The sequence below is a fragment of the Actinophytocola xinjiangensis genome (assembly GCF_001921215.1).
Classification (GTDB): domain Bacteria; phylum Actinomycetota; class Actinomycetes; order Mycobacteriales; family Pseudonocardiaceae; genus Actinophytocola; species Actinophytocola xinjiangensis.
This window is the reverse complement of the sequence record NZ_MSIF01000032.1, coordinates 1-57,671: the sequence shown is the minus strand read 5'-3', so window position 1 is coordinate 57,671 and position 57,671 is coordinate 1. Positions and strand designations below refer to the sequence as shown.

Genomic DNA, 57,671 nt, shown 5'->3' with positions numbered 1-57,671 from the left:
GATCCGCTCGACGTCGACCTCGCCGGCCCTGGCCCCGGCCTGCGCGGCGGTCACGGCGGCCTTCACCAGCGGTGTGCCGATCCGCCGCGCGGCGTCGGCCAGCCGGGGGTCGGCGAGCAGGACGTCGGTACGCGGGATGCGCCGGCGGGGGTCAGTCATCGGCGGACCAGGGCATGGGTACATCGTGACAGCCATGACTGACGCGCCGCGCCTGACCCAGTACGCCCACGGTGGCGGCTGTGCCTGCAAGATCCCGCCGGGCGAGTTGGAGGAGGTGGTCCGGGGCCTGCGCGGCCAGGCCCGCGGTGACCTGCTGGTCGGTCTGGACGACGGCGACGACGCGGCGGTGGTGCGCCTGGACGCCGAGCGTGCGCTGGTCGCCACCACCGACTTCTTCACCCCGGTCGTCGACGACCCCTACGACTGGGGGCGGATCGCCGCGGCCAATGCGTTGTCGGACGTCTACGCGATGGGCGGGCGTCCGGTGGTGGCGCTGAACCTGCTTGGCTGGCCGAGGGAGGTGCTGGACTTCGCGCTGGCCGCCGAGGTGTTGCGCGGCGGTGCCGAGGTCTGCGCCCAGGCCGGCTGCCATCTCGCCGGTGGGCACAGCGTCGATGACCCCGAGCCGAAGTACGGCCTCGCGGTCACCGGCCTGGCGCATCCGGACCGGTTGCTGCGCAACGACTCCGGCCGTCCCGGTCAGCCGCTGTCGCTGACCAAGCCGCTGGGCCTCGGCGTGCTGAACAACCGGCACAAGGCGACCGGCGAGCGGTTTCCCCAGGCGGTCGAGGTGATGACCACGCTCAACGACACGGCCAGTGCCGCGGCCCTGGCCGCCGGCCTCACCTGCGCCACCGACGTGACCGGGTTCGGTCTGCTGGGGCACCTGCACAAGCTCGCGCGGGCCAGCGGGGTCACGGCCGTCGTGGACTCCTCGGCGGTGCCGTTGGTCGACGGGGCGCGGGAGTCGCTGCGCGCCGGGTTCGTGCCGGGCGGGTCGCGGCGCAACCTGGACTGGGTGCGTCCGCACGTCGGCCTGGACGCCGTCGACGAGGAGACCGCGCTGCTGCTGGCCGACGCCCAGACCTCGGGCGGGCTGCTGCTGGCGGGGGAGATCCCGGGGGCGACGGTGATCGGCGAACTGGTCTCGCGAGTGGACGGTCAGACGATCGTCGTGGCCTGAGCGAACCAGTGCTGTGCGGGAAACGGCGTATTTCCGATCACGGGAACACGTAATATATTTGCAATGCATAGCTGATTCTCGTCAGTGACTACCATACCTCTCCGGGAGGACCCCGTGGCGCTCGCGACCGGAGAGACGACCACCGTCGTGCACCGGGCACTGGACGGCCGGCGATACGAACTGACCGGCCCGCTCGACCTCGCCCAACCCTCCACCTCCTCGCTGCGGGTCGCCGTGCGCGGCCGCACCCACGAACTGGTCGCCGGGGTCAGCGGCCTGGCCGGAGAGGTCGCAGCAGCGCTCGGCGTCGCCGGCTTCGACGAGGAACTGCGCTTCGCCGGCGGCACCCTGCTCATCGGCCGGACCCGCCGCGTTGAGCCGGGATCGCGGATCACCGAGGACATCCTGCTGGCCGTGTGGCGCGGCCGGCGGCACTGCCTCGTCAGCCACTTCTACGGCGCCTCGACCGCCACCGCCGTGGACACCCTCGACACCCTGGGCATCACCGAACACGACGACGGCCTGGCGCTGGCCCCGGGCACCGGCGCCGCCGTGCTCGCCCCCGCGACCCTGGTCAAGGAGGTCCCGACGCTGGGCCTGCTGGAACTGACCGTGTCCAACGCCCCGCAGGCCACCCGCCTGCCAGCCTGGAAAGGCGTCCAGACCCGCTCCGGCGAGCTGTTCACCGACCGGCTCTCCAACGGCGACCCGTACTTCGTGCTCGCCGGCGCCGACGTCTGGACCACCGTGCTCCCGCTCGCCGACACCGACCTGGCGGCGCTCCCGGCCTTGGTGGACCGCCTCGGCGCGCGTCTGCTCGACGACCGGTGAGCCGCCGATGTTCCCGGTGAGCGTCGCGGCCTACGTCGTCGCCGCGATCCTGGTGACCGCCGTGGCCGAACGGGTCCGCGCCCCCGGCGCGCTGCCCGCCGCCCTCGCCGCGCACCGCGTCCTGCCGGCCGCCGCGATCCGCGTGACCGCCCTCGCGGTGACCGTCGCCGAGGCCGCGCTGGGCGTCGCCATGATCGCCGGGCTGGTGTTCGGGCCGGCGCCGCTGGTCCCGGCAGCCGCCGCGCTGCTGTTCGCCGGCTACGGCGCCTACTCCTGGCACGTCACCAGGACCGGCCGGGGCGGACCCTGCGGCTGCGGCGGAACCGAGGTCCCGATGGGCCCGTGGGTGACCGTCCGCGCGCTGGTCCTCGCCGCCCTGGCCGCCGGCACCGCCGTGGCCGCCGACACGGTGATCCCGCTGATCCCGCTGTCCCACGTCGACGAACGGCTCGTGATCGTGCTGCTGGCCGCCGGCACGTTCGCCACCCTGCTCTGGCACCTGCCGGCGGCGACCCGATCCCCGGAGGTGGCGAGATGAGTTTCCAGACCAGCGCGCTCATCGTGACCTGGGCGGCGTTGCTGCTGCTGGCGTTCGTGGTCGCCGGCCTGGTCCGCCAGGTGCACGCGCTGTCGGGCGGCACCCGGCCGGTGCCGGCCGGCTCGCGCCCCGGCGACCGCGCCGACCTCGCGCCGTTGGGCGTCAGCGCCCCGGCCGTGCTGCTGTTCCTGCGCTCGACCTGCCACACCTGCACCGAGGCGGTCGCCGAGACCGTCGACGCGGTGGGGGAGCGGCTGACGGTGGTCGCGCTCTACGAGTCCTCGGCCGCCGAGGTCCCGCCCGGCGTCCTCGCCCGCGCCGACCAGGGGCACCTGTTCGCCCCCTACGGCGCGCTCGCCACCCCGTTCGCGGTCCTGGTCGGCGAGGACGGCCGGATCACCGCCGCCGCGCCGGTCGGGTCGCGCGCGGCCGTACGCCAGTTGCTCGCCCCCGCGATGGAGGTTCGGTGAACAGCGATCAGGTTGTCGGGGTGCCGCCGCTGCGCGGCACCGACCCCGGGATGCCCGTCGAGGCCAGGACCCGCGCGCGCCGGCCGCGCTGGGCCGGCTGGGCACCGACCCGCCGCGCGGTACTGCGCGTGGGTGGCGTCGCCGGGCTCACCGCGCTCGGCGGCCTGTTCCCGTCGGTGCGCCGCGCGGTCGCCGACGGCTACGACATCTACCCCACCTGCCCGTCCTACGCCGCCGACCACGACTGCTCACCCGGTTGCGGCCCCAGCACGATCTTCGCCGACTCGTGCGTCACCTCAGGAGCCAACACCGGCTTCCACAAGAACGACCAGGTCACCTGGAAGCTGCGGCCCAACGCCTGCCTGTCCGGCAGCTACGACGGCTGGCTGTGGCGCTACGACCAGGCCTGCGGCGCGTGCTCGTGCCACATCGAACGCCGCTGCCACGACGGCTACCGCCGGACCGGCTCCGGCTGGGTCAACTCGATCTGCCGGTGGACCACCGAGTGCGGCTGCCCGTCCAGCGTGACCTGGCCGTCGGTGTCCTCCGGCGCGTCCGGCGCGACCGTCCGCGCGATCCAGTACCTGTTGGGCCACCACGGTTTCGTCCTCGACGTCGACGGCGCCTACGGCCCGCTGACCGCCCAGGCGGTGCGTGACTTCCAGACCTCGCAGGGACTGTCGGCCACCGGCTCGGTCACCTCGCGGACCTGGCCGGCGCTGGTCGTGAACGCGCGCCAGGGCGACAACGGCGGCCCCGTCCAGGCCGCCCAGGTGGAGCTGAACCGCTACGGCTACCAACTCGTCGTGGACGGCGCGTTCGGCGCGGCGAGCCTGGCGGCCACGACGGACTTCCAGCGGCAGAACAGGATCACCGCCGACGGGGTCGTCGGCCCGACGACCTGGCGGACCCTGACCGGCGGGGCCGCGTGACCCGGTTCCTCACCCATCCGGTCACGGCGCTGCTCCTGGCCCCGGCGGCGGTCGCGCTGGCCGTGGCCGGGTGGGCGGTCGCCGCGTGGGCGGTGCTCGGCGGGCTGGCCGGCTACACCCTGTCCGGCTCGGTTTGAACCAGGAACAGCGCCTTCGCGCTGACCTCGCCCGGGTGGCGGGGAGGGACCAGACAGGGCGCCGCGCTGGCGCTGTTCGACGTCGGGCTGGTGCTCGGCGCGGTGCTCAGCGCGCTGGTGCTGTGGGTGGTCAGCGGCCTGGTCCCGCCGGTCCCGGACACCGTTCTCGCGTCGGTCGTGGTCGCCGTGGCGGTGGCCGGGGTGGCCCGTGACGCCGGGCTGGTCCGGTTCCCGCTGCCGCAGAACGCCCGCCAGGTCCCGCGAAACGTGCTGACCGAGAACGTGGCGCGCGGGTCGCTGCGGTTCGGTTTCGAGATGGGCACCGGGGTGCGTACCTACGTCTCGTCCACGGTGCCCTACGTGCTGGTGGTCGCCCTGGTGCTGGCCGGGCCCGGCCTGCTCACCTCGGTCGCCGCCGGCGTGGGCTTCGGGCTGGGCCGCGCCCTGACCCCGACCGCCCGTTTCGCCAGCGGTGACGGCGAGACCTGGGACGGGCGCCTGCACACCCACCTGCGGACGATCAAGCTCGTCGCCGGCTCGGCGGTCGCCGCCGCGCTGGGGGTGTTGTTGTTCACCTGACCAGCCGGTGGAACCCCGCCGCGTGCAGCCGCCCGGTCCCGGCGACGTCCACACTGGTCCTGGCCAGTGTCCCGCCAGGGGAGGTGCCGCCGGTCACGACGGCCGCCAGCAGCAGCGGCATCAGCACCGTGCGCACCAGCATCGCCCACGGCGCCCGCGTCCCGACCCGTCCGCCGTCGGCCATCCGCACCAGCCGGGTGCCGGTGCTCACCCCGCCGAAGGCCCGCCCACCCCGGTAGCAGGCCAGCCCGTACAGCGCGGGCGCGAGCAGCAGGATCCCCAGGAAGGCCATGGCGATCGTGCCGCCGCCGAACCCGGCCGACCGGTCGGCCAGTGCCAGGGCCACCACCCCGATCACCGCCAGGAGCAGGAACACGACGAAGTCGAGGAACCAGGCCAGCAGCCGGCGGATCTCACCGGGCCGCACGTACAGGCCGCCGTCGGTGAACACCTCGACACGCGCGGCGACCTTCGGCCCGAGAACCCGCTCGACGTCGGCCCGCGCCCGTTCCAGATCGGTCATGGCCGGGAGCCTACGTGCGCCGGTACTGTGACCGCGTGTCTGGCGCAGAGTACCGGTCCCGGGTCCGTGGTTGCCTGCTCGGCGGCGCCATCGGCGACGCTCTTGGCCACCCCGTGGAGTTCTGGTCGGCCGACGTGATCCTGCGCGAGTACGGCCAGCCGGGTGTGCGTGACTTCCAGGGCGGTGGCTCGCCGGCCCCCGGCCTGATCACCGACGACACCCAGATGACGTTGTTCACGGTGCAGGGCCTGATCCGGGCGGGCATCCGCCGTGACCGGGGGCTGGGTCTCACGCTCGGGGTCGTGCACGAGGCCTACGACCACTGGCTGGACACCCAGCGGTTGTCCCAGCCGCCGCCCGGCGCGGTCGGCCCGCTTGGCCGCGCCGGCTGGCTCTACGCGCAACGTGCGCCGGGCACCACCTGTCTCGGCGCGCTGGGCACGGCTCGGGGCGGTGGCGAGCGGATCCGCCAGTACGGCGGTCAGGCGACCAACAACTCCAAGGGCTGTGGCGGGGTGATGCGGGTCGCTCCGATCGGGCTGCTGCCGCCGTCGATCGTCACCGCCGACTGGTGTTTCGACGCGGGTGCCACCGCCGCCGGCTACACCCACGGCCACCCCACTGGCAAGCTCCCCGCCGGGGTGCTGGCGCAGGTCGTGCACCACCTGGTCGCCGGTGAGGACCTCGACGCCGCCCTGGACGCGGCGATGGTGACGCTGGCCACCCACGAGTCCCACGAGGAGACCACCGAGGCGCTGCTGGCCGCCCGCCGGCTCGCCGCGCGGGGCGAGCCGACGGTGGCGGCGGTCGAGTCGCTGGGCGGCGGCTGGGTCGCCGAGGAGGCCCTGGCGATCGCCGTCTACGCGGCACTGTGCCACCCGGACTCGATGCTCGACGCGCTGTCGGTGGCGGTCACCCACGGTGGTGACAGCGACTCCACCGGCGCGATCTGCGGCAACATCCTGGGCGCCTGGCACGGCGAGGACGCGCTGCCGCCGCAGCTGCTGTTCCGGGTGGAGGGCCGGGCCACCATCGCCGAGCTGGCCGACGACCTCGTCCTGGAGTTCACCGCGTCGCAGCGGCTGCACGGCGATCACGGGCCGGACACCGGCTGGCGCGAGCGCTACGGCTGACCGACCGGCTCACGGTCCACAGCAGACGTCTCGACGATCTCCGGTTGGTCGTTCGCTTGCCGCTCAGTGGTTTCGGTGTCCGTCCATACCGGACCGTAGCGGCACATCAGGGCCGGGCCGCCAGCGTCGAGGTCTCCCAGGCGAACCCGTCGAGGTCGGTGAACGGCGCCCCGGTGCCGGCGATGGCGATCCGGTGCGAGCCGGATCCCTCCTGGTCGACGCCGGCGACCTTGGCCAGGGCGCGCCGCCGGTACAGGCCCAGCGTGATCGCCCCGGAGCCGGTCTCGAACTCGACGTACATCCGGCCGAAGCTCCTGGCCACCGGCAGGCCGTGCTCGACGTAGAACCGTTTGGCCGCACCGACATCCGCGCAGCCCAGCAGCAGCACGATCGACTCGACGTCGCGGGTGGCCGGTCCGGAGTCCTTCTTCGCCGAGGTCGCCACCTTCCAGATCGTCCCGTCCGGGGCGCGCAGAACCGCGCCGTAGCCCCACATCGACTTCTCGGCGGCCTTGAGCACGGTCGCTCCGGCCTCGGCGGCGGCGTCGGTGAGCAGGTTCACGTCGGCCGGCTGGGCGACGGTGAGGGAGAGGGTGAAGCCGCGGAACCCCTCGCTCGGTCCGGTGGCGGCCCGCAGGTTCAGTTGGCTGTCGAGCCCGAAGGCGTCGGCGTAGAAGCGGGTGGCTCCCACGGGATCGGTCACCTCAAGGGTGACGGCGTCGATGGCGGTCATGGGGGCAACGCTAGGCGCGGGCGGCCGGTCGGTGCTTCTCGATTCCTGATCGGTGGGCGCCCAGGAGCGGGTTGACGCCGGTGAGCCACGTCACCTAGCCTTGAAGGGGCGATTGAATCGTTTCAATCAACCTGCCGAGACCGCCAGCGCCGGAGGCTCGCATGCTCCCAGCCCGTTCCCTGCCGGGTCTGTTCCCCTTTCGTGTCAACCGTTTCCGCTCCACCCTGGTGCTCGCCGCCGTCCTGGCCCTGTGCGCCAGCCTGCTCGCCGCGCCCGCCTCGGCGGCCGGCTCCCTGCGCGTCGGTGGCCTGACCACCAACGGCCGCGTCGACCCGCTGGGCACCGGCGGCGGCGCACCCCAGTTCGGCTGGATGTCCACCTCGGACCGCCGGGACGTCGTCCAGGGCGCCTACCAGGTACGGGTCGGCACCCGGCCGGGCCGCGCCGACGTCTGGAACTCCGGCCGGGTCGCCTCGGCCAGCCAGGTCGACGTCCCCTACGCCGGCGCCGCCCTGCGCTCGGCGACCCGCTACCACTGGCAGGTCCGGGTGTGGGACGGCGACGGCCAGGTCAGCCCGTGGAGCGCCCCGGCGTGGTTCGAGACCGGCCTGCTGGCACCGGCGGACTGGACCGGGGCCCAGTGGCTGACCGACACCGACGAGTCGCTGCGCTGGACGGACTACACGGTGGACACCGAGTTCACCCTCACCGCGCTGGCCCTGGGCGTGTTCCTGCGCGCGGCCGACCGCGACGCGTACATGTGGCAGATCAACGTCGCCGACGGCACCGGCAAACCCAAGCTGCGCGTGCACCGGCTCACCGACGGCGCCTACGAACTCGTCGAGGTCGTCGACGTCTCCGCGGTCATCTCCGAACAGGACCTGCTCACCGGCCGCCACCACCTGACGATCTCGGTCACCGGGAACACCGTCACCACCGCCATCGACGGCACCGAGGCCGACAGCCGCGCGATGACCGACGTCGCCGCCGGCACCTTCGGCTACCGGGTCAACGTGTCCAACAACGCGCCGGAGCAGGCGATCGTGCACCGCGCGACGGTGACCGCCCCCGACGGCGCCACCCTCGCCGACGTGGACTTCGCCGACGGGCACAACCCGTTCAGCGGCGGCACGGTCGGCGACGACGGCCTGGCCCTGCTCAGCTCCACCGAGGCGTACTACTCGGCCAACACCAGCCTTCCCTTGTTCCGCACGGAGTTCACCGTCCCCCACGGCAAGGAGGTCGTCGCCGCCCGGGCCTACGGCGCGGCCAGAGGCGTCTACGAGCTGTCACTCAACGGCGAGAAGGTCGGCGACCACGAACTGGCGCCCGGCTGGACCGACTACCGCACCACCATCCAGCACCAGACCTACGACGTCACGCGTCAGGTTCGCCGTGGTGCCAACGCGTTCGGCCTGGCCCTGGCCCCCGGCTGGTACGCCGGACGGGTCGGCTACTACCCGAGCCCCGGCGTCTACGGCGCCACCCCGTCGGCCGTGGCCCAGCTGCGGGTGGACTTCACCGACGGCACCCACCAGTGGATCCGCACCGACGACGCGTGGACCACGGCCGGCGGCCCGTACGTCACCGGTGACCTCCAGGCGGGCGAGCACTACGACGCCAGGCTGGAGCACCCCGGCTGGTCCACCCCGGACTTCGACGGCACCTGGAGCCCCGCCGAGACCGCGAGTTCCGCCACGGATCTGTTGGTGCCCCAACCGGACGAGCCGATCCGCACGACCGAGGTCCTGACCGCCGTCGAACGCACCGAGCCCACGCCCGGCACGTTCGTCTACGACCTTGGCCAGAACATGGTCGGCGTCACCCGGCTGCGCCTGAGCGGGACCGAGGGGCGGACGGCCACCATCCGCCACGGCGAGGTCCTCAACCCCGACGGCACCCTCTACACCGAGAACCTCCGCGCCGCCAAGGCCACCGACCACTACACCTTCGCCGCCGACGGCACCGTCACCTACGAGCCGACCTTCACCCAACACGGCTTCCGCTACGTCGAGATCACCGGCGTCACCGCCCCGCCGGCCGGTGACGTCCACGGTGTCGTCTGGGGCTCGGACCTGCCGACCACGGGTTCGTTCCACACCTCCAACCCCATGCTCAACCAGTTGCAGAGCAACATCACCTGGGGCCAGCGCGGCAACTTCCTGTCCATCCCCACCGACACCCCCGCCCGCGACGAACGTCTCGGGTGGACCGGCGACATCAACGTGTTCGCCCCCACCGCGTCCTACAACCAGGACACCCGGGCCTTCCTCGCGAAGTGGCTGGCCGACCTGCGCACCACCCAGCGCCCCAACGGCGACTACCCGCCCTTCGCCCCCGAACCCACCGACAACGGCCCCGGCGGGGTGGGCTGGGCCGACGCCGGCGTGACCGTCCCGCACGCCGTGTGGAAGGCGTTCGGCGACACCGGAATCGTGCGGGACCACTACCAGTCGATGCGCGCCTTCGTCGAGTTCGTCCGCGCGGGAGCCGGCGCGGACCTGATCGACGACCGCCGGGGCCGGTTCGAGGACTGGCTCAACCTCAACGATCCCACGCCCGCCGGCGTCCTGGGGACGGCGTACTTCGCCCAGGACACCCGCATGCTCGCCGAGATGGCGGCGGCGATCGGCGAAACCGCCGACGCCCAGACCTACGAGGCGCTCTCCCGCGACGTGCGGGCCGCGTTCACCGCCGCCCACGTGGCCGCCGACGGCACGGTGTCGGGCAACAGCCAGACCGCCTACGCCCTGACCCTGGGCATGGACCTCGTCCCGGCCGAGCGCCGCGCGGCGGTGGCCGACCGGTTCGTGGCCAAGATCGAGGCCAGCGGCAACGCCCTGACCACGGGCTTCCTCGGCACCCCGTGGCTGCTGCCCGCCCTGAGCGGCAGCGACCACCTGGACAAGGCCTACGAGTTGCTGCTCCGCGAGGAGTACCCGTCGTGGGGCTACGAGGTCGCGATGGGTGCCACGACCATGTGGGAACGCTGGAACTCCATCAACCCGGACGGCTCGTTCAACGACCCGGGGATGAACTCCTTCAACCACTACGCCTACGGCGCCGTCGGCACCTGGATGTACGAGAACGTCACCGGCATCACCCCGCTGGAACCCGGCTACCGGGCCTTCCGGCTGGCCCCGACGCCCGGCGGTGATCTCACCAGCGCCACCGGCACCTTCCGGTCCGCCTACGGCCCCATCACCTCGACCTGGGAACTGACCGACTCGACCCTCACCCTCACCGCGACCGTCCCACCCAACACCACCGCCCAGGTCGTGATCCCCACGCCGTCCCCCCAGGACGTCACCGAGGGCCGGGCCAGGGCGACCGACACCCCCGGCGTCCACGAATCCACCTACGAGAACGGAACCCTGACGCTGACCGTCGGCTCGGGCCGCTACGAGTTCACCGCTCCTCGCCGCTGAGCCGGTCCGGGCCGGCGGTGGGAAACCGCCGTCGGCCCCGGACCGGACAACAACGAGCAGGAAGAAGAATCCCCGCTTAAAGTGATCAAATGGTCCAGGGATTCTCACGCGAACCCGGCACGCACGGCCCCTACACCGAGGTCCCGGAAATCCCCGCCGCCGGCATGCGCCGGATCATCCGCTGGGCCCTCACCATCGCCGTGGGCGGTTTCCTGTTCGGTTTCGACACCGGTGTCGTCTCCGGCGCGCTGCTCTACCTCCGCGACGAGTTCTCCCTCAACGCCTTCGAACAGGGCAGCGTGGTCAGCGTCCTGCTCATCGGCGCGGTCATCGGCGCCACCGCCACCGGCAGGATGGCCGACCACCTCGGCCGCCGCCGTAGCCTGGGCGTCATCGGCGGTGTCTTCCTGATCGGCACGGCCATGGTGTGCCTGGCCAACGGCTACTGGACGATCCTCGCCGGCCGGATCGTCCTGGGCCTGTCGGTGGGCGGCGCGTCGGCACTGGTCCCGGTGTACCTCTCGGAGATCTCGCCGACCAGGATCCGTGGCCGGCTGCTGACCCTGAACCAACTCATGATCACGGTCGGTATTCTCGTGGCCTATCTGGTGAATCTCCTGTTCTCCAGAAGTGGCGGCTGGCGGGAAATGTTCGCTGTCGGTGCCATTCCCGCCCTGGTTCTCCTCGTCGCCTCACTCTGGTATCTGCCGGAATCACCACAATGGCTGATCGCCCACGGCCACGCCGACGTCGCCCACCGGGGCATCACCGAGGTCGCCGGCAAGGACGCCGCCGACCGCCTGGTCACCCAGGCCAGGCAACGCATCGCCACCGCCAAGCTGGAACCCAGCGGCGACGGCACCAGCCTGCTGGCCCCCGACGTCCGCCCCGCGCTGATCGTCGGGCTCACCCTCGCCGCCGTCCAACAGTGCGGCGGCATCAACACGATCATCTACTACGCGCCCACGATCATCGAGCAGACCGGCCTGAACGCCTCGAACGCCATCTTCTACTCGGTGGCCATCGGCGTGATCAACCTGCTGATGACCGTCGTCGCGATCAAGCTGGTCGACCGGCTGGGCCGCCGCCCGCTCATCCTGATGTCGCTGGGCGTGATGGCGGTGTCGGTGTTCCTGCTGGGACTGTCCTTCATGGTCGGGATGACCTCGGTCCTGACCCTGCTGTTCATGGTCATCTACATCGCCGCGTTCGCCGGCGGCCTCGGGCCGGTGTTCTGGACGCTGATCGGCGAGATCTTCCCGCCGGGCGTGCGCGCCAAGGGCTCCAGCGTCTCCACCGCCGTCAACTGGATCGCCAACTTCGTCGTCAGCCTCGCGTTCCTGCCGCTGGCGACCTCCCTCGGCCAGGGCCAGACGTTCTGGATCTTCGCGGTGATCTGCGCGGTGGCCCTGGTGTTCGTCAGCCGCTACCTGCCCGAGACCCGCGACCGGGACCCCGAGCAGATCGAGCGGGCCCTGCTGGCCCGCTTCGGCCGGCGCGGCGCCACGCGCGACACGACCGGCTGAGAACCGTGTGCGGCGGCGCGTGTCACACGATCGAGGGGACGCGGGCGGCGATCGCTGACGGAACCGGTCACTACCGACAGTATTCGGGGTCATGAAGCCCGTTGTCCGTCGTGTCCTGACCGCCGTCCTCGGCCCCGCGCTGGCCGTGACCGTCTCGGCCGCCCCCGCCGTCGCCGTCGCCGCCGAACCGTACTGGTTGACCCACACCGCCGCCTTCGCCCCGCCCGGGCCGATCTCGTGGACCGCCACGACCTACGACCTGGACGCGGTACCCACCGGCGGCGGGATCAGCGTCGAGGAGTACGTCGACGGCGACCGCACGGCCGTGCGGCTGTCGGTGTCCGGCCTGCGGCCCGACCGCGAGTACGGCGCGCACGTCCACACCGGACGGTGCGGGTCGCTGCCCGAGGACGCCGGCCCGCACTACCAGGACCGGCCCGACCCGGTCCAACCCTCGGCCGACCCGGCCTATGCCAACCCGGACAACGAGGTGTGGCTGGACCTCACCACCGACGCGCGGGGCGCTGGCTCGTCGTTCGCCACCCAGAACTGGCGGTTCCGGGCCGGCGAGGCCCGCTCGGTGGTCCTGCACGACGAGCACACCGCAACCGGGCCGGAGCACGCCGGACAGGCCGGTGCCCGCCTGGCCTGCGTCACCGTCCCCTTCACTGACGACGAGTGACGCTCGGCCGGGTGACTCCGGTGGCCGTGCTCCGGCAACCGCCGTCAGGCTTCGTTCGACCGTAGGAATCCTTGTTACGAAAGGAACCTGATGTCGAACGTAACCGGTCTGTGGTCCCGGATGTTGGTCACCGCGCTGTCGGCGGCGACCGTGGGTGCCCTGGCCGCCGCGCCGAGCGCGGCCGATTCGCTCGTGGAACCGCTGACCGACGAGGAATGGGCCGCCCACGTCAAGCTGGTCGACGAGAGGGTCGCCGAGGCCATGGACGAGGGCCTGGCCACCGATGTCACCTACACCGTCAACGGTGACGGGCAGACCTGGTTGCCGGACCGGGTCGCGCAGCAGGAGAAGATCGCCGACGAGTTGTACCGTCGCGGCGAGCAGGTCCCGGAGGAGGGCGAGGCCCTGTTCACCGGCGGTCTGCCGGGCGCGGGCAAGACGACCGCGTTGAACCAGAACCAGGACATCGACGCGTCGCAGTACCTGGTGCTCAACTCCGACGACGCCAAGGAGAAGCTGTGTGAGGCCGGCATGATCCCCGAGGTCGAGGGGATCGCGCCGATGGAGGCCGCCGACCTGATCCAGCGGGAGTCCTCGCGGATCGCCGAGATGGTCGCCGAGCGCGCCGCCGCCGAGCGCAAGAACGTCATCTGGGACACCACGATGGGGTCTGTCGCGTCGGTGGACGGCAAGCTGGCCACGCTCAAGGACGCCGGCTACCAGCAGTACTCGGCGCTGTTCCTGGACGTGCCGATCGAGGTCAGCCTGGAGCGGGTCGACCAGCGTCACCGCGAGGGCTACGAGAAGTTCCGCAACGGTGACACCTGCGAGGGCCGGCACGTCCCGGAGCGGATCATCAAGGCCCAGATCGACCGCGAGTACTCCAGTGCGAACCGCCGGGTGTTCGAGGAGCGCAAGACCGAGTTCGACCGCTGGTACCTCTACGACGCCACGGACATGCCGGCCGTGCTCGTCTCGCAGAACAGCTGAGGTCAGTACGCCCCGCTGACGGCCGCCGCGATCCGGCGGTGGCCCTCGGGCGTCGGGTGGACGTCGGTGTGCGAGCAGAAGTAGGTCAGCTCGCACACCGACGTCACCGGTGCCGGGACCCCCGCGCCGGTCAACGCCCCGTACCCGCCGGTGGCCTCGGTGACGTCGACGAACGTCGCGTCGATCTTCGCGTACTCGGCGGCCAGCACCGGGTTGAAGAAGTCCCGGAACAACACCACCGACTGCCGCGCCAACGCCTGTCCGTCGGGGAAGTCGGGCGAGCCCCAGGCACCGAGGAACACGTCCGGATAGGTCAGTCCGACGATCGGCGCGTCCCCGGCGGCCTCCCGCAGCGCGGGCAGCGTCTCGGCCAGGTTCGTGCGTACCTCGCCCACCGCCCCGGCGGCACAGCCCACCACGTCACCGGCCTCGACGCACGGGGCAAGGTCGTTGCCGCCGATGACGACGGTCACCAGCCCGACCCGCCCCTCGTGGGCCCGCAGCACCTCGATCGCCTCGTCGATCTGCGTGCGCCCGGCGGGGTCCGGCGCTCCCGGCCCCCGGTTGCCCGGCGAACACCCCGGCCGTTCCCGCACCGACGTGGACGTCGCGCCGCTGCACGCCACGTTGACCAGCCGCAGCCCGGTCCGGCGGGCCACCAGGTAGGCGAACCCGTCCCGGCTGGTGCCGGCGGGGACACCGCCGGCGGCCGGCCGGTACCCGGTGGCGTAGGAGTCGCCGACCGACACGTACACCTGCTCACCGGCCGGTTGGGTCGCCGGTGGCGCCGGCTCGCTGGTGGGGGCCGGGTGTTCCCGGGGTCGTTCCCCGGTGCACGCCGCCACCAGGGCCACCACCAGCGCCGACACCACCGCGAGGCGAGCTGTGTTCACCCGGCCAGGGTACGGACGCCGCTGGTCAGGGCTTGAGCCGTGGTGCCGGCTCCCGGTCGACGACCGTGTGCAGGACCTGCTGCTGGACCAGCGTCCACACGTTGCTGGCCGCCAGGTACACCAACACCCCCAGCGGCACCGGGAACAGCCAGGCCGACGCCACCAGCCCCACCGGCGCGAGGTACATCATGGCCCGGGTCACCGCGGCCAGTCGCGGGTCGGCGTCGGCGGGGTCCTGGCGCCGCAGGCCAAGGCGGATCGACAGGAACGTGGCCAGCCCGGCGAGGACCGCCACCGGCACCGCGACGAGCGCGAGCTGGGCGTGGCCGGTGCCGGCGGCGGCCAGGTCGCCGGCCGACTGGCCGAGCCACACGCCCAGCCGGGCGCCGAGGACGTCGGCGTGCAGGAACGACCAGATCCCGTTCTGGTCGAAGACCTGGTTGGACTCCGCGCCGGGGGCGAACCCGCGCAGGACCCAGTACAGGCTGAGGAAGACCGGGATCTGGACCAGGGCGGGCAGACAGCCGGCGAGGGGACCGGTGCCGGTGGAGGCGTGCAGCTTCTGGATCTCGGCGGCCAGGCGGGCGCGGTCGTCGCGGTGACTTTCCCGCAGGCGGCGGATCCTGGGGGCGAGCAGGCGGGCCACCCTGGCCGCGCGGACCTGCCGCAGGGCCAGACCGACGAGCAGGGCGCGGACCGTGCAGACGAGCAGGACGATGGCCACCACCCAGGCGAGGCCGCCGTCGGGGTCGGTGAGGGCGCCCACCGACCAGTGCCAGAACCAGAACACGGCTGAGACAGGAAAGAGCAGGATGTCGAACATGGCGGTACTCCGTCGGTGACCGGGGGATCAGGGCAGGCCGGGGTCACTGCCTGATCCGCGGGGTCAGGTCAGGCAGCGGGCCTGACTGACGGAGCACGGGGACGGGTACGGCCGGGCGCGTCGGGGTCCCGCAGCCGGACGGTGCTGGTGAGACGGGCACGTTCGCGCAGGGAGACGGTGCGGACGCTGGCCGGGGTGACGGTGGGTGCCAGCCGCACGACCACGACGGCCGCGACACCGATGGCGGTGGCCAGCCCGGCGGTCAGCGCGGTGGCCAGGGCCAGCGGGCCGTGGGCCGTGGCGGGCAGCGCGAGCAGCAGCGCCGGGAGCAGGAACGCTGCCAGCAGCCGCAAGCGGAGGCCCGTCGGATGCACGTCCTCACCGTACCCGCCGGCGGGCCGGGCCGGTGCCCTGCCCGCCGACGGCACAGCCACGATCGAGCGAACCACTGCCGTCGCGGCATGTCCGTAGGGAATCCTGGAAGGCATGGCGGATCGGGAGGTGCGGTACCGCGCGGCCGGCACGGACGACGCCGCCGCGGTCGCCGGCCTGCACGCGGACAGCTGGCAGCGCCACTACCGGGGCGCCTACGCCGACACGTTCCTCGACGGCGAGCCCACCGGCTTCCTCGAACCCTGGTGGACCGGACGGCTCGCCCAACCACCCGCCCACGCCAGAACCATCCTCGCCGAGTGTGACGACCAGCTCGTCGGGCTCGCGCACACGCTGCTCGACGAGGACCCCGACTGGGGCGCGCTGGTCGACAACCTCCATGTGCGGCAGGGGTTCACCGGTCAACGCATCGGCACCCGGCTGCTCGAACTGACCGCGCTGGCCGTGCGCCGCTGGTCGCCGCTGTCGGGCATGTACCTGCTGGTGCTCGAACAGAACACCGCCGCCCAGGGCTTCTACTCGGCCAGGGGCGGCGCCCGCGTCCAGCACCTGGACGTACCACCGCCGGGCGGGAACCCCGCCCACCTCACCGGGAAACCGATGTGCTTCCGGATCGCGTGGCCGGCTCCGCTGCGGGTCCGTCATGATCGAGACGGCGAGGGAGCAGCAGCGGGGTCGCCAGGATGAGCACCCCGGCGATCGCGACGGCCACCCTCGGGCTGGTGAGCTCGGCGACCAGCCCCCACAGCGCGGTCAGCGTCGCGATGGTGACGCTGCTGGAGATCGACCACGCCGACAGCGTGCGGGCGATCCGGTCGTCGGGCAGCTGCTCCAGCCGGTAGGTCGCCAGCACCGGCGCGAACACGCTCACACTGGCGATCAGCCCGAACTGCACCACGATGACCAGCACGATCCCCGCCGCGCCCGGCGTCACGAACGCCAGGCCCAGCGGCCAGCACACCCGCGCCACCCCCGCGGTGCGCAGCACCGCGTGCCGCCCGTACCGCGCGACCAGCGGCCGGGCCAGGCGCGAGCCGACCAGCCCACCCAGGCACGGCGCGGCGAACGCGAGCCCGTACTGCCACGGCGCGAACCCCAGCTCGTCGAGCAGGAGGATCGCCATCAGCGGCTCGGTCGCCATGATCAGCGCGTTGACCAGCAGCGCGTTGGCGAACAGCCGGCGCAGCGGCCGGTGGCCGAGGATGAACCGCCACCCGGCGACCAGCTCACCCGGGTGGCGGCGCGCCGGCCCACGGCGGGCGGGCCGCGTCTCCCGCCCGCCGATCGCCCCGATCCCCAGCGCGGACAGCAGGTAGCTGACCGCGTCCGCGACCACCGTGACGACCGGGCCGAACAGCCCGATCGCCGCCCCACCCAGCGGCGGGCCGAGCATGGTCGCGCTCCAGGTCGTCGACTCGAACCGGCCGTTGGCGACCAGCAGGTCCTCCCGGCGCACCAGGGTCTTGAGGTAGGCGCCGCTGGCCGAGGTGAAGGCGATCTTCGCCGCCGCCACGACCACCGACACCACCACCAGCTGGGCGAAGGTCAACCAGCCGAACGCGTAGGCCACCGGCACGCTGGCCAGCGCCGCGAACCGCGTCAGGTCGGTGGCCACCATCACCGGCCGCTTGCGCCGGAACTCCACCCACGGCCCGAGCGGCACCGCCAGCGCCGCCCCCACCAGCAGCCCGGACGCCGACAGCAGCGACATCTCCACCGGCCCGGCGTGCAGCACCAGCACCGCCACCATGGCGAACGCCCCGAACCCGAACCCCGAACCGTAGGCGCTGACCGCGTACGCCGCCCACAACCACCCGAACCGCCGTCCCAACCCCCGTCTCGTCACCCGGCCATCCAAGCCGACCGGGTCTCAGCCCCACTTCCTGACCTGCGGCGCCCCCGCCCCCTCCAGCTCGTTGATCGCCTTGGTGACCTCCTGCTGGAACTGCGCCGGGGTCAGGTTGGGGCCGTACTTCTCGTAGATGTCCATCCCGACCTTGACCGTGATCTTGTCGCCCTCGTCGGTGTTGCCGGCCAGGACCGGGACCTGCGCGCCGTTCTCCAGCTCCCACCGGGAGATACCGGCCGCGCGGCCGACGTAGCCGTAGTGGATGTTGGACCAGATGTCGTAGGACACGGCACGTTTCCCGTTGGGGTCCTTCAGATAGGTCTCGTTCAGCGTCTCCAGGCCGTAACGGTCGGCCAGCAGCGGCTTGTGGTCCCACGGGCGGTTCGGCGCCACCATCGCCGCCCACATCGCCAGGCCCTTCGCCCGGTCGAGCGGATTCTTCGAGTCCATCAGCTCCCGGATCCGCGCGACCGTGGCGGAGTCGGAGTTGCGCATCATCTCGTCGAAGATGTAGCCCTGCGCGCCGGTGAAGTTGCCGGCGCTGCCGGCCTCCCACGCCCCGGCGAGCGTGGTGTGCGCGGGGGCGGTGAAGTTGTGCTTCTGCCCGCCGAGGTTCACGTGCAGCGCCCACGCCGCGGTGTCGTCGGCCTCGGTCGCGTTGGCGCGGGCACGCTCGATACGCTTCTGGATCTCCTGGATCCTGGCCCGGTAGTCGCGGCAGGCCTCGTCCCAGGACTGCTTGCCGCGCCAGGTGTTCATGTCGTTCTCCACCGGCAGCGGCCCGGAGACCTCGCCCTTGGCGTCCACGGTCAGGCCCAGCGCCGGCGCGTCCTGCCCGGCGATGCGGCGCAGTTCGTCGCGTTGCGTGACGAACCGGCCGTGTGCCTCGCGGAGGATGTCGCGGATGCCGGTCGCCTCCTTGACCGCGTCCCCGAACTCCTTGCCGGTCTCGGCGATGAACGCCGTCGCCGCCGTGGCGTCGGTGCCCGACCAGGACTTCAGCGGACCGGCGACGGTGTCCCGGAGTTCCTCGCCCAGCGGCCCGACCTTGGCGATCATGTCGGTCCACTCGTCCACATTGGCCTGGAGCTTGTCGACCGGGGCGTTGTAGAGGCTGTCGTAGCTCAGCACGGTGTTCCCTACTGGAAGTACTTCGAGATGTCGGCCATGCGCATCTCGTTGTCGTTCTCGTTGAGCCGGTGACCGTCCGCGCTGGCCGTGAGGCTCTGCTCGATCCGGTGGCAGGCCTGGATGAGCGTGGTCATCTGCGAGTACCACAGATCGCCGGTGATCTTGAGTGACCGGCCGAGCTGGAAACTCTCCTGGCTCAGTGCCGCCGAGGCGGCGTTGGTGGTGTCGTCGGCCAGGCGCCCGTCCCGGTTGAGCATCCCGAGCACCTCGCCGGCCGCCCCGGCGGCCTTGTTCAGCACCGCCGGGTCCACCTCGATCCCCGCCGACCCCTCTGGCACCACGAACCCCCTGTGTCGGTGTTGAACCGGTCACGACCAGCCTGCTCCCGGGGCCGCACACGGTCCGCACACGCGGTGCACAAGGCCCGCTAGCGTAGGGGCGGTGACCGGTCAGTTCAGCACGCTGCTGCGGCGGCTTCGGCGCCAGGCGGGGATGACCCAGGAGCAGCTCGCCGAGCGTTCCGGTGTCGGTGTGCGCACGATCCGTGGCTTCGAGACCGGTGAACGGACCGACCCCCGGCTGGCCACCATGCGCCTGCTGGCCGACTCCCTTGGCCTGCGCCCCGACCAGCGCGACGAGCTGCTCGCCACCGCCATGCGGCCAGGGGCCGGCGGGTCGTCCGCGCCCACCGGCCCGGTCCCGCGTCAGCTGCCTGCCCAGCCGGCCGCGTTCGTCGGCCGCGAGCGGCAGCTGGCGGCGCTGTCGTCGTCGGCCGGGACCGTGGTCGTCGGCGGTGGCGGGGGAGTGGGCAAGACCTGGCTGGCGTTGCACTGGGCGCACCGGCACCTCGCCGACTACCCGGACGGGCAGCTGTTCGCCGACCTGCGCGGCTTCAGCCCGGACAGCGAGCCGCTGCCCACCGACGTGGCCGTGCGCGGGTTCCTCGACGGTCTCGGCGTGCCGGCGGCGAGGGTCCCGGCCGACCTGCCGGCCCAGACCGCGCTGTACCGCAGTCTGGTCGCCGGCCGGCGGATGCTGATCGTGCTGGACAACGCGGCCAGCGCCGACCAGGTCGTCCCCCTGCTGCCCGGCGGCGACTCCTGCACGGTCCTGGTCACCAGCCGCCGGGCGCTGACCGGGCTGGTCACCCGGCACAGCGCCCACCACCTGCCGCTGGACCTGCTCGACACCGGCGAGGCCCACACCCTGCTCGCCGGACGCGTGGGCGGTGACCGGGTGGCCGCCGAGCCCGCCGCCGTGGCCCAGCTGGTGGAGCTGTGCGGCGGCCTGCCGCTGGCGCTGGGGATCCTCGCCGGCCGCGCCAGCATCAACCCCGGCGTGCCGCTGGCCGAACTGGCCGCCGAACTGCGCGAGGCCGGCCTGGCCGCGCTGTCCGACGAGGACCCGGCGGCGAGCCTGCCGGCCGCGCTGTCCTGGTCACACCGCGCGCTGCCGCCCGACCAGCAGACCCTGTTCGAACTACTGGCGATCGCCCCCGGCGCCGACATCACACCGGCCGCCGCCGCCAGCCTCGCTGGTATGTCGGGGGCCGACGGGGCTGGTTCGCGGCCGGCCGCCACCGCTGGTCTGCCACCGGCTGGGACCGACCTCACCGGCCTGCCGCCTGCGGCGGGGACCGGTCTCACCGGCCTGCCGCCTGCGGCGGGGACCGGTCTCACCGGCCTGCCGCCTGCGGCGGGAACCGGTCTCACCGACCTACCGCCTGCGGCGGGAACCAGCCCCACCGACCTACCGCCTACGGCGGGAACCAGCCTCAACGGCCGTCCGCCTGGCACTGCCGCTGCCTCGCCGGAGGCTGCCGTCGCCGCCCCGCCGGAGGCCGCTGGGACTGGCCTCGCCGCCCCGCCGGAGGTCGCCGCCGCTGGCCTCGTTGGTCTGCCGCAGGCCAAGGCGTCACTGGCCGAACTGGAACTGGTGTCGCTGGTGAGCCGAGACGGGCGGGGCCGCTACGCCATGCACGATCTGATCCGCCGCTACGCGACCGACACCGCCGCCCGCCGCCAGTCACCGGAGGCGCTGGCCGCGGCCCAGCGCCGCATCGTCGACTTCTACCTGCACACCGCGTACGCCGCCGACCGCCTGCTGGACCCCCACCGTCCGCCCGTCCCCCTGGACCCGCCGGTGGCGGGCTGCCACCCGCTCCCGTTGCCCGACCACGCCACCGCCCTGGAGTGGCTCGACGCCGAACACGCCACCGTACTGGCCGCCCAACACACCGCCGCCGTGCGCGGCTGGCACCAGCAGGTGTGGCAACTGGCCTGGACACTCGGCACCTACCACGACCGCCGGGGCAGGGCCCACGACCGCCTGGCGGTCTGGCGCGCCGGCCTGGCCGCCGCCGACGCCCTCGCCGACCCCGCCGCCCAGATCCGCGCCCACCGGGTCCTCGGCTACGCCCACGCCGAGGTCGGCCAACACGACCGTTCGATCGAGCACCTGGGAAGGTCCCTGACCCTGGCCGAGACCCAGCGGGACCGGACGAACCAGGCCCACACCCACCGCATGCTCGCCCGAGCCTGGGGCCAGCGCGGCGACCACCGCCAGGCCCTCGACCACGCCACCGACGCCTTCGCCCTCTACGGCGAGCTGGACAACGCCGTGTGGGAGGCCGAAGCACTCAACGAGATGGGCTGGCACGCCGCGCGACTGGGCGAGTACCAGCGGGCACGTGAACACTGCACCGCCGCCCTGACCCTGCACCGCCACCACGACAACCCCGACGGCGAGTCCTACGCCCTCGACAGCCTCGGCTACGTCGCCCACCACACCGGCGAGCACAGCCAGGCCGTCGACCACTACCGCCAGGCCCTGGCCCTGCTACGCGACCTCGGCTACACCTACGAAATCGCCAACACCCTCAACGGCCTCGGCGAGTCCCACCTGGCACTGGGCGAAGCCGCTGAGGCCCGCGCGGCGTGGCAGGAAGCCCTGGACCTCTACCAAACCCAACAACGCCCGGACGACGCCCATCGACTGAGGGCCCGTCTGGACGCTCTCGGTTGAGTTCCCGCCTGGCCGCGGGTTTCGGCAGCGCGACCGGACCGGGTGATCCGGGGTCGGCCACAGGCCAGGGTGACGGCTCTGGTCCCGACCCGACCCGACCCGACTCCTGGCGCCGGCCATGCCCTGGTGACGGCGGCATGATCGGCAGGGGCCACACCGGGCTGTCGCGACGTGGCGTCATCGGTCCGGGCCACGGCTCGCTCACGGTGACTTGTCCACACCCCGGCCTCGACCGCGCCAGAACTGTCGGTGTCTCTCGCTACGCTGGAAAGCGGGGGGCCCCCGCGGGCCCGAGGGGAGAGCACGGGGGCGCGGCGGGTGTGGGGATCAGTTTGGCACGGCGACGGGGTGGGTCTGGTCAGCGTCTGATGCCCGGATGCCCGGATGCCGAGGTTTCGGGTTTCGGGCGGCGGATGCTGGGTGCCGGGTTCCGGATGCCGGGGTGCCGGAAGCTGGGTGCCGGATGGCGGATGCTGGGTTTCGGGTGCGGGGTGCGGGGTGCGGGGTGCGGGGTGCGGGGTGCGGGGTGCGGGGTGCGGGGTGCGGAGTGCGGAGTGCGGGGTTTCGGGTGAGGTGCCGGATGTCGTGCGTCCGTGCTGGGCGTCGGCGTGCCGGTGTGCCGGGTGCCGGGCGTGTCGGGTGTGCCGGAGGCCCTACATCGGGTGCCGTACTTCGGGCGGCGGGTGTCGGGTGTCGGGTCTTGGTGTCGGGTTCGGGGGCGGGTTCGGTCGCCGTTCACTGGTCTGTGCGGTGGTGGGCGATGTAGTCCGGGTCGAGGGTCCAGCCCAGGCCTGGGCCGTCCGGTAGGCGCAGGGTGCCGTCGCGGAGGGGGTGGCGGTTGGCGACGAGGTTCCACCAGAACGGGTCGCGGTCGGGGTGGAAGCATTCGACGTAGGTTCCGTGGGGTTGGCTGGCCAGGAGGTGGCCGGCGATGTGGGGTTCCTCGTGGTGGGCGACCTGCACGTCGTAGGTGTGGGCGACGGCGGCGGTGCGGCGCCACGCCGTGGGGCCGCCGGACCAGGACGCGTCGAAGTTGCACACGTCGATGGCACCGGCCTCCATCAGGTCCCGGCAGCCGGCGGGGGAGTGTTCGCTCTGGCCGGCGCACACCGGGATCGTGGCGCCGTGCCGCACGTCGCGCAGGGAGCGGCGGTCGTTGGGCCAGCGCACGGGTTCCTCGAACCAGCGAATGTCCAGGTCGGCGATCCGGCGGGCCAGGTCGAGGGCCTCGGTCACCGTGTAGCCCTGGTTGGCGTCGACGGCGATCACGAAGTCGTCGCCGGCGGCGGTGCGGGCCTCGGTGACGCGGGCGGCGTCCTGTTCGGGGGGCAGGCCGCCGACCTTGAACTTCACGCCCGCCAGGCCCATGGCGCGGTACTCGGCGATCTCCTCGGCGATCCCCGACGGACCGCCGTAGTAGCCGCCGATGACGATCATGGGCAGGGCTGAGCGGTAGCCGCCCCACAGGCGCCACAGCGGCTGGCGCAGCGCCTTGCCGACGGCGTCCCAGATGGCCGAGTCGACACCGGCCAGGGCCACCAGGCCGAGGCGGCGGTCACGCAGGATGTCGAAGGTGGCGGGGAACGCGCTTTCCCAACATCTCTCCACGGCGAAGGCGTCGGCTCCGACAAGGCGGGGGGCCAGTTCGCGGTGCACGATGTCGGCCAGCGCCGGCAGGACCTTGTCCTCGTCGCCGACGTAGGCCTCGCCGGTGACGCCCTGCTCGGTGATCACCCGGGTGATCAGCGTCGCCCGGTGGGTCATGGCGTAGTTGCTGCCCCGGTAGGTGCGTGGCAGCGCCGCCACCACCGGGACCGTCTCGATGGCGCGAATGGTCAACGGGCCGGCGCCGGTGAACTGATCAGAGAATTGATCAACGAGTTCGTCGGACACGCCGCTCTCCCGCTACTGGAATCGTTTCCGGTAAATGGTCACATGGGAAAAGGCCACGGGTCAACTGTCCTTGACTTGTCAGATATCCGCCTGCCAGATTGGCATTGGTAAGGTTTCCAGGATCCCCGGCGGACGGTGAGGCGGATGCCTGCGTCAGGACGGCTGGCCGGCCGGTCCGCGATCGTGACCGGTGGGGCACAAGGCATCGGTGAGGCGATCGTCGAGACGTTCCTCGCCGAGGGGGCCGAGGTCGTGTTCCTCGACCGGGACGCGGTGACCGGTCGGCACACCGAACGCCGCCTTTCCGGCAGCCGCTTCCTGGAATGCGACGTCACCGACTCCGGGCAGGTCACCGCCGCTGTCGGGGAAACACTGACCCGGCTCGGGAAGATCGACATTCTGGTCAACAACGCCGGTGTCGCCGCCTATTTCGACGCGGCCACGATGACCGAGCGGCAGTGGGACCAGGTCTTCGTCGTCGACCTGAAGGCGGTGTGGCTGTGCGCGCGGGCCGTGCTGCCGGCGATGCGGGCCGCCGGCGCCGGCAGCATCGTCAACATCTCCTCCATCCACGCGCGGATGACCGAGGCCGGCGCCTTCCCCTACGCCGCGGCCAAGGCCGGGGTGCTCGGGCTGACCAGGAGCCTGGCGCTGGACGAGGGCCCACGCGGCATCCGGGTCAACGCCGTGTCCCCCGGCTACACCAGGACCCGGCTCGTCCAGGACTACCTCGACCGCCAGCCCGACCCGGCCGCCGCCGAACGCGCCGTGCTCGACGTGCATCCGCTGGGCCGCATCGTGTCCCCGGCCGAGGTCGCCTCGGTGGTGGCCTTCCTCGGCTCGGCGCAGGCGTCCGGGCTGACCGGCGCCGACGTCGTCGTCGACGGCGGCCTCAGCGCGAGGTTCGCCACCTAGACCGACCGATCCCACCGACCGACCAACGGAGTCCGTGCATGGAAGTCGCGCAAGGCATCCACCGCCTGGAGACGCCCTTCGGCGAGCGGGTCAACGCCGTGTACCTGCTGGCCGGCACGCGGGCCTCGCTGCTGGTCGACACGGCGACCAGGGACACCGCCGGGCACTACCTCGACCGCGTGCGGCAGGCGGCCCCGCTGCGCTACGTGCTCAACACCCACTCCGACTGGGACCACACCGCCGGCAACGGGGTGGTCGCCGAGGCGTTCCCGGACGCGTCGCTGCTGGCCCACGAGCTGGACCGGCCGATGATCGAGGACGTCGAGGCGCTGATCGCCCGGCGCTACGGCGAGTTCGCCGGCCCGCACGGCCACGACGAGACCGCCGAGGCCAAGGACGCCGTCCGCGCCGCCACCGCCACCACATCGGTCCACATCGGACTCACCGGTGGTGAGACGATCGACCTGGGTGACGGCTGGCGGGTCACCGTTCTGCACACCCCCGGGCACTCCTGGGGCAGCGTCAGCGTGTTCGACCCGCGCGCCAACGCCGTGATCGTCGGGGACGCGGTGCTCGGCGACGCCGTCCCGACCGCCGCCGGCGCGCCGGCCTTCCCGCCGACCTACCGCTACCTCGACACCTACCTGGCCACCATCGGCCTGCTCACCCAACTCGCCCCCCGCGTCCTGCTGACCGGCCACTACCCGGTGTACCGCGACGACCAGGTCGCCGAGTTCCTGCACGGCTCGCGCGCGTTCACCGACCGGGTGGACCGCGCGGTCCGGCGCCACCTGCGCGAGGCAGGGGAACCGGTGTCGATGGCCGGGCTGGTCGGGGCGCTCGGCGCGTCGCTGGGCCACTGGCCCCGGGAGGCGGACCCGGCGCTGCACTTCCCGCTGTCCGGGCACCTGGAACGGCTGGCCGCCACCGGGCAGGTGCGGGTCGGCGCCGGGGACGACGGGCGGGTCCGGTACACCTGGCTCGGCGAGCCGTGATCCGCCTGGACAACGGCGCGATCGCCGTCGAGGTGGCGCCGGGGCGCGGCGCGGAGATCCGGTTCCTCGGCCGCCCGGGCGGGGACAACGTCCTGTACTACGAGCCCTCCGACGTGCCGCTGCCGGCCGGGCGGTCGGTGAGCTACGGGCGCGACGACCTCGACTGGCTGTCGGCCTACCGGGGTGGCTGGCAGGAGCTGTTCCCCAACGCCGGTGCGGCCTGCGAGGTGGCCGGCGTGCCGCTGGCCTTCCACGGCGAGGTGTCCGCCGCCGAATGGTCCGTTGTGGACAGTGGACGCGGGTTCGCCGTGCTGGACTGTGCCGCCCGGCTGCCGCTGGTGCTGCGGCGCCGGATGACGCTGGAGGACCGGCGGCCGGTCCTGGTCATCGAGGAGACGGTGACCAACGTGGCCGGCTTCCCGGTGGACTTCCTGTGGGGCCACCACCCGGCGTTCGAGGCGCGACCCGGCGCCCGCCTCGACCTGCCGGACGCGGCCACCCACGTGCCGGCCGACCACGACCCCGAGTTCAACGACCTGCGCGCCGGCTCGGCGCGCTGGCCGTTCGCCCCCGGCAAGGACGGCGCCGACGTCGACCTGCGGGCCGTGCCGGACACGCCGACCGAACGCGTGGTCTACCTGACCGGCCTGGCGCGCGGCTGGGCGGCGTTGCGCGACGTCGAGCGCGGCACCGGCGTCGCGCTCGGCTGGGACACCGCCGTGTTCCCGCACGCCTGGCTGTGGACCGAGATCGGCGGCCGGGACTTCCCCTGGTACGGCCGGTCGCGGATCGTCGCGCTGGAACCGGCGTCGGCCTGGCCCAACGACGGGCTGGCGGCGGCCATCGCCCGGGGGCAGGGGCACCGGCTGGGACCGCACGGCGCGCTGTCCACCCGGCTGACCGTGACCCTGTTCGCCGCCGACGAGCGCCCGGTGTCCGCTGTGGACGCCGACGGCGGCGTGCGAACCTGACGAGGAGCGTCATCATGGCCCGGTACCGCCGTGCACTCGGCGCCCTGCTGCTGTTGCCGGTCGTCGCCTGCGGCACCGACACCGGTTCGGCGACCTCGGTGACGTTCCTGCTGCGCTCCCAGGGCGGCACGACCTACTTCCAGCAGGTCGCCGGCGGCGCGCGGGCCGAGGCGCAGCGGCTGGGCCTCGACCTGGCCGTGCAGTTCACCGACAGCTCCGACCAGCAGCTCTCCGCCGCCGACACGGCGATCGCGGCCGGCGCCGACGGTCTGATCGTCACCATCCAGGACCCGGCGATCGGCCCGGCGATCGCCGCCAAGGCCTCGGCCGCCGGCATCCCGCTGCTCGCCTCCCCGGACTCGTTCGACGACGCCGCCGGCGACCCGGTGCCGGTCGTCGCGCTCGACGGCGAGCAGGTCGGCGCCGACGTCGGCGCGGAGGCGGCCCGGCTCCACCAGGGCAGCGGCTGGGACCCGGCCGGCGTGCGGGTCGTGTCGGTCGAGCTGCCTGGCGTGTCGACCTGCATGGACCGCACCGACGGCGCGCTGGCGGCGTTCGCCGACGCGGAGCCGGGCCTGGCGGAGTCCGTGCTGCGCGTCGAGTACGACGGCACCCTCAACTCCGCCAACGACACCGTGAGCGCCGCGCTCAACAACCACCGCGACGTGCGCCACTGGATCGTCTGGTCGTGCAACGACGAGGGCGTGGTCGGCGCGATCACGGCGCTGGCCAACGCCGGGATGGGCGCCGACCGGGTCATCGGCGTCGGCCTGGGCGCCAACCTGGCGTGCGACCAGTGGGCGGCCGGCGGCGCGTCGGCCTACCGGTCGGCGGTCGCGCTCGACCCGAGGGACAACGGCCGGATCGCGGTCGCCACCCTGCACCGCCACCTCACCGGGGGCGAACCACTGCCGGCGGTGACGCTGTTCACCGGCGAGCTGGTCGGGCCGGACACCGCCGCCGGGGAGCTGCCGTGCGGGTGAGCGGCGTGCGGGGCGGCGGTGTGCCGGCGCTGGAGCTGCGCGGGGTCGGCAAACGCTACGGCGGCGTGGTGGCGCTCGACGACGTTGGCCTGGCCGTGGCGGCGGGTGAGGTGGTCGGGCTGGTCGGGGAGAACGGGGCGGGGAAGTCGACCCTGCTGCGGGTGCTGGCCGGGGAGGTCCCGCCGGACGCCGGCACGCTGGTGATCGGGGGCGTCCAGCGCGCCGGCTTCGGTGGGCCCCGGGCCGCGCGGGCCGCCGGGGTGCGGGTCGTGCACCAGGAACCGGAGCTGGTGGGGTCGCTGACCGTCGCCGAGAACCTGTTCCTCGGGGCGGTCGGCGCGGCGTCGACCGGGCGCCGGGTCGTGCGCTGGTCCGGGCTGTACGCGGCGGCGGCCCGGGAGTTCGCCCGCCACGGGCTGGGCGCCGAGCTGGATCCGCGCACGCCGGTCGAGCGGCTGAGCCCGGCGCGGCGCCAGCTCGTGGAGGTCGTGAAGGCGCTGCGTGAGCGTCCGGCGGTGCTGGCGCTCGACGAGCCGACCGCCGCGCTCGCCGAGGACGACACCGACCGGCTGCTGGCGGTCGTGGAGCGGCTGGCGGCCGGCGGGGTGGCGATCGTGTACGTCTCCCACCGGCTGCGGGAGGTCCGGCGGGTGGCCGACCGGATCGCCGTGCTGCGCGACGGCGTGCTGGTCGCCGACGAGCCGGCGGACGCGGTGTCCGACGCCGACCTCGTCCGCCGGATGGTCGGTCGCGCGCTCGCCGCCGCGCCCGCCTGGACGCGGCCCGGCCCCGAGCGGCTGCGGGTCGAGGGGCTGTGCACGCGGCGGCTGCGGGACGTGTCGCTGTCGGTGCGGCGCGGTGAGATCCTCGGTGTCGCCGGGCTGGTCGGCGCCGGCCGCTCGGCGCTGGCCAGGGCGCTGTTCGGCGCGGCCCCGATCACCGCCGGGCGGATCACCGTCGACGGCGAGCCGGTGCGCCCGGCCGGGCCGAGGGCCGCGCTGGACGCCGGGATAGCGCTGACCCCGGAGGACCGGCTGGCCGACGGGCTGGTCCTGGACCGGGGCGTGCGGGAGAACCTGACGCTGTCGGTGCTGCGCCGGCTCACCGTCGCGCGGTTCGTGCGGGTCGGTGAGCAGCGCCGGGTCGCCAGTGGGCTGGCCACCTCGCTGCGGATCAGGGCCGGGTCCCTGGACGCGCCGGTGAACACGCTCTCCGGCGGCAACCAGCAGAAGGTCGTGGTCGGCCGCGCGCTGTCGACCGACCCGAGGGTGCTGGTGCTCGACGACCCGACCCGGGGGGTCGACGTCGGCGCCAAGGCCGAGCTCCACCGGATCGTGCGCGAGCGCGCCGACCGGGGTATGGCCGTGGTGCTGATCTCCTCCGAGCTGCCGGAGCTGCTGGCGGTGGCCGACCGGATCCTGGTGCTCGCCGGTGGGCGGGTGACCGGTGAGCTGACCCGCGCCGAGGCGACGGAGGAGAAGCTGCTCGCGCTGGCCCTGCCGGGGTCGTCATGACGGCCAGGACGGTGACGGTCAGAACCGTGACGGCCAGGGTCGTGCGGGCGGTCGGCGGGCAGAACCTGAGCCTGCTGCTGGCGCTCGGGCTGCTGGTGGTGGTCGTCGGCAGCCAGCGGCCCGCCTTCTTCCTCCCGATCAACCTGGTCAACATCGGTGTGGCGGTGTCGCTGCTCGGGCTGGTCGCGCTCGCGCAGACGGTCACGGTGATCTCCGGCGGGTTGGACATCTCCGTCGGTGCGGTCGTCGGGGTGGCCTCGGTGGCCGCGGCGATCGGTGCGGCGGCCGGCACGGTGGCCGGAGTGGCGCTGGGGGTGGCGGCCGGCGCGGCCGCCGGCCTGATCAACGGCGCGCTCATCAGGTTCGGCAGGGTGAACGCCGTCATCACCACGCTCGCGACGTTCTCCGCGTTCCAGGGCGTGACGTTCATCCTGGCGGGTGGCGAGGCGATCGGCGTGCGCACGCCGGGGTTCCTCGCTCTCGGGGCGGGCCGGGTTCTGGGGGTCCCGGTGCCGCTCGCCGTGCTGGTCGTCGCCGTCGTGGTGTTCCACGTCGTGCTCCGCTACACCGATCTCGGTCGCAACGTGTACGCCATCGGCGGCAACACCTCCGCCGCGTGGCTGGCCGGGGTGCGGGTCAACCGGTACACGACCGGGATCTACCTGGTGGCCGGGGTCGTCGCCGGGATCGCCGGGGTGTTGCTGACCGCGCGCAGCGGCGCCGGTGTCGCCGACTCGGGCGCGCCGAACCTGTCGTTGCAGTCGATCGCCGCGGTGCTGCTCGGCGGGTGCGCGCTGGCCGGCGGGCGGGGGACGGTGGCCGGCACGGTGCTGGGGGTGCTGTTGCTCGGGGTGTTGCAGAACGGGTTGGTGCTGCTGGACGTGCCGCGGTTCTACCAGTTCGTGGCGCAGGGAACGCTGCTGGTGGTCGCGGTGATGATCCAGGAGTACCGGGGTGGGCGGCGCTCCCGGCCGGCCGCGGCGGGGGGCTGGCCGTGACGACCGCCCCGCTCGTGGAGCTGACCTGCGCGACCGTCGACGTGCCGCTGGAGCGGCCGGTGCGGGCCGGCCGGTTGGTGATCGACGCCCGCCAGTACTGCTGTGTGCGGGCGCGGTTGGCCGACGGCGCCGAGGGCGCGGCCTTCGTCCTGACCAGGGGGCTGGACGTGGCCGCGTCCCTGGCGACCGTCGTACTGCCCCGATTGTCGCATGTGGACGGTCTGCGGGTGGGGCTGCGCAACCTCGGCTGGGACGGCGCGATCAGCCGGGCGGCCGCGGCGGTCACCCTCGCGCTGCTCGACGCCGGCGCGCGGTCCGCCGGCGAACCGGTGTGGCGGCTGCTGGCCCCGGACGTCCCGGTGCCGGCCGTGGTCCCGGCCGGCGTGGCCATCGGGTACGCGCCGGTCGAGAACGACGCGAGCGCGACCGAGACCGGGGAGGCGGCGCTCGCGGCCGAGGGCGGCGCGGCCTGGGTGAAGCTCATGGGCGGCCCCGACCCCGAGGTCGACCTGGCCCGGCTGCGCCGGGTGCGGGCCGTGGTCGGCGAGGGCGTCGGCGTGGCGCTGGACGTCAACGGCGCCTGGCCGGTGCCGCTGGCCAGACAGTGGTTGCCCCGGCTGGCCGACGAGGGACTGGCCTTCGTCGAGGAGCCGGTGCCCTACGAGCTTGGCCTGGACACCGTCCGCGCCCTGGCCGGTGTGCGGCGACCGCCGCTGGCACTGGGCGAGGTCTGCGCGTCGGTGATCGAACTGGAGGCGCTGGCCGCCACCGGCCTCGTCGAGCACCTGCGCCCGGACGCCACCGTGCTCGGCGGCCCGGAACCCTTCGCCCGCGTCCTGGCGGCCACCGCCGGCCCCGGCCTGGTGCCGCACTTCTGGCCGGAGGTCCACCGCCACCTCGTCGCCGGCTTCCCCGGCGCGGCGGTCCTCGAGTGCGTCGCCCCGGGCGCCGGCGGGTTCGGCCTGGAACGGTTCGTCGACGGCCTCGCCCGGCTGACCGGCGGTGGCGTCACGGTGCCCGACGAACCGGGCTTCGGCTACCGGCTGGACTGGACGGTCGTCGAGACGCTCGCGGCCACCCCACCGACGACCTACCGGACGGGAGACCCATGAGTACCGCGGTGGTGACCGGTGGCGCGAACGGCATCGGCCGGGGGGTCGCCGGACGGCTGGCCGCCCAGGGCTGGCAGGTGGTGATCGTCGACCGGGACGCCGCCGCCGCGCGGGCGACCGCGTCGGCGCTGGGTGTGGACCACACCCCGGCCGACGTCACCGACCCGGACGCGCTGGGCGCCGCGTTCGCCGGTGCCGCCGCGCGGCACGGACCGATCGACGCCCTGGTCACCTCGGCCGGCATCACCCGCGTCGGCGCCTCGGCCGACCAGTCGCCGGCCGACTGGCGGGCCGTGCTCGACGTCGACCTCAGCGGCACGTTCTACGCCTGCCAGGCCGCCTACCCGCACCTGCCCGACGGTGGCGCCGTGGTCACCGTCGCCTCGATCGCCGCGTTCCGGGGCCTGGCGCGCCGGGCCGCCTACTGCGCGGCCAAGGCCGGGGTCGTCGCGCTGACCCGCTGCCTGGCCGTGGAGTGGGCCGGACGCGGGATCCGGGTCAACGCGGTCGCGCCCGGCTGGGTGGACACCCCGTTCCTGCGGGCCGCCGCCGACCGCGGTGACGTCGACCTCGACGAGCTGGCCGGGCGCCCGCCGCTGGGTGGGCTCGCCGGGGTCGAGGACGTCAGCGGGGTGGTCGAGTTCCTGCTCTCCGCCGGGGCCCGGTTCGTGACCGGCCAGACGGTGTGCGCCGACGGTGGCTGGGTGTGGGCCGGTTAGCCGGCCCGAACCCGCCGCGCTCGGGAGGATGGCGCCATGACGACCGACGAGCCCCGCACCGATCCCACCCGCCGCGCCGGCGTGCGCCAGGTCGCCGAGCGGGCCGGGGTCGCGCTGTCCTCGGTGTCCCGCGTGCTCTCCGGCCACCCCGACGTCAGCGAGCTGATGCGCCACCGCGTGCTGGACGCGGTCGCCGCGCTCGGCTACGAACCGGACCACCTCGCGCAGAGCCTGCGCCGGGGCGCCAGCATGACCGTCGGCTACGTCGTCGGCGACATCTCCAACCCGCTGACCGCGCAGATCGCCCTCGGCGCCGAGACCGCGCTGCGCCGCGCCGGGTACTCGTTGCTGCTGGTCAACTCCACCAGCGACCCCGACCTGGACGCCCAGCACATCCGGCTGCTGCGCCAACGGCGCACCGACGGGCTGCTGCTGGCCATGGCCGACGAGAGACACGCCGCCACCATCGCCGAGCTGGAGCGCTACCCGGGGCCGTGTGTGCTGGTCGACCGGGTGTGCGCGAAGCTGCCGCGCGCCAGCGGTGTGCACAGCGACCACCGCGCCGGCCTGAGCGCGGCCGTCGAGCACCTGTACCGGTTGGGGCACCGGCACATCGCACTGGTCAACGGCGACCCCCGGGTGCTGCCGGCCCGCGAACGCGCCGCCGTGCTGCGCCGGTTCGCGCGGGGCGTGCCGGACCTGGAGGTCACCGTGCGCCCCGGCGGGTTCACCGCCGCGCACGGCCGCGACGCCACGGCGGCACTGCTGGCCGGCGGAGCGGGGCGGCCGACCGCGGTGATCGCCGGCGGCAACCAGATCCTGCCCGGCGTGCTGGCGGCCGTGCGCGCCGCCGGGCTCACCGTGCCCACCGACCTGTCGCTGGTGACCTGCGACCAGGTGGCGCTGGTGGAGTTCCTGCGCCCGCCGCTGGCCACGGTGACCCGCGACCTGGGCGACCTGGGCGAGGTCGCCGCCGCGCTGCTGCTGGAACGGCTGTCCGGGCGGGCGCGGCGCCGGGTCACGCTGCCGACCGGTTTCCGCGCCGACCACAGCTGTGCGCCACCACCGAAACGTCCGACCTAGGGAGGGCCGCCATGTCCGGTTCGCTGGCCGACCTGAGCGCGATGCTGCGCATCCGCCACTTCGAGGACGCCGTGCGGGACCTGTTCACCCGCGACCTCGTGCGGGGCAGTACCCACCTGTGCCAGGGCCAGGAGGCGGTGCCGGTCGGGGTGTGCGGCGAGCTGGCGCCGGGCGACACGATGACCTGCACCTACCGGGGCCACGGCGCGGTGCTGGCGATGGGCAGCCCGCTGGACCGCTGCTTCGGCGAGATCCTCGGCCGCGCGGGCGGGGTGTGCGGCGGCCGGGGCGGGTCCATGCACCTGACCGACGCGTCGGTCGGCGCGCTGGGCTCCAACGCGGTCGTCGGCGCCCAGCTGCCGATCGCGGTCGGCGCGGCGCTGGCCGCCCAGCACCTGGGGACCGGCGCGGTCACCGTGACCTTCCTCGGTGACGGCGCCACCAACATCGGCGCCTTCCACGAGTCGGTGAACCTGGCGGCGATCTGGCGGCTGCCGGTGGTGTTCGTCATCGAGAACAACCAGTACGGCGAGTACAGCCCGCTGGCGACGACCACCCCGGTCGCCCGGCTCGCCGACCGCGCCGCCAGCTACGGGATCCCCGGCGTGTTCGTGGACGGCAACGACGTCGGCGCGGTCCGCGCGGTCGCCGCCACCGCCGTGGCCCGCGCGCGGGCCGGCGACGGGCCGACCCTCGTCGAGGCCGACACCTACCGCCAGCAGGGCCACTCCCGGTCCGACCCGGCCACCTACCGGCCGCCGGGCGAGCTGGAACGCTGGCTGGCCCGCGACCCGGTGACCCTGCTCGCCGACCGGCTCACCGAGCAGGGCGCCGCCACCCCCGCCGAGCTGGACGCGGTGCGTGAGCGGGCCCGCGCCGAGGTCTCGCAGGCGTTGGAACGGGCCCTGTCGTGGCCGATGCCGCATCCCGACACCCGGCTGGAGGGCGTGTACGCATGAACTACCGCCAGGTGATCGCCAGGGCCATCGGTGACGAGATGGCCGCCGACGACCGCGTGATCCTCCTCGGTGAGGACGTGGCGGCGGCCGGTGGCGCGTTCAAGACGACCGTCGGGCTGCTGGAGCGCTTCGGCCCGCAGCGGGTGCGCGACACCCCGATCTCCGAGCAGGCCATCGTCGGGGCGGCGCTGGGCGCGGCGCTGATGGGACTGCGCCCGGTCGCCGAGATCATGTTCGCCGACTTCGCCGGTGTCTGCTTCGACCAACTGGCCAACCAACTCGCCAAGTACCGGTACATGAGCGGCGGCCAGTTCCGGGTGCCGGTCACCATCCGGATGGCCAACGGCGCCGGCGCCGGGTTCGCCGCCCAGCACTCCCAGCCGGCGGAGAACTGGCTGCTCAACGTGCCGGGTCTGAAGATCGCCGTGCCGGCGACCGTCGCCGACCTCTACGGCCTGCTGCGCACCGCGATCCGTGACGACAACCCGGTGGTGGTGTTCGAGCACAAGAACCTGTTCGCGGTGAAGGGTGAGGTCGGGCCGGACGCGGCGCTGGTCCCGCTCGGCGTGGCCGACGTGGTCCGCCGGGGTGGGGACCTCACGGTCGTCGCCACCCAGCAGATGCGCCACCGCGCGGTCGAGGCGGCCGGGCGGCTGGCCGCCGACGGTGTCGAGGCGACGGTCATCGACCCCCGCACGCTGGTGCCCTTCGACGACGAGACGGTCGTGGCCAGCCTGACGGAAACCTCGCGGCTGCTGGTCGTGCAGGAGGGTCCGGCCGGCGGCAGTTGGGGAGCGTCGCTGGTGGCGCGGATCGCCCAGGACCACTTCGACCTGCTCGACGCCCCGCCGGTGCTCGTGGCCTCCGACGACACGCCGGTGCCCTACGCGGGGCCGCTGGAGGACGCCTGGCTGCCCACCGTCGACCGGATCGTCGACCAGGCCCACCGCCAGCTCGCCTACTGAGAGATGTCGCCCACGGAACGGAGAACACCATGCGGGTACGACCGTTCGACCGGAGCCGGTTCACCAGGAGCCAGCCGACCGACGGCGACGCGGCCAGGATCCGGCGGATCCTGGCCAACGCCAACCGGTACGCGCTGACCACCTGGTGGCACACGGTGCGCGACTACGACGCGCAGACCGGTGACCACCTCGACCTCGGCGGCATCGCCGAGCCGAACATCCGCCCGCCGGCGAGCGAGGCGTACGCGCTGGCCGTGGCCCTGGCGACCGGCGCCTACAGCGCGAGGTCGACCGGGGTGAGCGAACGGACCGCCCGCGAGATGACCGCGAAACTGGTGCGCTCACTGGCTTTCCACCACCGGGTCAACACCGAGGGCGGCTGGGGCTACGACTGGCAGACCGCGCTGTGGGCGGCGCTGGCCGGCAACGCCGGCTGGCTGGTCTGGCACGACCTGTCCGAGACCGACCAGCACCACGTGTGGCGGATGGTCGAGTTCGAGGCGAACCGGTTCCTCGGCTGGCCGCTGCCCTACTGGCGCAACCGCGCCGGCCGGTACACCGGGGCGTGCGGGGACACCAAGGCCGAGGAGAACGCGTGGAACTCGCGGCTGTTGTTCCTGGCGGGGGTGATGATGCCCTGGCACAGTCGCCGCGCCGGCTGGGCGTACAAGGCCGCCGAGCTGAGCATCGGCGCGTTCGCCCGACCGTCCGATGTGGACAACCAGCGGGTGGTGCGTGGGCGTCCGGTCGGCGACTGGCTGGAGGGCACCAACATCAACGAGGACGGCTCGCTGGTCAACCACAACATCTACCACCCCGACTACGTCACCACGATCAGCGAGATGGTCAGCGGTGGCCTGGTGTACGGGCTGGCCGGGCGGCGGATCCCGGTCAACGCCCTGCACGGCCTGCCGGTGCTCTACGAGAGCCTGGTGGACAAGCCGTGGTGGCCCTCGCCGGACCGCCCGTGCCCCAACAGCCCCGGCTTCCTGCCGCCGACCGCCGCGAACCCGACCGGCACGATGTACGTCCCCGGCTCCGACGACGTGTACTACCCGCAGGGCAACGACTGGGGCACCATGCGCCGCGCCCACTTCGCCGAACTGGACGCGATGGCCGGTGTGTTCCGCGCCCACCGGGGTGCCGGCGCGTGGGAACGGCGGCACGCCAAGCGGGTGCTGGACATGCAGCGCCGCCCGCTGCCCGGCGGGCAGGCCAGCGACGGCAGCACCTACCGCTCGCCCGAGGAGGACACGTACTCCGGGCGTGAGGAGTGGGTGGCCGCGCGCGCGGCGGAGACCTGGCTGACCCACTGGCTGGCCCACCACGGTGCGCTGCGCACCACCAACGCCGCCGACCAGATCGTCGTGTGCAACACCGACCGGGGCGTGGCCGTGACCGGGCGGTGGACGGTCGGGAGCCCGGCGGTCAACGGGCCGCAGGTGTTCGGCACGGGGGTGCGGTACAAGGCCGCCGGCACCGGCGAGGCGTCCGTGCGGTTCACCCCCCGGCTCACCGCGACCAGGACCTACGACGTGTACGCGTGGTGGATCTCCTCGGACTCGCAGGCCTCCGACGCGCCCTACACCGTCGAGCACACCCGCGGCACGACCACCGTGCGCGTCGACCAGCGCACCGGCGGCGGCGCCTGGCACCGCCTCGGCACGTTCACCCTCGGGCCGGGCGGCAACGTTCTGCTCACCGACGACGCCGACGGGTACGTGGTGGCCGACGCCGTACGGCTGCGCCCCCGCTGAGCGCGGGGAATCGCGTTGGCAAACTTGTGTTACAAGTTCTGAACTTGCCCGGCCCGCGAACTGGACCGAGCGGGTCACCGAGGCCGACGCGACCCTGCCGCCCGCCGAGGAGATGACCGCCCGGCGGCCGGTGGACGGGCCGTTCGACATCAACCCGCCGAGGGCGATGATCGACCAGGTCGTCACGCTGATCCAGCGCGCCAGCGCGGAGACCGCCGCCGAGGTGCGCCAGGCGCGGGCCAGCGCCGCCCAGCCACGCCGGCTCACCAGGGGCACCAGCACCGACGGCCACGCCGTGGTCCGGCTCGACGGCGAACAGGTCGCCCAGGTGGAGATCGACACCACGGCGTCCTGGATCGCCACCGCCAACCAGCTGGTGATCGCCGCCGAACTGCGGGCCGCGTTCGCCGACGCCTACCGCAACCTCGACGACGCCGCGCGGCGCCATGGCCACCGACAACCGGTGGAAGGGCGCCTCGGCCGACGCCTACAAGGCCACCCTCGGCCCGCAGCACACCGCGCTCGCCGCCGTGAAGCCGATGACCGACGCCATCGACAGCGCGCTCGGGAAACTGGCCATCGCGATCTGCACGGCGCTGGGCGCGGCGTTCGTCGCGTTCGTCGCCGAACTCGTCGCCGCGGCCGGTGCCACGGTCGCCTCCGAGGGCGCGGCCGCCCCGGCGACCGTCCCCGCCGCCGGAGTCTCGGTCGCGAAGGTGGCCGCCGCGGTCGCCGCGGTGTTCGGCGTGATCGAGGGGTTCGTGCTGTCCTCGGTGCTGCCGGCGTTCAAGGACCTGAGCCAGCAGCTCGGCAAGAACGCCGCGTTCCCCGTCGGTGCCGGCGGCGAGAACGACTGGCCCAAGCTGACCAGCGACCTGTCCGACTCCAGCCACCGCACCAACCGCGGTGTCAACCCGCCGTGGGAGATGAGCGAGGCCTGACCGGGACTTCCGTCCGACGGGCTCCCCGGGTTTGAATGGTCGCCGGTGCGCACGGCCTGACCAGGGGTTGTCGCCGGACCCGGGGAGCGGACGCGACGGATGACGGTGGACACCCGCACGGGCACCGGCCGGGTCGTGGCGCCGGTTCTGGTCGGCCGGGACGACCAGCTGCGCCGGCTGACGAGCGCGGTCGTCGGGCCGCCGGCGGTGGTCGTCGTCGAGGGGGAGGCGGGGATCGGCAAGACCCGCCTGGTCGCCGAACTGGCCGCGCACCCCGACCTGGCCGGCCGCCCGGTGCTGACCGGCTCGTGCCGGCGCATCCGCGAGCCGTTCCCGCTGGGGCCGGTCGTGGAGGCGCTGCGCGGGGTCGGTGACCGGCTGACCGGTGAGCTGTCGCCGGTGACCGGGTCGCTGCGCGGGCTGCTGCCCGAACTGGCCGGCGTGCTGCCGCCCTCGCCCGAGCCGCTGGAGGACCGCGCGGCGCAGCGGCACCGGGTGCTGCGCGGGCTCACCGAGGTGCTGCGCGCGCTCGGCGAGGTCGTGCTGGTGCTGGAGGACCTGCACTGGGCCGACGAGCAGACCCTGGTGTTCCTGTCCTACCTGCTGGCCGCCCCGCCGCCGGGCACCGCCGTGGTGCTCACCTACCGGGGCGAGGAGACCGGCGCCGAGGTCCGCGAGGTGACCGCCAGGGTCGCCGACGCCGTGCGCCACGACCACCTGGTGCTGCCGCTGCTGGACGCCGCCCAGACCGGGGTGCTGGCCGCGACCATCCTGGACACCGAGGACCTCACCGCCGAGTTCGAGGCGCACCTGTTCGAGCGGTCCTCCGGGCTGCCGCTGGCCGTGCAGGAACTGCTGGCGCTGCTGCGCGACCGGGGCTCGCTGATCCCGCTGCGCGGCGGTGGGTGGGCGCGCCGCGCGCTGGCCGAGCTGGACGTGCCGCCGGGCGTGCGGGACCCGGTGCGCGAGCGGGTCGGCCGGCTGCCGGCCGTCGCGCGGACCGTCGCCGAGGCGACGGCCGTGCTGGCCGCGCCGGTGCCGGTCGCGGTCCTGGCCGAGGTGAGCGGGCTGGCCCGGGAGGACGCCGTCGTCGGCCTGGACGAGCTGCTCGTCGCCGGCCTGCTGTCCGAGACCGACGGCCAGGTCGGCTTCCGGCACCTGCTGGCCGCGCAGGCGGTCTACGGCGGGATCCCGTTCGGCCGCCGGCAGGAGCTGCACGCCAGGGCGGTGGTCGCGGTGCGCGCGCTGGATCCGGTGCCGCTGGGCCAGGAGGCCCACCACCTGCGCCAGGCCGGCCTGCTGACCGAGTGGGCGGCGGTGGCCGAGCGGGTCGCCGACCGGGCCTCGGAACTGGGCGACGACGCCGAGGCCGCGCGGATCCTGGAGGACGTGCTGCGCACCGCGCCGCTGCCCCCGGACCGCCGGGCCACCCTGGCGGTGCGGCTGGGCTGGGCCGCCGGCCAGGTGCTGCGCCCGCCCGATGTCACCGACCTGCTGTCCGACGCGCTGGCCGCCGAACCCTCCGGGCTGGCGCGCGGGCAGCTGCACTTCTTGGTCGGCCTGATGTGGGAACGGTTGGGACGCCACGACACCACCGCGCAGCGCCGCTCGTTCGTGGCCGCCGTCACCGATCTCGGCGAGGCCCCGCAGCTCGCGGCGTGGGCGATGGCCTCGCTGGGCCGCGCGGTCGACCCCGAGGTCCCGCTGGCCGAGCACGCCGCCTGGCTGGACCGCGCACTGGCGGTCGTCCCGGCGATCGGCGACCCGGTGGCCGAGGTGTTCGTGCTCGGCAAGATCGCCATGTCGCTGTGCGCCTACGGCGACCCCCGCTGGGCCGGCCTCACCGACACCATCGTCGCCAGGACCGCCGGTCGGCCCCGCCACCGCCAGGAGGTGCACGCCTACCGGTCGATCGCCGAGGAGGCGTGCGTCGCCGGGCACCTGGCGGTCACCGACCGGCTGTTGGCCGCCGCGTTGGCCGCCGCCGGTGAGGACGACCCCTCGCCCGAGCCGCTGCACCGGTGCCGGCTGGTGGCGCTGCTGCCGTCCTGGTGCGCCGGCCGGTGGTCGGACCTGGACCGGGAGGCGGCGGCCCTGCTCGACGAGTACCGGGGCCGCCCGTCCGACCGGGTCACCCCGGAGCTGGTCGCCGCCTGCCTGGCGCTGGCCGCCGGCGAGGTGGACACGGCCCGTCGCGACCTGCCGCAGGTCGTGCGCCGCGCCGAGACCCTGGGTCTGCACGACCTGCTGCCGCTGCCGGTGACCGCGCTGCTGCGGCTGGCCAGCGCGCACGGCGACCCGGCCGAGGCGTTGACCGACACCGCCGGCGTGGTCGCCGTGTGGGAGACCAAGGGCCTGTGGCCGCTGGCGGTCCGGGCACTGCCGGCGCTGACCGAGGCGATGGTGCTGGCCGGGCGGCGCGCGGCGGCCGTGGACCTGGTCGCCGGGGTCGGCTCGGCGCTCGACGGACTGGACGCCCCGCTGGCCGCCGCCGCCCTGCCGCACGCGCGCGGCCATCTGGGGACCGACCCGGCCGGCGCGGCGACCGACTTCCTCGCCGCCGCCTCCGCCTACGACCGGCTGGCCGCGCCCTACGAGGCCGCCCAGGCACGAGAGCTGGCCGCCGCGCGGCTGGTCACCGTGGACGCCGCCCGAGCGGTGGCGCCGCTGCGCGCGGCGATCGACGCGTTCGCCCGCCTCGGCGCGCGCTGGGACCTCGACCGGGCCGCCCAGCTGGCCAGGGGGAACGGGGTCACGGTCGCCGGGCGCCACCGGGGCGGCCCGCACGGCTACGGCGCCGCGCTCTCGCCCCGGGAACGCGAGGTCGCCGAGCTGGCCGCGTCCGGGCTGACCAACCAGCGGATCGGCCGGGAGCTGTTCCTGTCGCCGCGCACCGTGGAGAAGCACCTGGGCGCCGCGCTGCGCAAGCTCGGCCTGCGCTCGCGCGTGGAACTGGGGACCCGGCTCACCCCCGACCCGTAGTGCCCCGCCCGGAGCCGGCCCGGCGATTGGGGGGAGTTACCCATAGCCCCACCCCCGTCGGGAACCGACGCTGACCACATGACCGAGATCCCCGACACCGGCCAGCGTGACCAGCCGGAACCCCCGTCACCGGACGAGCCGGTGACCGAACCCCAGGCGGCCGCCGAACCGCCGGAGGGGTTCGAGCGCGCCTGACCCGCTGTCGTCCCGTACGGAAGGAAACACGTTGCTGAGCAAACACGCACTGGCCGCCGTCGCGGTCACCGCGCTGGCGTGGGGCGCCCTGGCGGTGCCGCCGGTCGCCGCCGCCCAACCACCGGAACCGCCGGCCGCCGCGCCGCAGGCCGCCCAGACCGCCGGGCCGGACCGCACCTGGACGGTCACGCTGATCACCGGCGACCGGGTCCGGCTGACCGAGTCCGGCGGGCGGTACACCGCGACCGCCGAGCCGGCGCGCCGGCCCAACGGGCACCAGCCGGTGTTCGACATCCGCTCCAGCCCCGAGCGGATCCTTGTCGTCCCCGACGACGCGCGGGCCGCGGTCGACGCCGGCGTCCTCGACCGGTCGCTGTTCGACGTGACCTACCTGGCGCGCAACGGCTACGCCGACGACAGCACCGGCGACGTGCCGGTGATCGTGCGCTACGACCGCGCCGCGCGGGCCTTCGCCACCGCCCAGGCCCTGCCGGCCAGCGACGCGACCCTGCCGCTGCCCAGTGTGCGCGGCGCCGCCCTCACCGTCGACAAGACCGCCGCCGGCGAGTTCTGGGCCGCGATCGACTCCGACACCACCACCGCCCCGGCGGCCAGGTCGCTGTCCGGCGGGATCAGCCAGGTCTGGCTCGACCGCAAGGTCACCGCCACCCTGGCCGACACCGTGCCGCTGATCGGCGCCCCGCAGGCCTGGGCGGCCGGCCTGGACGGCACCGGTGCCACGGTCGCCGTGCTGGACACCGGCGTCGACGCCGCCCACCCCGACCTGGCCGGCAAGATCGCCGCCAGCGCCAGCTTCATCCCCGGCGAGGAGGTCGCCGACGGGCACGGCCACGGCACGCACGTCGCGTCGACCGTCGCCGGCATCGGCGCGGCCAAGGGCGTCGCGCCCGGCGCGTCGCTGGTCATCGGCAAGGTGCTCAGCAACGCCGGGGAGGGCGCCGACTCCAGCGTCATCGCCGGCATGGAGTGGGCGGCCACCGAGATGGACGCCGACGTCGTGTCGATGAGCCTGGGCGCCGACCCGACCGACGGCACCGACCCGCTGGCGATGGCCGTGGAGTCCCTGTCGGCCAGCAGCGGCGCGCTGTTCGTCATCGCCGCCGGCAACACCGGCCCCGGCAAGGAAACGGTGTCCACGCCCGGCACCGCCGACTCGGCGCTGACCGTCGCGGCCACCAGCAAGACCGACACCCTGGCCGACTTCTCCTCCCGCGGCCCGAGGACCGGCGACGGCGCGCTCAAGCCCGACCTCGCCGCACCCGGCGTGGACGTCGTCGCGGCCCGCGCCGCCGGCACGGCCCTGGGCACCCCGGTCGACGACCGCTACACCAGCGCCTCCGGGACCTCGATGGCCACCCCGCACGTCGCCGGGGCGGCCGCGATCCTGGCGCAGGCCCACCCGGACTGGTCGGGCCAGCGGATCAAGGCCGCGCTGATGAGCACCGCCAAGGACACCGGCCACACCGTGTACGAGACCGGCGCCGGCCGGGTCGACCTCGCCCGCGCCACCGCCCAGCAGGTCACCGCCACCACGGTGAACGTGGACTTCGGCGTGATCCCCGAGGACGTGAACGACACGGCCTCCCGGGACGTCACCTACGCCAACGCCGGTGACACCGACGTGACCCTGGACCTGGCACCGGCCCTGCGCCGGGTCGGCGGCGACGACGCGAGCGGCTCGCTGTCCGCGCCCGCCTCGGTGACCGTCCCGGCCGGCGACAGCGCCACCGTCAGTGTGACCCTCGACCCGGCGGGCCTTGGCAAGGGCAACTACAGCGGCGCGCTGGTCGCCACCGCCGGTGACACGCGGGTCAGCACCCCGGTCGGTCTCGGCCGGGGCGCCAAGAAGGTCGTGCTGACGGTCAACACCCTCGGCTTCGACGGCAAGCCGGCCCCGCCCCCGATCCAGGACGGCCGGTCCTGGGGCGAGCTGATTCCCACGGTGTCGGCCGCGGACGTCGAGGACGTGTACTTCGTGGAGGGCACGTTCGTCGCCCCCGGCATCCGGCGCTACCTCGTCGAGCCGGGCACCTACAGCGTCACCCACAACCTGATCACCACGACCCGCGAGCTCGTGACCGACATGGTGTACCTGGTCAACCCGGAGGTGAAGGTCACCGGGGACACCGAGATCACCCTGGACGCCCGCGACGCGGTGCCGGTCGAGTTCCGCACCCCACGCCCCACCGACTCGCTGCACATCCTGCGCAACGTGGTCAGCTCGCACAGCGCCTGGAACGGCCTGATGGCCGGCAACCACCTCACCGGCCGGTGGAGCGGCCGCACCTGGGTGACCCCCACCCAGCGGGTGACCACCGGCAAGTACCTGTTCAACGCGCACGTCACGCTGACCAACCCGCAGGTGTCGATGCGCACCATCGGCAGGGGCGGGTTCGACCTGGACGTGACCCAGTTCGCCCGCGCCGACGAGGGCGTGACCTCCCCGGACGTCGGGATGCCGATCTTCCCCGATGGCAAACAGCGCCGGGAGCTGGTCCCGGTGAACCTGGCGCGGCCGGACGACATCGCGAAGGTGGACCTGCGCGGCAAGGTCGCCGTCCAGCGGATGGACCCGAACGAGCCGTTGTGGGAGGGCCACTCGTCCGGGTGCGTGATCACCGACGAACGGACCCAGTGGCTGCGCGACGCCGGCGCGGTCGGGGTGCTGTTCTACGTCGACACCCCGGATCCGGGCTGTGTGGGGTACTTCTTCGACGACGAGGACTCGGTCGTCGCGCTCCCGCTGGCCCGGTTGTCGCAGGCGTCGGGGGAGCGGCTGGCCGCGCGGCTGGCGGACGGTCCGGTGACCGTCGAGATCACCGGCCACCCGGAGACCGACTACACCTACCAGCTCAGCGAGTTCGTGACCCAGCGCGTGCCGAGGTCGATGACCTTCGAGTACGGCCGGCGGGACCTCGCCACGGTCGAGTCGTCGTTCCACACGGCCGACAACCTCGGCCGGGCGAAGGAGACCTGGCACACCTGGCGGCCGGAGGAGAACTTCAGCGCGTCCTCCTTCGACCTGTTCGCGGCGCCGTCGAAGCGGACCGTCTACTTCGGTGGGATGGACCCGGAGACGCTGTGGAGCGGGGCGGTGGAACTGCCCGGCGGGGCGGCTCCGGTGAAGTACAGCAGCTTCAGGGAGCCGACCACGTCCACCGCGCGCTGGGGTGCCGCCCCGCTGACGCCCGGCGCGGCGGCGTTCCCGCGCATCGCCGGTCTGCCGTGGCACGACTCGTGTTCGATGTGCCGGCTGGACGACGTGTTCGTGGCGCTGTACCAGCACATGCAGAGCGATGACATCTCCGGGAACTACGGCGGCTACCTCAACCTGAGCTCGCGGCTGTACCGCGACGGAAAGGAGCTGCCGAAGACCCAGCTGCCGGGTCTGCCGCCGGACTGGCCGGTGTACACGCTGCCGGCGGAGCCGGCCACCTACCGGCTGACCCAGACCCACGACAACACGAGTTCGGCGTGGACGTTCCGGTCCGGGCGGGTCAGCGAGCACACGGTGCCCTCGGGCCAGTACTGCCCGCCGGCGCTGTTCGACAACGGCGAGGTCGAGACCCCGTGCGCGCCGCAGCCGCTGGTGTTCGCCGGCTACGACTTCGGCGACAGCCAGGACCTGACCAACCGGGTCGCCGCCGGGGGCAAGCGTGACCTGCTGGTCCGCGCCTACCACTCGGTGTCGACGGGGCGGATGCCCGCGATCGGCGGGGTGAGGCTCTGGTACAGCACCGACGACGGCCGGACCTGGAAGGTGGCCAAGCTGCGCGGTGCGAAGGAACCCGGCACCTACCGGGCGACGCTCGACCTGCCCGCGCTCAAGCGGACCAGCGGTGCGGTCAGCCTGAAGGTCGAGGCCTGGGACACCGCCGGCAACCGGCTGGACCAGACCACGACCCGCGCGGTCACCCTGAAGTAGTGACCACCGGTGCGGCCGTCTCCACGGGGCGGCCGCACCGGTATACCGCCTGGTGTGGTGTGGGCCATCATCCCGTGCACACCAGGCCAATTTGGTATACCAATTGAGGGCATGAGACGTGTCGGCCTGTTTCTGCTCGGTGTCCTGCTGCTCGGCGCCTGCGCGGGTCCGCCCGAGCCGTCCCCGTCCCCGTCCCCGTCCCCGTCCCCGGCTCCGTCCACGACCACCCCGCCACCGGGCACCACGACCGAGGCCGCGCCCGATCCCCGGGCGACGCCCCGGCTGCTGGACGCTGTCGCCGCCGGGGACCTGGCGGCCGTGCGGGCGGCCATCGACGCCGGTGCCGACCCCGGGGCCCGCGACGGCGACGGACGCCCCGTCCTGGTCACCGCGACCAGGGCCAACCACGTGGAGATCGCCCGGGCACTGCTGGCGGCCGGCGCCGACCCGAACGCCACCGACGGGATCCAGGACTCGGCGTTCCTGTACGCGGGCGCCGAGGGCCGCGACGAGATCCTGCGGCTGACCCTCGACCACGGCGCGGACGTACGCGCCACCAACCGGTTCGGCGGCACCGCGCTCATCCCGGCCAGCGAGCACGGCCACGTCACGACCGTCCGGATCCTGATCGCCGCCGGGGTGCCGGTGAACCACGTCAACGACCTCGGCTGGACCGCCCTGCTGGAGGCGATCGTCCTGGGCGAGGGCGGCCCCGACCACGTCGCGGTCGTCGACCAGCTCCTGGCGGCCGGCGCCGACCCCGGCATCGCCGACCGCGAGGGCCGCCTGCCGCGCCAGCTCGCCGCCGACCGCGGCCTGGACGAGATCGTCGCGCTGATCGACCGCCGGCGCTAGTGTCCCGGCTGGTGCCCGTCGTCGGGCACGAAGTAGTCCGGGTGGCGCTGTTCGAAGGCGACCAGGTGATCCAGCACCAACCGCAGGTGCTCGGCCATGACCGCGCGCGCCCGCTCGGGCCGACCGGCGAACAGGTGCTCGACGATGTCGGCGTGCTGGCCGGTCAGCTCGGCGCGCAACGTGGGCTCGGGCAGGCTCAGCATCCGCACCCGGTCCAGGTGTGCCTTGGCCGACTGCACCACCGGCCACACCCCGTGGTGGCCGGCGATCTCCAGCAGCGACAGGTGCAGGTCCTCGTCCAGGGCGAACCAGCGGTGCTGGTCACCGTCGGCGGCCGCGGCCCGCTGGGCGTCGAGCAGGCCGCGCAGCGCCAGCGCGTCGGAGTCGGTGGCGTGCTTGGCGAAGTCGGGCAGCGACGCCAGTTCCAGGGTCTCCCGGATGAACTGGGCCTCACGCACGTCCCGGGGGTTGATCCGCGACACGAAGGTCCGCAGCTGCGGCACCACCTCGACCAGACCGTCGTCGGCGAGCCGGATCAGCGCCTCGCGGACCGGGGTGCGGCTCACGCCGTACTCGCCGGCCAACTCGTTCTCCGACAGCGCCTGCCCCGGCACCAGGTCCAGCGAGACGATCGCCTGCCGGATCAACGCGTAGACCTGGTCGCGCACGCTGCCCCCGCGTGCCACCTCGATCCGTGACCGCCGCGCCATGTGTCCCCTCTCCACCAGTGGGGCACAAGTATGGCGGCCTCACCCCGACAGCGCCGGGATGCTGCGCACGGCGAGGAACACGCCGCTGCCCACGATCACGACCGGTGCCAGCACCGGCAGGTTGCGGCCCACCCAGCCCAGTCTCCCGTCGGCGCCGGCGAGCCGGTCACCGCCGCGCGCCAGCAGCCACCCCACGGCCGACAGGCACACCGCCATCCCGACCCCGTAGGCCAGGACGAACACCACCCCGTAGGCCGACCGCCCGGTCGCCTGCGCGCCCAGCAGCACCAGCAGCGCCGACGGGCTGGGCACCAGCCCACCGGCGATCCCGAACCCCACCAGTCCGCCGAACCGCCGGTTCCCGTGCCCGTGCGCATGTCCGTGGCCGTGGCCATGCCCGTGACCGTGGCCGTGTCGGCGGCGGGCGCGGATCAGCAGCGCCACCCCGAGGAGCGCGATCAGCGTGCCGTGCCCGAGACCCAGCCACGGGTAGACCGCGTCCGGCGCGGTGAGCGCCGAGACCGACACCAGCGCCGCGAGCACGAACACCCCGATGGTGTGCGTCGCGGTCACCGACGCGCCGACCACCACCGCGTCCCGCAGCGAACCCCGGGTCCCGGTCAGGTACAGCGCCATCAACGTCTTGCCGTGCCCCGGGGTCAGCGCGTGCCCGGCCCCCAGCGCCGCCGCCAGCAACACCCCGAGCACCGCCGGCAGCCCGGCGTACCCGGCGTCGCCCGCCGTCGGGGCCGCCGGCACCTGCTCGGCCGCCGCGCCACCGCCGGCCTCCACGCCGAACGACGCGGTGTCCACCCGTTCCGGGTCGCCGTCGGGGTAGCGGGCGAGCAGGTCGGTGGCGCTGCGCCGTGGCACGGTCGATCCGGTGAGCCGGGTGCGGTCGCCGACCGCGGTCACCTCCCGCCAGCCGACCCGGTCCCGCTCGGCGTGGTCGGCGTAGTCCAGCCGGTGCCCGGCCACCGCCAGTGTGTCCGAAGTGGACAGGCGGCACTCCAGTCGGACGGTCCGCAGGCCCTCGTTGCCCGGCAGGACGAACACCGTCGACCCGGTCACCGCCAGCGGCACCCGCTCGCCGTCCAGCGACAGCTCCAGCGCCGCCGCGTAGGTCGCGCAGTGCTCGGCGCCGTAGGCCGGCCGGCCCCGGCCGTCGATCGTGGCCAGTGCCGGCACCGACGGGACCTCCGCCAGGTCCGCGACGAACAACACCCGCACCGCGTCCGGCGACACCCGCAACGCCGAGGCGTGGTTGACGCTCAACTCACCCAGCGGGTGCGCGGCCGCCTGCCCGGCGAACAACAGCAGGAACACCCACACCGCCCCGACGAGCGCCGCGACCCTCATCGCCGCCCACCGCGTCGCCGCCTGGCCAGCGCGCCGGCCACCCCGGCGAACAGCACCAGCGCGCCGATCCCACCGATCCACAGCACCCCCGCCACCCCACCGGACTCCGGCGCCGCCACCGGGTCCGGCAGCGCGCCGGGCACCGGGTAGGGGGTGATCGAGGTCGCGATGAACAGTTCCTCCGGCCGCCGCGCCGGGACCTCCATCGCCCCGATCGCCAGGAACGGCGGGATGTCCTCCTCGGGCACCAGCGGATCGGCCGTCCCCGGCCGGTAACGCAACAACCCCCGGCTGGTCCCGAGCAACACACCGTCCGATGTGGACAACGCGACCAGCACGGCCAGCCCCTCGGTGCCCGGCACCACCGCGTAGGCCCCGCCGCCGGTCCTGGCGTACGCGCCGTCGCCGGTGCAGGCGACCTCCAGGTCGCCGTGGCGCACCGAGGCCACCACCGGGTGCCCGGCGACCTCGGCCACCGGCGCCAGCCCGTGGTCGCCGTCGGCGAAGGTCGCGCCGCCGTCGAGCGAGTGGTGCCAGCCGCGTTCGGCGCGGACCAGCACCGTGTCCCCGTCCCTGGTCAACGCCAGCGGCTCGGCCGGCAGGACCCGGTCCCAACGCGACAGGTCCGCCGGCGCCCGGAACAGCCCACCCGAGCCGCCGGCCAGCACCGAGCCGCCGGCCGGGTCCTCGCTGACCACCCGCACCCGCTCGCCGATCGCCGCCGGCCCGACCCTGGTCCAGGTGTTGCCGAGGTCCTCGCTGCGCAGCAGGCCACGGTCGGTGGCCTCCCACACCCTCGGCGGGCTCGGCGCCGACACGTCGAACACCGTGCCCACCGGGTGCCGCCGGTTGAGGTCGAACCAGATCCGCCCGCCGTCCACGCTGCGGTAGGCGCTGCCCCAGTTGCCGTGCGGGTGCCCGCCCGCCTGGCCGGCGGGCAGCCCGCCGGCCAGGAGCAGCGCCGAGACCAGCACGGTCAGCACCCGCCTCATGGCAGCTGCCGCACCCCGATCGCGTCGTACACCAGCCACGAGCCGGACGGCCGGGAGATCGTCACCACGTTCTCCCCGGCACGCAGGTCCACCGCCGGCAGCGTCACGTTCACCGTCACCGGCCGGATCCCGCCGTACTCGTTGGGCTCGCCGTCGCCCCAGTGGAACCCGTCCCCGCCGCCCGGCGGCAGGATCCGCGCCTCACCGTCGGCCCCGTTGAGCCCGACCCGGATCGCCGGCGGGTGGAAGTTGTTGGTGTCCAACAACCACGCGGTGAACGTCAGGTCGGCGGTCGGCTTGTCCGGCAGGGTGAACCGGAACGTCGCCGGATGGTCGCGGCTGTCCGCCCACGAGTCCTGCGGCCCCGGCTGGACGTAGCTCCACCCGGTCGCCGGATCCTCGCCGGCGGTCAGGTCCACCCCGTCCGGGAACGTCGCGGCGAACCGCTCGTAGCCGGCGGGGGAGAGCGCGAACTCCGCCGTGCTCTCGTCCGGCGCACCGACCAGCACCACCGGCCGGCTCACCGACGCCGGCAGCGGCGCCGTCGTTCCCGGTGCCCCACCGGCGATCCGCAGCTCCAGGCGGTGCTCGCCGAACGAGCCGGCCGGCGGCGTGAGGTCCACCGGCACCGTCCTGGACTGGCCGGGCTCCAGCGCCACCTCGCCGCCACCGCCCACCGTCCAGCCGTCGGGCACGTCCAGGCCCACCGTCGGCGTCACCGGCCGGGGCAGGTTGTTGGTCACCGTCACCTGGACCCGCTGCCGGGTGCCCTCGACCAGGTCCAGCTCGTCGGGCGTGGCCACCACGTCGACCGGGTTGACCACCGTGAGCGCCAGCTTCGAGGGCAGCGTCGACACCTGGCCCAGGTCGGCGGAGGCGGTCAGCACCGTCTCGCCCGGGGTCGCGCCGGCCGGCACGGCCACCGTGAACCGGGCGTCGAACGTGGCACCCGGGCGCAGGTCCGGGACCTGGACCCGTGACGGTGACACCGGGAACGGCCCGGTCAGCGCCACCGACCCGCGCACCGTGCGGTTGCCGTCGTTGCGCAGCTGAGCGGTGACCACCGTCGACTCGCCCCGGGCGACGACCGGGTTGGCCGCCCGCGTGGTCAACGACAGCTCCGGCTGCACGAGCACGGTGACGATGCCGCTCGCCTCGACCGGCACCCGCACGGTCCTTCCGTTGACCGGCAACGGTTCCAGCGGCCGTTCGGTGGCGTCGGCCAGCTGCGCCGCACCGACCTTGAACGGCAGCGTGACGCTGGTCGTACCGTCCTCACCGGCGACCTCCAGCAGCCGCACGGTGATCCCCGGCGCGCCGTCGTCGGCCCGCTTGACCGTCTGCACGGTCACCCCGGGCCGGTCGACCGACACCAGCGACCGGGCACCCGGCTGGTAGGCGCCCTGCTGGCGGCCAGGCACGCCGACACCGCGCAGCGTCGAGTGCACCTCGGCGCCGAACCGGGTGGCCCGCACGGCGGCGTCCCGGTCGTCCGGGCCGTGGCTGCCGATCGCGTACCGGAAGGTCACCGGACCTTCCTGGGCGATGCGGTAGTTGGTGCCCCACAGGTTGTTGTGCGTGTAGGAGAACACCGAGCCGCTCTCGGGCCGGTACCGGTCGGCGTCCAGGTCGACCTCGACGCCGTCGAGCCGGCCCGGCCGGGCGACCCACTCCTGGGTGCGGATCCGGTCGAACTCGACCATCGGCGCGCTCGGCGCGGAGAACAGCACCCCGCCCTTGTCGTTGGACAGGTTGGCGTAGCGGCCGATGGCCTGCCAGTCCATGGCCGCGCCGGGCATCTGGTCGTCGAAGAACCGGACCGAGGCGGCCGGGATCTCGTAGGTCACGTCCGGGTCGTCGACCTCGAACGGGAACGCGTAGTACGCCTCCTCGGCGGTCTCCACCCTGGTCTTGTCGACGGTGTTGGCGATGTCGACACGCGGCACGCCGTCGGTCAGGGTGATCCGCTCGGTGAGCGCCGCCACGCCGCTGACCGCGCCGCCCGGCCCCGGGTCGTGGGTGACCTCCAGGGTCGCGGTCACCGGCCCGCGCGAGACCACCCGGACCTTCGCGTCCTGGGGAGTCCACTGCCGGCTGTCCGAGGACGGCTTGTCGTTCCACTTGTTCGCCCCGGCGTCGTTGGGCCGGTACAGGAACTGGTTGGCCTTGAACTGCGAGCCCTGGTCGATCAGCTCCCGGCCGGTCCGTTTGTCCACGATGGACGCGATGGCGCCGGTCCGCTCGTCAAGGCGCAGCCGGTAGTACTGGTTCTCCATCCCGTGTTCGTCGACCCGCAGGCTGGTGCCGGAGCCGCCCCGGTCGTCGGCTCTGGCCGGGCGCAGCCCGTAGGTGCGGTAGCCGACGGCCGGTACGTCCTTGGCCAGGAACCGGATCGTCACCTTCCCGCCGGTGCGCGACACCGTCTCGTAGGCCACCTCCCGGTCACCGTCGACCAACCGGAACGGCCGTTCGCCCAGCCGGCCGACGTCCACGGTCGTGGTCACCAGCCCGTCGCGTTGCCAGGACTGGGAGTTGAACACCGCGACCGACGGCCACGGCCCGGCGTTGGACACCTGGCCCGACAGGTCGGCCAGCGAGTCACCCAGCGCCCGGCGCGAGAGCGCGTCGGCGTCCTCGGCGAAGGCTCGCTTCACCGGCCACTGCGGGTCGTCCCAGGTCGGGCCGGACGCGCCCCAGGTGTGCTCGGTGTACAGCTCGGCCTGGCGGTAGGCCTCGTCCAGCGTCGGCTGGCGGGTCGGCGCGGTCGGGGTGGTCAGGCCGGCCAGCGCGCCAAGCGTCTCGGCGTCGGCCGTGCGGTCCTGCGCGTCGCGGGTCAGCGCGGTCTCGCGCGCCGAGGACCCGGCACCGTCCACCCACCAGTCCGACCAGTCGCCCCGGTTGACCGGCAGGTCCTCGACCCGGTCCCGCTTCTCCAGCTCACCGAAGAACCGGCTCGGCGTCGACACGACGACCTTGGGCGAGGTGTAGGTCTCGTTGAACCGCTTGGCGAAGTCCGACAGGCCCAGCTGGGCGGGGATGTTGTCCAGCCGGAACATGGCCAGGTACAGGTCCTGGTCGAACCCGGTCTCCTGCACGGTCGCCAGCCGCTCGGCGATGTTGTCCACCGACTGGCCGAAGTCGCCCAGCGGGTTGCCGCCGGGGAACAGGCCGTAGGCCTCGACGTAGCTGGTGTCCGGGCTGGTGTACCAGGTCAGCACCCGGTCGCCGTTGGGTGCCTCCCACCAGAACAGGCCCGGTTTGTTCGACTGCGGCGAGTGCGGTGCCCTGGTCGGGTTGTGCCCCACCACCAGGTACTTGACGCCGGCCTTGTGCAGGGCCTGCACGTACTGCCAGGTGACGGCGGGGGAGTCGTTCTCGAACGCGGTCACCACGTCGGTGTCGAACCGCTGCTCGAACTTCTTGGCCCCGGCGTAGACCATCCGCACCAGCTGCTCGCCGGTCTGCAGGTCGTGCAGGTTGTTGTCGTAGGAGGCGGTGATCTCGATCTGCTCGTCGCGGATGCAGGCGGCCAGCCGGTCGAGCTGGCTCTGCGGCCGCTCGCGCACGTAGTTGTCCAGCGTCCACATGCTCTCGATGCCCCACCGGAACTTCGCCGCGTCCGGGTAGTCCTTGGTGTTCTCGCAGCCGGTGACGGCCTGGTCGAGGAACTCGTTCTGCTGGCGCTGCACCACCGACTGCAGGCCGGTGTAGCCGATGTCGAGGTGGCTGCCGTGGTCGATGTGGAACTCCCAGCGGCGCTGGTAGGGCAACCGCGCGGTCAGCTCGGTGACGCCGGAGCCGGCCGAGACGGTCACCGGTACCGGGTCGCCGCCGGGGTTGGGCGCCACGGCGATCCGCTGGGTGGAGGTCCCCGACGGGACGGTCAGCGTGGTGGCGGTGTCCTGTCCGCCGAGGGTGGCGGTGAAGGTGGTCTCCACGGCCGGGCCGTCGTTGGTGACCGACACGTCGACGAGTTGGCGTTCGGCGCCGTCGCGGTCGACGAACAGGACGGTGGGGGCGAGTGAGTCGAGGGTGATGCCGGGCGGGACGCCGTCGGCCGCCACCAGCTCGATCTGGTCGTAGACCGACCACGAGCCGGTGGCGTTGGTCAGGGTGAACACGTTCTCGCCGGCGCGCAGGCTGGCGGCCGGGACGAAGATCCTCGCGGTGGACGGCTTGACGCCGCTGTCGCCGAGGTGTCCGGTTCCGCCGCCGCGCGGCAGCTGGCGCGAGCCGATGGCCTGGCCGTTGACGGTGACGTCCAGCCGGGGCGGCGAGGCCTGCTGGGTGTCCAGGTAGTGCATCGTCAGGTACGCCGACGTGATCTGCGCGGCGGTCAGTGTCGCGCGCAGGGTGAAGGTGTGCGTCCTGTTGCCGGCCCAGCCGTCGATGGGCCCGGGGTGGACGTAGGGGAGTTGGCCGGCCGCGCCGTCGCCGACGGTGACGTCGGCGCCGTCGGGGAACGCGGCCGCGTAGCCCTGCCAGCCGTCGGGCCCGAGGGCGAACTCGGCGGCCGAGGTGTCGACGGTGCCGACGGTGAACACGGCGTCGGCGGCCGAGGCGATGCCCGGCGGGGTGATGGTGGTGATCAGCACGGTGGCGAGGGCGGCGAACCCCGCTCTGATTCGTAACCGCGAGGTTCGTCGGGCCCGTCGCATGGAAGGCCTCCCACTTCGTCGTGTGACCTGTCCGAACTGTGCTTGTAGACTAGTATACTAGTACGGCGCCAACAAGACCGTGGCGTCAACGGCCCGTGTTGTCGCACCCGGGTGGACCCGCCCACCAACGAGTGAATCCGTTCCGTCCACAACGGACTCGGTACGGTTCAACGGATGCGACGTTCCCTGACCACCGCGTTCGTGGCGGCCACCGTCACCGCCTTCGCCGCCGGCACCGCGGGTGCCCAGCCGGGCCACACCGCCAGCTCCACCCTCGTCGAACTGTCCATCGACGACGCGCCGGCCGCCGGCGTGACCGGCTTCGGCGGAACCCTCGGCCACGTGCGGGCGGACCCGAGCGAGGTCGTCTCCTGGGACAAGAGCGACCCGGACGGCGTCCTGCCGTTCCTGAACGGGTGGTACGGCGGCACCCCCGGTACCGCCAACTCGACCGCTCAGGTCGACGAGCCGAGCGGCACCCACCGCGCGGAGGCCACCGGCAGCGGCGTCGGCCTCCGGCTCACCCCCGACGCCAACAACCTGATCAGCTTCGGCTCGGTCCACACCTGGGCCCAGTGCACCCACGCACCCGCGCAGGAGACCGAACAGGCCTACGCCGCCACCGACTCCAACCAGGCCTACCTGTTCGACGACGTCACCCGCCCGCTGACCGACGGAGCGCAGACGGTACGCACCGACGGCGCCGAACTCGGCCTGCCCGCCGTCGGCTCCGCCACGCTGATCGTGACCATCGACCACATCGAGCGGACCGCGCCGGGCTCCGCGCACGCCGCCATCGAGATCCACGTGACCGCCGTCCTGGAGGACACCGACGGCCGGGTGATCTACGCCGGCTCGCTGCTGGACGCCACCATCGGCGAGGTCACCGTCCAGTGCACGGCCGACGTCCCGGTCACCACCACGACCACCTCCCCACCGACGCCCCCGACGACGACCACCGCCGTCCCCACCACCACGACCGGGACGACGACCGGGACCCCGCCGACCTCCGGCACCTCCACCGGTGCGCCCACCTCCTCGGGCGTGGTCACCCCCGGAGGCGGTCGTCCGCTCGCGAACACCGGTCTGCCGCTGGTGATCCCGGGCGCGGTCGGCCTGGCACTGGCCATCGGCGGCGCGTGGCTGCTGCTGCGCCAGCGCCGGTCAGCCCGACGGGGATGACCGGCGGCTCAGCCCCCGCCGCGGTGGCGCACCACCCAGGTGTCGGCCTCGCGGTAGGGGGCCGCCGCCGACTCCCACAACACGTCGGTGGCGCCGAACATCCGCACCGGGCCGGTGAGCGACACCGTCCCGGCGCGGCGGAACGACTCGGCGACCCCACGGTCGACGCCCGACAGGTACAGCCGGCCCCCGGCCGCGCCCAGCGCGCGGGCGTAGTCGGCCGCCAGGGCGAGGAACGTCGCGCCGAGCGAGGTGCGGCCGCGCAGCCGCAGCACCAGCACCGCGCCCACCGTCCCCGCCGGGTCGGGCAGCCGGGCACGCAGGTTGCCCGCGCCGGCGAACAACAGGCTGCCGTACACGTCGAGCACGGTGATCTCGTGGCTGGTCAGCGTCGCCGGCACCGGCACCTCGGTGCACCGGCCGTCGGCGCGCGGCACCACCTCGACCACCCGCAGGTCGACACCGTCCCGGTTGAGCTGGAGCAGCAGCGACAGCGCGACCCCGACGAACACCGCCGCCGCGACCGGCAGCAGCAGCGCCGCCAGGAACACCGTCACCGCCGCGAGCCGCGACAGCCCTCCGGTGCGCAGGACCGTCGCCAGCTCACCCGGCCGGGACGACCGCGCCGCCGCGACGACCAGCACCGCCGCCAGCGCCGGCAGGGCGACGTGCCCGATCACCCCGGAGAACAGCACGAGGATCGCCAGCACCCCCACACCCGACCAGACCGCCGCCCACCGGGTCCGCGCGCCGGCGGCCCGGTTGAGAGCGGTGCCCCCGGCCGACCCGCCGACCGGCAGGCCACCGACCAGCCCGGCGGCCACGTTCGCCGCGCCCTGGGCCAGGAAGTCGCGGTCGGCGTGGACCCGCGACCCGTCGGGGTTCGGCGTGGTCTCACCGATCGCGGCGCCGCGCACCAGCACGATCACCGCCACCGCGATCCCGCCGGCCACCAGGTCCGGCGAGAACAGGCCGAGGTCGGGCAGCAGCGGCAGCGGGCCGGCGTCGCCGATCGTGGCCACCCCGTCGAGTCCGGCGAGCAGCACCACCGCGCTCGGCACCGCCAGCGCGACCAGCGCCCCGACGACCGCGAACCGCGTGCGGGCCACCGCCACCATGATCACCAGCGCGCCCAGCCCGACCACCGCCGTCGCCCCGTCGATCCTCGCCGGGGCGAGCAGCACGTCGAACCCTCTGACCAGCGGGACGGCGCCCTCGGCCGGCGCACCGAGCAACCCGGGCAACTGGCCGGCGACGATGGAGACCGCGACGCCGCCGAGGAAGCCGAGCACCACCGACTGGGACACGAACCGCAGGTACCGCCCCAGCCGGGCGAGTCCCACGACGAGCGCCGCCACCCCGGCGACCAGCGTCAGCAGCACCAGCGCCGCCGGCCGCTGCGCCGGGGCGAGCGGGGCGACCACCGACCCGGCGGCCAGCGCCGCCGCACCGGTGGTGCTGACGATCATCAGCCGGGTGCTGGAGCCCAGCCCACCGGCGACCGGACCCACGATCGCGGCGTACACACCGTGCAGCGGGTTGACCCCGGCCAGGGCGGCGGCGGCCATCCCGTCCGGGACGGCGCGCACCGCGCCGGTCAACCCCGCCAGCGCGTCCTGCCGCCGGTTCCGCCGCCGGTTCTGGAAGCCGGGCGCGACCCTGGCGACGCGTTCCCGGCGGGGCGTCTGCTGCCGGAAGCCGGTCATCATCGTGGCCGTTGGCCGGTGCGCCGGTTGCGCCGGATCAGCAACCCGATCACCAGCCCGATGAGCAGGGTGACCAGCAACGTCATCCACAGCGGCGCGGACATCGAGATGTTGAACAGCTCGATGGTCGCCTTCTGCCGGTTCTGCAGTACGAAGATCAGGGCGATGGCGGCGATCACCAGCGCCACCCAGATGTTCGCCGGGACCGATCGCAGCCAGCCGACGAAACCGCGCTTGTCCCTGGTGTCAGGACCGTTCATGTCGTGCTCCCTCCGGCCGGCGCTCCTGCGGGACAACGTGGACCTCCCGGCCGCCGAACTCCTCATCCGCTGCGGGTGAAACGGCCTGTCGGGGCGGCCACCTCACCCCGGGAGGGTGATGGCGGCCGGCCGGTGGGATGTGACGGTGCGGCGGTCGCCTCGTGAAGGAGGTCCCATGACCGAGTCCCCGGGCTTTTCCGCCGGCGCGCTGCCGAGGTCGTCGGCGGGCGCGGCCGCGAGGTGGAACCGCACCCAGGCCGCCCACCGCACGCCGAAGATGGTCAACGGCGTGCTGTCGGTGCTCGTCGGGATCGCGATGCTGGTCTGGCCCAACGCCTCGCTGGTGGTGGTCGCCGTGCTGATCGCGATCACCCTGGCCGTCAACGGCATCGTGCAGATCCTGGTCGCGGTCACCGGTCACGACGCGACCGGCGGCCGGCGCCTGCTCGGCGGTGTGCTCGGCGCGCTGTCGCTGCTGGCCGGTGCGCTGTGCCTGCGCGCGCCGCTGCAGACCCTGGCGCTGCTGGCCGTGCTGATCGGCTCGTGGTGGATCGTCACCGGTGTCCTGACCCTGGTCGGCGCCCTGGCCAACGACGGCGGCCGGCGCGGCTGGTCGGCGTTCGGCGGCGCGGTGGCCCTGGTCGCCGGGCTGGTGGTGCTGCTCCAGCCCGGCATGTCCCTGCGGACGCTGGCGGTGACCGTCGGCATCGCGCTGGTGGTGATCGGCGTGCTGATCTGTCTGGACGCGGCCCGCGCGCCGGTATGAAGGTCGTGCGTGTGCACCCCGGTGCGGTACCGGCCGAGCCGCGGCGGACACCGGGCGGCCGGGCGCGGTGTCTCGCCCTGGCCGACCAGACCGGCCCGCCGGCCGGCTGACGGCGTGCTGTGAACCGGTCAGCGCGCCGGCGGCCGGTCGAGGACCCGGATGACCGCCAGGCACAGCGCCACCGCCAGCGCGAGCAGCGCCACCGCGACCGCGCCCGGCCGGTCGAGGAACACGAACACCACCGCCGCCGCCCCGACCACCAGCCAGCGCAGCGGTCCCCGGTTGGCGTGCACCCAGCGCCCGACCGGACCGGGCCGCCCGATCGCCCGGCGCAGCCGCACGGCGGCGGGCGCCGGCCCGGTCAGGAACGCCACGAGCGCCACCACCACGTGCCCACCCTCGCCGCGCTCGACCATCGCCGGCAGGAAGGCGCGCAGCGTGTGGATGACGCCCCACA

48 protein-coding genes and 1 pseudogene (1 of these 49 running past the window's edge) are annotated in these 57,671 nt (G+C 73.8%); 32 read left to right on the top strand and 17 right to left on the bottom strand.

Annotated elements, in window-relative coordinates; genetic code table 11:
• On the bottom strand, positions 1-159 hold the 5' portion of the coding sequence (gene selA, locus BLA60_RS37440) for an L-seryl-tRNA(Sec) selenium transferase (protein ID WP_075137821.1). The gene continues 1,134 nt to the left of window position 1, outside the view; only the first 159 of its 1,293 coding nucleotides appear in the window; its start codon is at positions 157-159; the stop codon falls past the left edge of the window.
• Positions 160-193: 34 nt separating this feature from the next.
• On the opposite strand from selA, the gene selD reads away from it, so the two are divergent.
• From selD to BLA60_RS37410, 7 genes are all read left to right on the top strand, one after another.
• Entirely contained in the window at positions 194-1,183 is a 990-nt protein-coding gene (selD, locus tag BLA60_RS37435; protein WP_075137820.1) for a selenide, water dikinase SelD, read from the top strand.
• A gap of 114 nt (positions 1,184-1,297) precedes the next feature.
• Positions 1,298-2,014 carry a hypothetical protein gene (locus BLA60_RS37430; protein WP_075137819.1) on the top strand — a complete coding sequence of 239 codons (717 nt, stop codon included), beginning with the start codon at positions 1,298-1,300 and terminating at the stop codon, positions 2,012-2,014.
• A 7-nt stretch (positions 2,015-2,021) separates the two neighbouring features.
• On the top strand, positions 2,022-2,552 hold the full coding sequence (locus BLA60_RS37425; RefSeq protein WP_075137818.1) for a MauE/DoxX family redox-associated membrane protein: 531 nt from the start codon (positions 2,022-2,024) through the stop codon (positions 2,550-2,552).
• On the top strand, positions 2,549-3,022 hold the full coding sequence (locus BLA60_RS37420; protein ID WP_075137817.1) for a hypothetical protein: 474 nt from the start codon (positions 2,549-2,551) through the stop codon (positions 3,020-3,022). Before BLA60_RS37425 ends, BLA60_RS37420 begins: the two co-directional genes overlap by 4 nt.
• Positions 3,019-3,954: a peptidoglycan-binding domain-containing protein gene (locus tag BLA60_RS37415; RefSeq protein WP_075137816.1), complete on the top strand. Its 936-nt coding sequence runs from the start codon at positions 3,019-3,021 to the stop codon at positions 3,952-3,954. The genes BLA60_RS37420 and BLA60_RS37415 overlap by 4 nt, the downstream gene beginning before the upstream one ends.
• Positions 3,951-4,091 carry a hypothetical protein gene (locus BLA60_RS44455; RefSeq protein ID WP_162293070.1) on the top strand — a complete coding sequence of 47 codons (141 nt, stop codon included), beginning with the start codon at positions 3,951-3,953 and terminating at the stop codon, positions 4,089-4,091. Before BLA60_RS37415 ends, BLA60_RS44455 begins: the two co-directional genes overlap by 4 nt.
• Positions 4,092-4,181: 90 nt before the next feature.
• Positions 4,182-4,670: a hypothetical protein gene (locus BLA60_RS37410; protein ID WP_084735937.1), complete on the top strand. Its 489-nt coding sequence runs from the start codon at positions 4,182-4,184 to the stop codon at positions 4,668-4,670.
• Here the strand turns inward: BLA60_RS37410 and BLA60_RS37405 are convergent.
• Positions 4,663-5,193: an RDD family protein gene (locus BLA60_RS37405; RefSeq protein WP_075137814.1), complete on the bottom strand. Its 531-nt coding sequence runs from the start codon at positions 5,191-5,193 to the stop codon at positions 4,663-4,665. The genes BLA60_RS37410 and BLA60_RS37405 overlap by 8 nt on opposite strands.
• Positions 5,194-5,228: 35 nt before the next feature.
• Between BLA60_RS37405 and BLA60_RS37400 the strand changes: the two genes are divergently transcribed.
• Entirely contained in the window at positions 5,229-6,326 is a 1,098-nt protein-coding gene (locus BLA60_RS37400) for an ADP-ribosylglycohydrolase family protein (protein ID WP_154814864.1), read from the top strand.
• Between the two features lie 106 nt (positions 6,327-6,432).
• On the opposite strand, the gene BLA60_RS37395 is transcribed toward BLA60_RS37400, so the two are convergent.
• Positions 6,433-7,059 carry a VOC family protein gene (locus BLA60_RS37395; RefSeq protein WP_075137812.1) on the bottom strand — a complete coding sequence of 209 codons (627 nt, stop codon included), beginning with the start codon at positions 7,057-7,059 and terminating at the stop codon, positions 6,433-6,435.
• Between the two features lie 161 nt (positions 7,060-7,220).
• Here BLA60_RS37395 and BLA60_RS37390 point away from each other — a divergent pair, with 161 nt between their 5' ends.
• The 4 genes from BLA60_RS37390 (at position 7,221) to BLA60_RS37375 (ending at position 13,685) form a co-directional block, all read left to right on the top strand.
• Positions 7,221-10,487 (top strand): glycoside hydrolase family 78 protein, encoded by a 3,267-nt coding sequence (locus tag BLA60_RS37390; RefSeq protein ID WP_084735936.1) that lies wholly within the window; start codon positions 7,221-7,223, stop codon positions 10,485-10,487.
• A gap of 89 nt (positions 10,488-10,576) precedes the next feature.
• Positions 10,577-12,013, top strand: a complete 1,437-nt coding sequence (locus BLA60_RS37385) for a sugar porter family MFS transporter (protein ID WP_075137811.1) — start codon at positions 10,577-10,579, stop codon at positions 12,011-12,013.
• A gap of 91 nt (positions 12,014-12,104) precedes the next feature.
• Positions 12,105-12,695, top strand: a complete 591-nt coding sequence (locus tag BLA60_RS37380) for a superoxide dismutase family protein (RefSeq protein ID WP_084735935.1) — start codon at positions 12,105-12,107, stop codon at positions 12,693-12,695.
• 90 nt (positions 12,696-12,785) lie between these two features.
• Positions 12,786-13,685, top strand: coding sequence for a zeta toxin family protein (locus BLA60_RS37375; RefSeq protein ID WP_075137810.1), 900 nt, complete (start codon positions 12,786-12,788; stop codon positions 13,683-13,685).
• Positions 13,686-13,687: 2 nt separating this feature from the next.
• Here BLA60_RS37375 and BLA60_RS37370 read toward each other — a convergent pair whose 3' ends face one another.
• The 3 genes from BLA60_RS37370 to BLA60_RS37360 all read right to left on the bottom strand — a co-directional run bounded on the left by BLA60_RS37370 (position 13,688) and on the right by BLA60_RS37360 (position 15,775).
• Entirely contained in the window at positions 13,688-14,578 is an 891-nt protein-coding gene (locus BLA60_RS37370) for a GDSL-type esterase/lipase family protein (RefSeq protein ID WP_084735932.1), read from the bottom strand.
• Between the two features lie 25 nt (positions 14,579-14,603).
• Positions 14,604-15,401: a membrane protein insertase YidC gene (yidC, locus tag BLA60_RS37365; protein ID WP_075137808.1), complete on the bottom strand. Its 798-nt coding sequence runs from the start codon at positions 15,399-15,401 to the stop codon at positions 14,604-14,606.
• A 68-nt stretch (positions 15,402-15,469) separates the two neighbouring features.
• Complete coding sequence (locus BLA60_RS37360) at positions 15,470-15,775, bottom strand: DUF6412 domain-containing protein (RefSeq protein WP_075137832.1); 306 nt, start codon at positions 15,773-15,775, stop codon at positions 15,470-15,472.
• Positions 15,776-15,887: 112 nt separating this feature from the next.
• Between BLA60_RS37360 and BLA60_RS37355 the strand changes: the two genes are divergently transcribed.
• Entirely contained in the window at positions 15,888-16,481 is a 594-nt protein-coding gene (locus BLA60_RS37355; RefSeq protein ID WP_075137807.1) for a GNAT family N-acetyltransferase, read from the top strand.
• Here the strand turns inward: BLA60_RS37355 and BLA60_RS37350 are convergent.
• The 3 genes from BLA60_RS37350 to BLA60_RS37340 are packed head-to-tail and all read right to left on the bottom strand — an operon-like array spanning position 16,381 to position 19,112.
• Positions 16,381-17,640, bottom strand: coding sequence for an MFS transporter (locus BLA60_RS37350; protein ID WP_075137806.1), 1,260 nt, complete (start codon positions 17,638-17,640; stop codon positions 16,381-16,383). The genes BLA60_RS37355 and BLA60_RS37350 overlap by 101 nt on opposite strands.
• A 24-nt stretch (positions 17,641-17,664) precedes the next feature.
• The gene (locus BLA60_RS37345; RefSeq protein WP_075137805.1) at positions 17,665-18,774 is read right to left on the bottom strand and encodes a polymorphic toxin type 44 domain-containing protein; all 1,110 of its coding nucleotides are present in this window, start codon (positions 18,772-18,774) and stop codon (positions 17,665-17,667) included.
• A gap of 8 nt (positions 18,775-18,782) precedes the next feature.
• On the bottom strand, positions 18,783-19,112 hold the full coding sequence (locus BLA60_RS37340; RefSeq protein ID WP_154814863.1) for a hypothetical protein: 330 nt from the start codon (positions 19,110-19,112) through the stop codon (positions 18,783-18,785).
• A gap of 103 nt (positions 19,113-19,215) precedes the next feature.
• Between BLA60_RS37340 and BLA60_RS43980 the strand changes: the two genes are divergently transcribed.
• Positions 19,216-21,798 (top strand): tetratricopeptide repeat protein, encoded by a 2,583-nt coding sequence (locus BLA60_RS43980; protein WP_075137803.1) that lies wholly within the window; start codon positions 19,216-19,218, stop codon positions 21,796-21,798.
• Between the two features lie 735 nt (positions 21,799-22,533).
• Here BLA60_RS43980 and BLA60_RS37330 read toward each other — a convergent pair.
• Positions 22,534-23,691 (bottom strand): mandelate racemase/muconate lactonizing enzyme family protein, encoded by a 1,158-nt coding sequence (locus BLA60_RS37330; RefSeq protein ID WP_211288986.1) that lies wholly within the window; start codon positions 23,689-23,691, stop codon positions 22,534-22,536.
• Positions 23,692-23,835: 144 nt separating this feature from the next.
• On the opposite strand from BLA60_RS37330, the gene BLA60_RS37325 reads away from it, so the two are divergent.
• The 16 genes from BLA60_RS37325 to BLA60_RS37250 all read left to right on the top strand — a co-directional run bounded on the left by BLA60_RS37325 (position 23,836) and on the right by BLA60_RS37250 (position 45,581).
• Positions 23,836-24,606 carry a glucose 1-dehydrogenase gene (locus BLA60_RS37325; RefSeq protein WP_075137802.1) on the top strand — a complete coding sequence of 257 codons (771 nt, stop codon included), beginning with the start codon at positions 23,836-23,838 and terminating at the stop codon, positions 24,604-24,606.
• A gap of 38 nt (positions 24,607-24,644) precedes the next feature.
• Positions 24,645-25,601, top strand: coding sequence for an MBL fold metallo-hydrolase (locus BLA60_RS37320; protein ID WP_075137801.1), 957 nt, complete (start codon positions 24,645-24,647; stop codon positions 25,599-25,601).
• Positions 25,598-26,572: a DUF4432 family protein gene (locus BLA60_RS43975; RefSeq protein ID WP_075137800.1), complete on the top strand. Its 975-nt coding sequence runs from the start codon at positions 25,598-25,600 to the stop codon at positions 26,570-26,572. The genes BLA60_RS37320 and BLA60_RS43975 overlap by 4 nt, the downstream gene beginning before the upstream one ends.
• A 14-nt stretch (positions 26,573-26,586) precedes the next feature.
• Positions 26,587-27,555 carry a substrate-binding domain-containing protein gene (locus tag BLA60_RS43970; RefSeq protein ID WP_075137799.1) on the top strand — a complete coding sequence of 323 codons (969 nt, stop codon included), beginning with the start codon at positions 26,587-26,589 and terminating at the stop codon, positions 27,553-27,555.
• The gene (locus BLA60_RS37305) at positions 27,546-29,069 is read left to right on the top strand and encodes a sugar ABC transporter ATP-binding protein (RefSeq protein ID WP_084735926.1); all 1,524 of its coding nucleotides are present in this window, start codon (positions 27,546-27,548) and stop codon (positions 29,067-29,069) included. Before BLA60_RS43970 ends, BLA60_RS37305 begins: the two co-directional genes overlap by 10 nt.
• 26 nt (positions 29,070-29,095) lie before the next feature.
• Positions 29,096-30,067, top strand: coding sequence for an ABC transporter permease (locus BLA60_RS37300; RefSeq protein WP_162293069.1), 972 nt, complete (start codon positions 29,096-29,098; stop codon positions 30,065-30,067).
• Positions 30,064-31,179 (top strand): enolase C-terminal domain-like protein, encoded by a 1,116-nt coding sequence (locus BLA60_RS37295; protein WP_154814861.1) that lies wholly within the window; start codon positions 30,064-30,066, stop codon positions 31,177-31,179. The genes BLA60_RS37300 and BLA60_RS37295 overlap by 4 nt, the downstream gene beginning before the upstream one ends.
• Positions 31,176-31,898, top strand: coding sequence for an SDR family NAD(P)-dependent oxidoreductase (locus BLA60_RS37290; protein WP_075137796.1), 723 nt, complete (start codon positions 31,176-31,178; stop codon positions 31,896-31,898). Before BLA60_RS37295 ends, BLA60_RS37290 begins: the two co-directional genes overlap by 4 nt.
• A gap of 36 nt (positions 31,899-31,934) precedes the next feature.
• On the top strand, positions 31,935-32,981 hold the full coding sequence (locus BLA60_RS37285; protein ID WP_075137795.1) for a LacI family DNA-binding transcriptional regulator: 1,047 nt from the start codon (positions 31,935-31,937) through the stop codon (positions 32,979-32,981).
• 11 nt (positions 32,982-32,992) lie between these two features.
• Positions 32,993-33,940, top strand: coding sequence for a thiamine pyrophosphate-dependent dehydrogenase E1 component subunit alpha (locus tag BLA60_RS37280; protein WP_075137794.1), 948 nt, complete (start codon positions 32,993-32,995; stop codon positions 33,938-33,940).
• Complete coding sequence (locus tag BLA60_RS37275; protein WP_075137793.1) at positions 33,937-34,905, top strand: alpha-ketoacid dehydrogenase subunit beta; 969 nt, start codon at positions 33,937-33,939, stop codon at positions 34,903-34,905. Before BLA60_RS37280 ends, BLA60_RS37275 begins: the two co-directional genes overlap by 4 nt.
• Before the next feature lie 29 nt (positions 34,906-34,934).
• Positions 34,935-36,662, top strand: coding sequence for a golvesin C-terminal-like domain-containing protein (locus BLA60_RS37270; protein ID WP_075137792.1), 1,728 nt, complete (start codon positions 34,935-34,937; stop codon positions 36,660-36,662).
• Positions 36,663-37,108: 446 nt separating this feature from the next.
• Positions 37,109-37,603 carry a hypothetical protein gene (locus BLA60_RS37265; RefSeq protein ID WP_075137791.1) on the top strand — a complete coding sequence of 165 codons (495 nt, stop codon included), beginning with the start codon at positions 37,109-37,111 and terminating at the stop codon, positions 37,601-37,603.
• 99 nt (positions 37,604-37,702) lie between these two features.
• Entirely contained in the window at positions 37,703-40,585 is a 2,883-nt protein-coding gene (locus tag BLA60_RS37260; RefSeq protein WP_075137790.1) for an ATP-binding protein, read from the top strand.
• Between the two features lie 226 nt (positions 40,586-40,811).
• Positions 40,812-44,726 (top strand): S8 family serine peptidase, encoded by a 3,915-nt coding sequence (locus BLA60_RS37255; RefSeq protein WP_084735923.1) that lies wholly within the window; start codon positions 40,812-40,814, stop codon positions 44,724-44,726.
• 111 nt (positions 44,727-44,837) lie between these two features.
• On the top strand, positions 44,838-45,581 hold the full coding sequence (locus BLA60_RS37250; RefSeq protein ID WP_084735922.1) for an ankyrin repeat domain-containing protein: 744 nt from the start codon (positions 44,838-44,840) through the stop codon (positions 45,579-45,581).
• Here BLA60_RS37250 and BLA60_RS37245 read toward each other — a convergent pair.
• Genes BLA60_RS37245 through BLA60_RS37230 form a run of 4 tightly spaced genes read right to left on the bottom strand, consistent with a single transcriptional unit; the run spans position 45,578 to position 53,300 of the window.
• A complete protein-coding gene (locus BLA60_RS37245; protein ID WP_075137789.1) occupies positions 45,578-46,291 on the bottom strand; it encodes a GntR family transcriptional regulator in 714 nt (237 codons plus the stop codon). The genes BLA60_RS37250 and BLA60_RS37245 overlap by 4 nt on opposite strands.
• 39 nt (positions 46,292-46,330) lie before the next feature.
• Positions 46,331-47,650, bottom strand: coding sequence for an urease accessory protein UreH domain-containing protein (locus tag BLA60_RS37240; RefSeq protein WP_075137788.1), 1,320 nt, complete (start codon positions 47,648-47,650; stop codon positions 46,331-46,333).
• Positions 47,647-48,642, bottom strand: a complete 996-nt coding sequence (locus BLA60_RS37235; RefSeq protein WP_154814860.1) for a WD40/YVTN/BNR-like repeat-containing protein — start codon at positions 48,640-48,642, stop codon at positions 47,647-47,649. Before BLA60_RS37235 ends, BLA60_RS37240 begins: the two co-directional genes overlap by 4 nt.
• Positions 48,639-53,300, bottom strand: coding sequence for a glycoside hydrolase family 38 N-terminal domain-containing protein (locus BLA60_RS37230; protein ID WP_084735919.1), 4,662 nt, complete (start codon positions 53,298-53,300; stop codon positions 48,639-48,641). Before BLA60_RS37230 ends, BLA60_RS37235 begins: the two co-directional genes overlap by 4 nt.
• 174 nt (positions 53,301-53,474) lie before the next feature.
• On the opposite strand from BLA60_RS37230, the gene BLA60_RS37225 reads away from it, so the two are divergent.
• Positions 53,475-54,482 carry a hypothetical protein gene (locus BLA60_RS37225; RefSeq protein WP_075137785.1) on the top strand — a complete coding sequence of 336 codons (1,008 nt, stop codon included), beginning with the start codon at positions 53,475-53,477 and terminating at the stop codon, positions 54,480-54,482.
• Positions 54,483-54,490: 8 nt separating this feature from the next.
• Here BLA60_RS37225 and BLA60_RS37220 read toward each other — a convergent pair whose 3' ends face one another.
• Together BLA60_RS37220 and BLA60_RS37215 are read right to left on the bottom strand one after the other, a co-directional pair.
• Positions 54,491-56,188 carry a SulP family inorganic anion transporter gene (locus tag BLA60_RS37220; protein WP_075137784.1) on the bottom strand — a complete coding sequence of 566 codons (1,698 nt, stop codon included), beginning with the start codon at positions 56,186-56,188 and terminating at the stop codon, positions 54,491-54,493.
• Entirely contained in the window at positions 56,188-56,448 is a 261-nt protein-coding gene (locus tag BLA60_RS37215; RefSeq protein ID WP_075137783.1) for a LapA family protein, read from the bottom strand. The genes BLA60_RS37220 and BLA60_RS37215 overlap by 1 nt, the downstream gene beginning before the upstream one ends.
• A gap of 175 nt (positions 56,449-56,623) precedes the next feature.
• Between BLA60_RS37215 and BLA60_RS37210 the strand changes: the two genes are divergently transcribed.
• On the top strand, positions 56,624-57,214 hold the full coding sequence (locus BLA60_RS37210) for an HdeD family acid-resistance protein (RefSeq protein WP_075137782.1): 591 nt from the start codon (positions 56,624-56,626) through the stop codon (positions 57,212-57,214).
• A 128-nt stretch (positions 57,215-57,342) separates the two neighbouring features.
• Here BLA60_RS37210 and BLA60_RS44450 read toward each other — a convergent pair.
• A pseudogene (locus tag BLA60_RS44450) lies at positions 57,343-57,671 on the bottom strand (hypothetical protein); the annotation flags it as partial.

Coding starts and splice junctions, on each gene's coding strand:
- selD (WP_075137820.1), top strand. CDS start 194: ATGACTGACGCGCCGCGCCTGACCCAGTACGCCCACGGTGGCGGCTGT.
- BLA60_RS37425 (WP_075137818.1), top strand. CDS start 2,022: ATGTTCCCGGTGAGCGTCGCGGCCTACGTCGTCGCCGCGATCCTGGTG.
- BLA60_RS37420 (WP_075137817.1), top strand. CDS start 2,549: ATGAGTTTCCAGACCAGCGCGCTCATCGTGACCTGGGCGGCGTTGCTG.
- BLA60_RS37405 (WP_075137814.1), bottom strand. CDS start 5,193: ATGACCGATCTGGAACGGGCGCGGGCCGACGTCGAGCGGGTTCTCGGG.
- BLA60_RS37395 (WP_075137812.1), bottom strand. CDS start 7,059: ATGACCGCCATCGACGCCGTCACCCTTGAGGTGACCGATCCCGTGGGA.
- BLA60_RS37390 (WP_084735936.1), top strand. CDS start 7,221: ATGCTCCCAGCCCGTTCCCTGCCGGGTCTGTTCCCCTTTCGTGTCAAC.
- BLA60_RS37385 (WP_075137811.1), top strand. CDS start 10,577: ATGGTCCAGGGATTCTCACGCGAACCCGGCACGCACGGCCCCTACACC.
- BLA60_RS37380 (WP_084735935.1), top strand. CDS start 12,105: ATGAAGCCCGTTGTCCGTCGTGTCCTGACCGCCGTCCTCGGCCCCGCG.
- BLA60_RS37375 (WP_075137810.1), top strand. CDS start 12,786: ATGTCGAACGTAACCGGTCTGTGGTCCCGGATGTTGGTCACCGCGCTG.
- yidC (WP_075137808.1), bottom strand. CDS start 15,401: ATGTTCGACATCCTGCTCTTTCCTGTCTCAGCCGTGTTCTGGTTCTGG.
- BLA60_RS37355 (WP_075137807.1), top strand. CDS start 15,888: ATGGCGGATCGGGAGGTGCGGTACCGCGCGGCCGGCACGGACGACGCC.
- BLA60_RS37325 (WP_075137802.1), top strand. CDS start 23,836: ATGCCTGCGTCAGGACGGCTGGCCGGCCGGTCCGCGATCGTGACCGGT.
- BLA60_RS37320 (WP_075137801.1), top strand. CDS start 24,645: ATGGAAGTCGCGCAAGGCATCCACCGCCTGGAGACGCCCTTCGGCGAG.
- BLA60_RS43970 (WP_075137799.1), top strand. CDS start 26,587: ATGGCCCGGTACCGCCGTGCACTCGGCGCCCTGCTGCTGTTGCCGGTC.
- BLA60_RS37290 (WP_075137796.1), top strand. CDS start 31,176: ATGAGTACCGCGGTGGTGACCGGTGGCGCGAACGGCATCGGCCGGGGG.
- BLA60_RS37285 (WP_075137795.1), top strand. CDS start 31,935: ATGACGACCGACGAGCCCCGCACCGATCCCACCCGCCGCGCCGGCGTG.
- BLA60_RS37280 (WP_075137794.1), top strand. CDS start 32,993: ATGTCCGGTTCGCTGGCCGACCTGAGCGCGATGCTGCGCATCCGCCAC.
- BLA60_RS37275 (WP_075137793.1), top strand. CDS start 33,937: ATGAACTACCGCCAGGTGATCGCCAGGGCCATCGGTGACGAGATGGCC.
- BLA60_RS37270 (WP_075137792.1), top strand. CDS start 34,935: ATGCGGGTACGACCGTTCGACCGGAGCCGGTTCACCAGGAGCCAGCCG.
- BLA60_RS37265 (WP_075137791.1), top strand. CDS start 37,109: ATGGCCACCGACAACCGGTGGAAGGGCGCCTCGGCCGACGCCTACAAG.
- BLA60_RS37260 (WP_075137790.1), top strand. CDS start 37,703: ATGACGGTGGACACCCGCACGGGCACCGGCCGGGTCGTGGCGCCGGTT.
- BLA60_RS37250 (WP_084735922.1), top strand. CDS start 44,838: ATGAGACGTGTCGGCCTGTTTCTGCTCGGTGTCCTGCTGCTCGGCGCC.
- BLA60_RS37245 (WP_075137789.1), bottom strand. CDS start 46,291: ATGGCGCGGCGGTCACGGATCGAGGTGGCACGCGGGGGCAGCGTGCGC.
- BLA60_RS37240 (WP_075137788.1), bottom strand. CDS start 47,650: ATGAGGGTCGCGGCGCTCGTCGGGGCGGTGTGGGTGTTCCTGCTGTTG.
- BLA60_RS37235 (WP_154814860.1), bottom strand. CDS start 48,642: ATGAGGCGGGTGCTGACCGTGCTGGTCTCGGCGCTGCTCCTGGCCGGC.
- BLA60_RS37230 (WP_084735919.1), bottom strand. CDS start 53,300: ATGCGACGGGCCCGACGAACCTCGCGGTTACGAATCAGAGCGGGGTTC.
- BLA60_RS37225 (WP_075137785.1), top strand. CDS start 53,475: ATGCGACGTTCCCTGACCACCGCGTTCGTGGCGGCCACCGTCACCGCC.
- BLA60_RS37220 (WP_075137784.1), bottom strand. CDS start 56,188: ATGACCGGCTTCCGGCAGCAGACGCCCCGCCGGGAACGCGTCGCCAGG.
- BLA60_RS37215 (WP_075137783.1), bottom strand. CDS start 56,448: ATGAACGGTCCTGACACCAGGGACAAGCGCGGTTTCGTCGGCTGGCTG.
- BLA60_RS37210 (WP_075137782.1), top strand. CDS start 56,624: ATGACCGAGTCCCCGGGCTTTTCCGCCGGCGCGCTGCCGAGGTCGTCG.